Source organism: Streptomyces sp. NPDC001381, from assembly GCF_042895685.1.
In the GTDB taxonomy this organism is placed as follows: domain Bacteria; phylum Actinomycetota; class Actinomycetes; order Streptomycetales; family Streptomycetaceae; genus Streptomyces.
In genome coordinates this window covers 1,388,178-1,444,042 of sequence record NZ_JBIAWO010000001.1, presented here as the reverse complement: position 1 = coordinate 1,444,042, position 55,865 = coordinate 1,388,178, and the positions used below count along the sequence as shown (strand labels likewise).

At 71.3% G+C, this 55,865-nt stretch carries 51 protein-coding genes, 3 tRNA genes and 2 pseudogenes (2 of these 56 cut by a window edge); 21 read left to right on the top strand and 35 right to left on the bottom strand.

The annotated features are described in order from the left end of the window. The 3 genes from ACFY2L_RS06400 to ACFY2L_RS06390 form a co-directional block, all read right to left on the bottom strand. Positions 1-303, bottom strand: partial view of a DUF6879 family protein gene (locus ACFY2L_RS06400; RefSeq protein WP_390821629.1) — the beginning only. 438 nt of this gene lie to the left of the window's left edge; 303 of the gene's 741 nt are visible here — the first part of the coding sequence; the start codon lies at positions 301-303; the stop codon falls past the left edge of the window. Positions 304-461: 158 nt separating this feature from the next. Beyond that, positions 462-665 (bottom strand): DUF397 domain-containing protein, encoded by a 204-nt coding sequence (locus tag ACFY2L_RS06395; protein ID WP_390821708.1) that lies wholly within the window; start codon positions 663-665, stop codon positions 462-464. A gap of 8 nt (positions 666-673) precedes the next feature. Continuing rightward, positions 674-1,522 (bottom strand): helix-turn-helix domain-containing protein, encoded by an 849-nt coding sequence (locus ACFY2L_RS06390; protein WP_390821628.1) that lies wholly within the window; start codon positions 1,520-1,522, stop codon positions 674-676. A gap of 216 nt (positions 1,523-1,738) precedes the next feature. Between ACFY2L_RS06390 and ACFY2L_RS06385 the strand changes: the two genes are divergently transcribed. Next, positions 1,739-2,368, top strand: a complete 630-nt coding sequence (locus ACFY2L_RS06385) for an ATP-binding protein (protein WP_390821627.1) — start codon at positions 1,739-1,741, stop codon at positions 2,366-2,368. A 115-nt stretch (positions 2,369-2,483) separates the two neighbouring features. On the opposite strand, the gene ACFY2L_RS06380 is transcribed toward ACFY2L_RS06385, so the two are convergent. The 9 genes from ACFY2L_RS06380 to ACFY2L_RS06340 all read right to left on the bottom strand — a co-directional run bounded on the left by ACFY2L_RS06380 (position 2,484) and on the right by ACFY2L_RS06340 (position 14,776). After that, positions 2,484-3,830, bottom strand: a complete 1,347-nt coding sequence (locus tag ACFY2L_RS06380) for a DNA cytosine methyltransferase (protein WP_390821626.1) — start codon at positions 3,828-3,830, stop codon at positions 2,484-2,486. Between the two features lie 9 nt (positions 3,831-3,839). Further along, on the bottom strand, positions 3,840-5,678 hold the full coding sequence (locus ACFY2L_RS06375; protein WP_390821625.1) for a DUF6339 family protein: 1,839 nt from the start codon (positions 5,676-5,678) through the stop codon (positions 3,840-3,842). Then, complete coding sequence (locus tag ACFY2L_RS06370; RefSeq protein WP_390821624.1) at positions 5,675-6,574, bottom strand: hypothetical protein; 900 nt, start codon at positions 6,572-6,574, stop codon at positions 5,675-5,677. The genes ACFY2L_RS06375 and ACFY2L_RS06370 overlap by 4 nt, the downstream gene beginning before the upstream one ends. Further along, a complete protein-coding gene (locus ACFY2L_RS06365; RefSeq protein WP_390821623.1) occupies positions 6,571-8,547 on the bottom strand; it encodes a hypothetical protein in 1,977 nt (658 codons plus the stop codon). Before ACFY2L_RS06365 ends, ACFY2L_RS06370 begins: the two co-directional genes overlap by 4 nt. Beyond that, positions 8,544-9,569, bottom strand: coding sequence for a PD-(D/E)XK motif protein (locus tag ACFY2L_RS06360; RefSeq protein WP_390821622.1), 1,026 nt, complete (start codon positions 9,567-9,569; stop codon positions 8,544-8,546). Before ACFY2L_RS06360 ends, ACFY2L_RS06365 begins: the two co-directional genes overlap by 4 nt. Beyond that, complete coding sequence (locus ACFY2L_RS06355; protein WP_390821621.1) at positions 9,566-12,115, bottom strand: Z1 domain-containing protein; 2,550 nt, start codon at positions 12,113-12,115, stop codon at positions 9,566-9,568. The genes ACFY2L_RS06360 and ACFY2L_RS06355 overlap by 4 nt, the downstream gene beginning before the upstream one ends. Before the next feature lie 148 nt (positions 12,116-12,263). Next, positions 12,264-12,704: a very short patch repair endonuclease gene (locus ACFY2L_RS06350; protein ID WP_390821707.1), complete on the bottom strand. Its 441-nt coding sequence runs from the start codon at positions 12,702-12,704 to the stop codon at positions 12,264-12,266. Between the two features lie 594 nt (positions 12,705-13,298). Further along, the gene (locus ACFY2L_RS06345) at positions 13,299-14,315 is read right to left on the bottom strand and encodes an SEC-C domain-containing protein (RefSeq protein WP_390821620.1); all 1,017 of its coding nucleotides are present in this window, start codon (positions 14,313-14,315) and stop codon (positions 13,299-13,301) included. A gap of 83 nt (positions 14,316-14,398) precedes the next feature. Further along, positions 14,399-14,776 carry a winged helix-turn-helix transcriptional regulator gene (locus ACFY2L_RS06340; protein WP_390660154.1) on the bottom strand — a complete coding sequence of 126 codons (378 nt, stop codon included), beginning with the start codon at positions 14,774-14,776 and terminating at the stop codon, positions 14,399-14,401. Positions 14,777-14,872: 96 nt separating this feature from the next. Between ACFY2L_RS06340 and ACFY2L_RS06335 the strand changes: the two genes are divergently transcribed. After that, on the top strand, positions 14,873-15,754 hold the full coding sequence (locus ACFY2L_RS06335; protein WP_390660153.1) for an NAD(P)-dependent oxidoreductase: 882 nt from the start codon (positions 14,873-14,875) through the stop codon (positions 15,752-15,754). An 87-nt stretch (positions 15,755-15,841) separates the two neighbouring features. On the opposite strand, the gene ACFY2L_RS06330 is transcribed toward ACFY2L_RS06335, so the two are convergent. Continuing rightward, entirely contained in the window at positions 15,842-17,317 is a 1,476-nt protein-coding gene (locus ACFY2L_RS06330; protein WP_390821619.1) for a beta-1,6-galactanase, read from the bottom strand. A gap of 212 nt (positions 17,318-17,529) precedes the next feature. Between ACFY2L_RS06330 and ACFY2L_RS06325 the strand changes: the two genes are divergently transcribed. Next, positions 17,530-18,336: a class E sortase gene (locus ACFY2L_RS06325; protein WP_390821618.1), complete on the top strand. Its 807-nt coding sequence runs from the start codon at positions 17,530-17,532 to the stop codon at positions 18,334-18,336. Positions 18,337-18,489: 153 nt separating this feature from the next. Here ACFY2L_RS06325 and ACFY2L_RS06320 read toward each other — a convergent pair. The 4 genes and pseudogenes from ACFY2L_RS06320 to ACFY2L_RS06305 form a co-directional block, all read right to left on the bottom strand. Next, positions 18,490-19,218, bottom strand: a pseudogene (locus ACFY2L_RS06320) (DUF817 domain-containing protein); the annotation flags it as partial. 45 nt (positions 19,219-19,263) lie between these two features. Next, positions 19,264-19,647, bottom strand: coding sequence for a GntR family transcriptional regulator (locus tag ACFY2L_RS06315; RefSeq protein WP_390660150.1), 384 nt, complete (start codon positions 19,645-19,647; stop codon positions 19,264-19,266). After that, complete coding sequence (locus ACFY2L_RS06310; protein ID WP_390821617.1) at positions 19,640-20,398, bottom strand: hypothetical protein; 759 nt, start codon at positions 20,396-20,398, stop codon at positions 19,640-19,642. Before ACFY2L_RS06310 ends, ACFY2L_RS06315 begins: the two co-directional genes overlap by 8 nt. Before the next feature lie 805 nt (positions 20,399-21,203). Then, positions 21,204-22,688, bottom strand: coding sequence for an MFS transporter (locus ACFY2L_RS06305; RefSeq protein ID WP_390821616.1), 1,485 nt, complete (start codon positions 22,686-22,688; stop codon positions 21,204-21,206). A 68-nt stretch (positions 22,689-22,756) separates the two neighbouring features. Here ACFY2L_RS06305 and ACFY2L_RS06300 point away from each other — a divergent pair, with 68 nt between their 5' ends. The 4 genes from ACFY2L_RS06300 (at position 22,757) to ACFY2L_RS06285 (ending at position 25,507) form a co-directional block, all read left to right on the top strand. Then, positions 22,757-23,284 (top strand): winged helix-turn-helix transcriptional regulator, encoded by a 528-nt coding sequence (locus tag ACFY2L_RS06300; RefSeq protein ID WP_390821615.1) that lies wholly within the window; start codon positions 22,757-22,759, stop codon positions 23,282-23,284. A 78-nt stretch (positions 23,285-23,362) separates the two neighbouring features. Continuing rightward, positions 23,363-23,674 carry a DUF6412 domain-containing protein gene (locus ACFY2L_RS06295; RefSeq protein WP_390821614.1) on the top strand — a complete coding sequence of 104 codons (312 nt, stop codon included), beginning with the start codon at positions 23,363-23,365 and terminating at the stop codon, positions 23,672-23,674. Positions 23,675-23,769: 95 nt separating this feature from the next. Then, complete coding sequence (locus ACFY2L_RS06290; protein WP_390660145.1) at positions 23,770-24,471, top strand: YidC/Oxa1 family membrane protein insertase; 702 nt, start codon at positions 23,770-23,772, stop codon at positions 24,469-24,471. A 178-nt stretch (positions 24,472-24,649) separates the two neighbouring features. Then, entirely contained in the window at positions 24,650-25,507 is an 858-nt protein-coding gene (locus ACFY2L_RS06285; protein ID WP_390660144.1) for a fumarylacetoacetate hydrolase family protein, read from the top strand. 27 nt (positions 25,508-25,534) lie between these two features. Here the strand turns inward: ACFY2L_RS06285 and ACFY2L_RS06280 are convergent, their stop codons facing one another. Together ACFY2L_RS06280 and ACFY2L_RS06275 are read right to left on the bottom strand one after the other, a co-directional pair. After that, positions 25,535-26,041 (bottom strand): heme-degrading domain-containing protein, encoded by a 507-nt coding sequence (locus tag ACFY2L_RS06280; RefSeq protein WP_390660143.1) that lies wholly within the window; start codon positions 26,039-26,041, stop codon positions 25,535-25,537. Then, complete coding sequence (locus ACFY2L_RS06275) at positions 26,041-27,132, bottom strand: Gfo/Idh/MocA family oxidoreductase (protein WP_390660142.1); 1,092 nt, start codon at positions 27,130-27,132, stop codon at positions 26,041-26,043. The genes ACFY2L_RS06280 and ACFY2L_RS06275 overlap by 1 nt, the downstream gene beginning before the upstream one ends. 56 nt (positions 27,133-27,188) lie before the next feature. Here ACFY2L_RS06275 and ACFY2L_RS06270 point away from each other — a divergent pair, with 56 nt between their 5' ends. The 5 genes from ACFY2L_RS06270 to ACFY2L_RS06250 all read left to right on the top strand — a co-directional run bounded on the left by ACFY2L_RS06270 (position 27,189) and on the right by ACFY2L_RS06250 (position 32,135). Then, the gene (locus tag ACFY2L_RS06270) at positions 27,189-28,289 is read left to right on the top strand and encodes an ROK family protein (protein WP_390660141.1); all 1,101 of its coding nucleotides are present in this window, start codon (positions 27,189-27,191) and stop codon (positions 28,287-28,289) included. Positions 28,290-29,038: 749 nt separating this feature from the next. Continuing rightward, complete coding sequence (locus tag ACFY2L_RS06265; RefSeq protein ID WP_390821613.1) at positions 29,039-29,893, top strand: hypothetical protein; 855 nt, start codon at positions 29,039-29,041, stop codon at positions 29,891-29,893. A gap of 110 nt (positions 29,894-30,003) precedes the next feature. Next, positions 30,004-30,783, top strand: a complete 780-nt coding sequence (locus ACFY2L_RS06260; protein ID WP_390660139.1) for an HAD-IIA family hydrolase — start codon at positions 30,004-30,006, stop codon at positions 30,781-30,783. A gap of 104 nt (positions 30,784-30,887) precedes the next feature. Then, positions 30,888-31,475: a hypothetical protein gene (locus ACFY2L_RS06255; protein ID WP_390821612.1), complete on the top strand. Its 588-nt coding sequence runs from the start codon at positions 30,888-30,890 to the stop codon at positions 31,473-31,475. Between the two features lie 3 nt (positions 31,476-31,478). After that, positions 31,479-32,135, top strand: coding sequence for a class F sortase (locus tag ACFY2L_RS06250; RefSeq protein WP_390821611.1), 657 nt, complete (start codon positions 31,479-31,481; stop codon positions 32,133-32,135). 50 nt (positions 32,136-32,185) lie between these two features. On the opposite strand, the gene ACFY2L_RS06245 is transcribed toward ACFY2L_RS06250, so the two are convergent. Further along, positions 32,186-32,259 (bottom strand) — tRNA-Lys (locus ACFY2L_RS06245). Between the two features lie 184 nt (positions 32,260-32,443). Between ACFY2L_RS06245 and ACFY2L_RS06240 the strand changes: the two genes are divergently transcribed. The 6 genes and pseudogenes from ACFY2L_RS06240 to ACFY2L_RS06215 all read left to right on the top strand — a co-directional run bounded on the left by ACFY2L_RS06240 (position 32,444) and on the right by ACFY2L_RS06215 (position 38,742). Further along, positions 32,444-33,814, top strand: a complete 1,371-nt coding sequence (locus ACFY2L_RS06240) for a peptidoglycan-binding protein (protein ID WP_390821610.1) — start codon at positions 32,444-32,446, stop codon at positions 33,812-33,814. A gap of 62 nt (positions 33,815-33,876) precedes the next feature. After that, complete coding sequence (locus ACFY2L_RS06235) at positions 33,877-35,184, top strand: SPFH domain-containing protein (RefSeq protein ID WP_390821609.1); 1,308 nt, start codon at positions 33,877-33,879, stop codon at positions 35,182-35,184. 135 nt (positions 35,185-35,319) lie between these two features. Further along, complete coding sequence (locus tag ACFY2L_RS06230; protein ID WP_390660134.1) at positions 35,320-35,925, top strand: lytic polysaccharide monooxygenase; 606 nt, start codon at positions 35,320-35,322, stop codon at positions 35,923-35,925. A 96-nt stretch (positions 35,926-36,021) separates the two neighbouring features. Beyond that, entirely contained in the window at positions 36,022-36,444 is a 423-nt protein-coding gene (locus ACFY2L_RS06225; protein WP_390821608.1) for a DUF3592 domain-containing protein, read from the top strand. Positions 36,445-36,546: 102 nt separating this feature from the next. Further along, entirely contained in the window at positions 36,547-37,014 is a 468-nt protein-coding gene (locus tag ACFY2L_RS06220) for a DUF3592 domain-containing protein (protein WP_390660132.1), read from the top strand. Between the two features lie 34 nt (positions 37,015-37,048). Next, positions 37,049-38,742, top strand: a pseudogene (locus tag ACFY2L_RS06215) (AMP-binding protein). Here ACFY2L_RS06215 and ACFY2L_RS06210 read toward each other — a convergent pair. The 7 genes from ACFY2L_RS06210 to ACFY2L_RS06180 all read right to left on the bottom strand — a co-directional run bounded on the left by ACFY2L_RS06210 (position 38,708) and on the right by ACFY2L_RS06180 (position 43,849). Further along, a tRNA-Lys gene (locus ACFY2L_RS06210) sits at positions 38,708-38,781 on the bottom strand. The pseudogene ACFY2L_RS06215 and the gene ACFY2L_RS06210 overlap by 35 nt on opposite strands. Before the next feature lie 105 nt (positions 38,782-38,886). Then, entirely contained in the window at positions 38,887-39,645 is a 759-nt protein-coding gene (locus ACFY2L_RS06205; protein ID WP_390660131.1) for an IclR family transcriptional regulator, read from the bottom strand. A gap of 226 nt (positions 39,646-39,871) precedes the next feature. Further along, positions 39,872-40,648, bottom strand: a complete 777-nt coding sequence (ehuA, locus tag ACFY2L_RS06200) for an ectoine/hydroxyectoine ABC transporter ATP-binding protein EhuA (RefSeq protein WP_390821607.1) — start codon at positions 40,646-40,648, stop codon at positions 39,872-39,874. Next, a complete protein-coding gene (ehuD, locus tag ACFY2L_RS06195) occupies positions 40,638-41,288 on the bottom strand; it encodes an ectoine/hydroxyectoine ABC transporter permease subunit EhuD (protein WP_390660129.1) in 651 nt (216 codons plus the stop codon). Before ehuD ends, ehuA begins: the two co-directional genes overlap by 11 nt. After that, positions 41,285-41,929 carry an ectoine/hydroxyectoine ABC transporter permease subunit EhuC gene (gene ehuC, locus ACFY2L_RS06190; protein ID WP_390821606.1) on the bottom strand — a complete coding sequence of 215 codons (645 nt, stop codon included), beginning with the start codon at positions 41,927-41,929 and terminating at the stop codon, positions 41,285-41,287. The genes ehuD and ehuC overlap by 4 nt, the downstream gene beginning before the upstream one ends. Continuing rightward, positions 41,926-42,831: an ectoine/hydroxyectoine ABC transporter substrate-binding protein EhuB gene (gene ehuB, locus ACFY2L_RS06185; RefSeq protein ID WP_390821605.1), complete on the bottom strand. Its 906-nt coding sequence runs from the start codon at positions 42,829-42,831 to the stop codon at positions 41,926-41,928. The genes ehuC and ehuB overlap by 4 nt, the downstream gene beginning before the upstream one ends. A gap of 67 nt (positions 42,832-42,898) precedes the next feature. Next, positions 42,899-43,849 carry a D-2-hydroxyacid dehydrogenase gene (locus tag ACFY2L_RS06180; protein ID WP_390660126.1) on the bottom strand — a complete coding sequence of 317 codons (951 nt, stop codon included), beginning with the start codon at positions 43,847-43,849 and terminating at the stop codon, positions 42,899-42,901. A gap of 175 nt (positions 43,850-44,024) precedes the next feature. On the opposite strand from ACFY2L_RS06180, the gene ACFY2L_RS06175 reads away from it, so the two are divergent. Together ACFY2L_RS06175 and ACFY2L_RS06170 are read left to right on the top strand one after the other, a co-directional pair. Further along, a complete protein-coding gene (locus ACFY2L_RS06175; protein WP_390660125.1) occupies positions 44,025-44,768 on the top strand; it encodes a decarboxylase in 744 nt (247 codons plus the stop codon). 75 nt (positions 44,769-44,843) lie between these two features. After that, positions 44,844-45,986, top strand: coding sequence for an LLM class flavin-dependent oxidoreductase (locus ACFY2L_RS06170; RefSeq protein WP_390660124.1), 1,143 nt, complete (start codon positions 44,844-44,846; stop codon positions 45,984-45,986). Between the two features lie 104 nt (positions 45,987-46,090). Here ACFY2L_RS06170 and ACFY2L_RS06165 read toward each other — a convergent pair whose 3' ends face one another. After that, the gene (locus ACFY2L_RS06165; RefSeq protein WP_390821604.1) at positions 46,091-47,938 is read right to left on the bottom strand and encodes a putative bifunctional diguanylate cyclase/phosphodiesterase; all 1,848 of its coding nucleotides are present in this window, start codon (positions 47,936-47,938) and stop codon (positions 46,091-46,093) included. Between the two features lie 316 nt (positions 47,939-48,254). Between ACFY2L_RS06165 and ACFY2L_RS06160 the strand changes: the two genes are divergently transcribed. After that, positions 48,255-49,523, top strand: coding sequence for a M6 family metalloprotease domain-containing protein (locus ACFY2L_RS06160; protein ID WP_390660121.1), 1,269 nt, complete (start codon positions 48,255-48,257; stop codon positions 49,521-49,523). A gap of 120 nt (positions 49,524-49,643) precedes the next feature. Here the strand turns inward: ACFY2L_RS06160 and ACFY2L_RS06155 are convergent. The 7 genes from ACFY2L_RS06155 to ACFY2L_RS06125 all read right to left on the bottom strand — a co-directional run. Next, a tRNA-Lys gene (locus tag ACFY2L_RS06155) sits at positions 49,644-49,717 on the bottom strand. Further along, positions 49,708-50,280 (bottom strand): bifunctional DNA primase/polymerase, encoded by a 573-nt coding sequence (locus ACFY2L_RS06150; protein WP_390821603.1) that lies wholly within the window; start codon positions 50,278-50,280, stop codon positions 49,708-49,710. The genes ACFY2L_RS06155 and ACFY2L_RS06150 overlap by 10 nt, the downstream gene beginning before the upstream one ends. 144 nt (positions 50,281-50,424) lie before the next feature. Then, positions 50,425-50,793 (bottom strand): hypothetical protein, encoded by a 369-nt coding sequence (locus ACFY2L_RS06145; RefSeq protein ID WP_390660119.1) that lies wholly within the window; start codon positions 50,791-50,793, stop codon positions 50,425-50,427. Positions 50,794-50,956: 163 nt separating this feature from the next. Next, positions 50,957-52,297, bottom strand: a complete 1,341-nt coding sequence (locus tag ACFY2L_RS06140; RefSeq protein WP_390660118.1) for an AAA domain-containing protein — start codon at positions 52,295-52,297, stop codon at positions 50,957-50,959. Continuing rightward, positions 52,294-53,883, bottom strand: a complete 1,590-nt coding sequence (locus ACFY2L_RS06135) for a hypothetical protein (protein WP_390660117.1) — start codon at positions 53,881-53,883, stop codon at positions 52,294-52,296. The genes ACFY2L_RS06140 and ACFY2L_RS06135 overlap by 4 nt, the downstream gene beginning before the upstream one ends. A gap of 43 nt (positions 53,884-53,926) precedes the next feature. Beyond that, the gene (locus ACFY2L_RS06130) at positions 53,927-55,066 is read right to left on the bottom strand and encodes a hypothetical protein (RefSeq protein ID WP_390660116.1); all 1,140 of its coding nucleotides are present in this window, start codon (positions 55,064-55,066) and stop codon (positions 53,927-53,929) included. Further along, positions 55,017-55,865, bottom strand: the 3' portion of a protein-coding gene (locus ACFY2L_RS06125) for a phosphatase PAP2 family protein (RefSeq protein WP_390660115.1). It continues 153 nt past the right edge of the window; 849 of the gene's 1,002 nt are visible here — the last part of the coding sequence; its start codon lies off the right edge, out of view; it ends in the stop codon at positions 55,017-55,019. The genes ACFY2L_RS06130 and ACFY2L_RS06125 overlap by 50 nt, the downstream gene beginning before the upstream one ends.

Sequence of the window (55,865 nt, the reverse complement as noted above, 5' to 3'; positions counted from 1 at the left end):
ATCGGAGGCATAGCCGCGCCGCGTCTCCAGGCGCCATGCGGTGTGTCTGAACTCGCGGAAATGATGGGCGATCGAGGCGAACGGCCGGCGCTGCGGCGCGTCGGCCCTGGGCGCGTAGCGGGTCAGCAGACTCCGGGGCACGCGGACGAAGGTCTCGGACTCCTTGACGTCCCGCAGCTGGACGAGATGCTCCGGGTCTGTCTCCCGCTCGCCCTGGACGAGGATCTCGTCCGTTCCCTCGATGTCGTACAGGGTGGGGCAGTCGCCGTCGTCGCTGGTCGTACCGATGAACCTGAGCGTCATGCTCGCCCTCCGGCTGGGTTGTGGGAGGTCCAGGATGCGGGTGCGCGACCCGGTAGGGCCGACGGATTGCAGCGGATTGCGCTTCCTGAAGGGTGGGCTGGGATTGCGTGCAAGGGGCTGGGACACTTCGTGAGGACTGAAGGGCTGTTTTGGAGCCGTCAGCGCTCGAGTGCCTCGCGCTTCACGCAATGTATGAACGAGAGCCAAGCACCGCTTCCGAAGGTGATCTCAGGCCCTTGGGCGCTCTTCGAATCACGAACCAGGGTCCCGTCGTCCGTCAACGAGCACTCGACGCACTCACCGCCCGCACCGTTGCTGTAGGACGACGTGAACCATGACGGACGCCTGCTCAAGCCGGTCACTGCGATGTTCACCCCGCGTATTCCTTCAAGACCGTTTCGATCAACTGGGCCGAACGCTGAGGGCTGAGGGCCGCGGCTCGGAGGCCGTCGAACGCTCGGGCGTACTCACGGACATGACGCTCGCCCTCCAGATAGACGGCATCGGTGATGCCGTCCCGGTAGACGATGTCAGGGTCTTCCGGCGCGGGAAAGCCCAGCATGGTGAAGGAGCCCGTGGCCGGGTAGGTGCCTGAGTCGAAGGGCAGGACCTGCAGCGTGACGGTCGGCAACCGAGAGGCCTCCAGGATCCGTTCGATCTGCTCTCGCATCAACCCGTGATCCCCGATGACGTTGCGCAGAGCGCCCTCGTTCACAATGAACCACGCTTCGGGGGCATCGGGGCGGTTCAGCACGGTCTGACGCTCCATGCGCACCTGTACGGCCTTGTCGATGTCCTCGGCGGACATGTGCGCACCGGTCTTGTGCAGCTCGGCGGCGTAGGCATGGGTCTGCATGAGCCCGGGCACGAGTTCGCACTGGTACTGGCGGAAGGTGGAGGCGTCCTGCTCCAGGCCGATGTAGATGTTGAACCACTCCGGCACACCTGAGCCGTGGACCTGCCACCAACCTCGCATCTTGGCCTGGCGTGCCAGTGACTTGAGGAACTCGCGCAATTCGTCGTCGGTGCCGTAGAACCGGCAGAGGGCGTCGATGTCGGACGGCTGCACCCGACCGCTGCCGGTCTCCATGCGGTTGACCTTCGAACCGCTCCAGTCCAGAGCTTGGCCGACCTGGGCGCAGGTGAGGGTGCTCTGCTCCCGGAGCCTCCTCAGTTCGATCGAGAGGCGGCGCCGGCGCGCCGTCGGTGATCCGGCCATATCAACCCCGTTTCGGATAGCGGGCGTTCAGTCTCGCGCCAAGGGGTGTGCCTGCCAATCACTCAGAAGTGGGAATCTCGCGGTGCACATTGCATGCGGGGATGTGAAAGCAGCAATCTGACGTCACACAACTCATCGTGACGACTCATGACACTGCGTGCTTCGCGGGGGGCGTCACTGCGATGGAGAGGGGTCTTCGTGGGCCGGGAAGAATGCATGATGCGCAAGCCATGGGATCTCGCCTTCACGGCCCAGCCGGCGGAGGTGGCCGCCCTGCGACGGGCCGTGCGGGCGCATCTGGGGAGGTGGGGTCTGCATGACGTCACGGACGAAGCTCAGCTCTGCGTGAGCGAGCTGGCGTCCAACGTCATCACGCACGTGGGCGTCGGCACCCCGGCCACCCTGGCGGTGTCGATGAACGGAGTGCATCTGCGCATCGAGGTCCACGATCCCGACCCGCGCGCCCTGCCCACCCTCCTCGACGCGAACGTCCACGCGGAAGGCGGGCGAGGCATGGCCCTCGTCGATGCCGTCGCCGCCCGCTGGGGCGTGCAGCTCTGCCTCGACCGGAAGGTCACCTGGTGCGAGCTGGCGACGGGACTCCCCTCGCCTAACGGGCACGTGGAAGGCCCCGGGGTGCTGCGGGCCGAGGCGTTGCTGGATTTCTACGCGAGGGAGGCACCACGCCTCCGGCCCGGCTCGGGAAGGCTGGGGCGGGCCGTTGCCGAGGAGTCGGTGGTCGCGGTCATCACCGACTTCCTGTACTGGCTGCGTGCGCACGGCTGTGACGTGGACGAGGTCCTGGACCGCGCGCAGAACCGCTTCGACGTTGCATTCGAAGAGTGAGCCAATTGGATTGTCCACAGAGTGGGCATGTTCTGGAGCAGGCGGCCTGTTGAAGATTCCTCGGATTTCGGAGAGAAGGGTTTCGCTCAGGCTGCTCATGCTGAGATTGCTCGATTCAGTCACGCAGGTAGGCGTGAATTGCCGCCGCTATGGCTTTACCCAACGGAATCGGTACCGCATTCCCGATCTGAGTGGCGATCTCCGTCTTCGTGCCACACCAACGAAACTCTACGGGAAATCCTTGGATCCGAGCCGCCTCGAAGTGAGTGATGGGGCGATCCTCCGACGGGTGAAGGTAGCGCCCCTTTTCGGGCTTGAAGAACTCCGTGCGGATCGTCACGGACGGCTCGCCGAGGCGGAGTCTGCCCATGACGTCACCGGTCCCGGAGTTGTGTTTGTCCCAACTGTCGGTCGAGAGGTATTCGACAGTTGTCCTTACGCCAGGCGGGTTCAATGTGTTGAAGTACTTGAATTCACCGAACTCATCCTGGGTGTAATAGAGGCCTGTGAGGTGCTTGCGGTTTCCGCCGGGGGGGATGGCGCCGTACCGGGCCAGAGAGAGCTTCTCTGGGTTCCGGCCGAAGTGGAGGTTGTCGGTGCAGAAAATCCCCGGAAGCTCAGATTTTAGCTCGGGAATGAACTTCTTTATGTCGGGGAGATCTCCAAGTGTGCGTTTGGCTGACTCGCGGAAGATCTCATCGACGGTTTCCCAGTATGAAATACTTGCGTCGACAGCGTCGATCGGTCGGTTTGCCCGGGTGGATCCATTTTTCGGACGACGGAAGTGCGATTTGACGGGATACACCATGGTGCGGCCGTTTTCAGCATCGCGCCGAACGCCGATGACGATGGCTCTGCGTCGAGCCTGTGCGGCACCGTAGTCCGCCGCGTTGAGGAGGTAGCGCTTGTTTCTTTGTTCTTCGGAGTCGGAGGGGTCGTGGCCGGGAGGATCAACGAGCCTGTAATCGGCGAGCTTGCCTCCCTGTTTCATTTCATTGAGCAGATTGCGAAACTCGTCCGATTTTACGAAGCGGTCCACGTTCTCGATGACGAAAACCTTTGGGCGGATTTCCGCTACGATTCGAACATATTCCTCCCAGAGTCGGTTGCGCTCGCTCCCTGTTCTCGCGCGGTTCAAGGCCGAGAAGCCCTGGCACGGAGGGCCACCTACGACGACGTCCGCGTGGAGCGCCTCCTGAGTCGGCTGCCAGGCCTCGATGTCTCCGACATGCACACGAGCAGCGGGCACCCGCCTGTCCTTGCGAAGCTCTCCGAAGTTCACGGCGTACGTGGCTGCCGCGGCGCGGTTGTGTTCGACGGCCGCGATGCTGTGAAAGATCGGCCCCCCATCCTGCTTCCCTGCGGGGCGGAACTCGTGGAACCCCTGTGTGAAGCCCCCGCAGCCGCTGAACAGGTCGACGACGGTGATGGGTTCGGGGGTGACGGAACGGGGCGTGAGCATAGGGCGATCTTAGCTTCGGAGTGCGGTTGCGAGGGCCCGGCCGACCGAGGTTGCCAGGGGAGGCGGCATGGCATGGCCCACTTGACGATACCTGGATGTCTTGCCGCCGAAGAGTTTCCAGTCGTTGGGGAAGGCCTGGATCGCCGCCGCCTGTTCGACGGTCAGCTTCGGCAACTCGTCCACCGGAAAGTCGGCACCGGGGGGCTCGTCCCCGAGGCTGTTGCCGTTGACTCCGAGCGAGGCCCAGGCCTTCTTGCTGCCGGTAGGGCCGAGGTCCGCTCCGCCTCTGCGGTCGGACCCGCCCACGAGTGCCGGAGCGATGCGGTCGGCGTTCTTGATCCAACGTTCTGCTCCAGGCCAACCTCCCACAGACATGGATGTGCCGAGAACCTCACCCACCGTGGGTGGCGGCACCTCATTGGGTTGAGGCCAGGAGAAGCGCCCGAAATGTGGATCTCGTAGAGCGACAAGAAATCCGCTCTTCCTGTTCTGGGGGACACCGAAATCGGCGGCGTTGAGGATCTTCCAGCTCGTACGGAAACCGGCCTGCCGCAACTTGTGGTCGATCCAGGCACGATCGGCAGCAAACTCCGGCCCGTCGACCAGGTCGGGCACGTTCTCGAAGAGCACGGCCTTAGGCTTGATGTCGCATGCAAGGCCGATTGCCGCGCGCAGGACCCGGCGCTCCTCCGTGTCTTCCGCACGTCCTGCCGTCGCCGACGACTTCACGCGCGGCAGACCGCCACTGATGAGATCGACATCGGTCGCGTCGGGTCGCATGCTCGGAGTGAATTGCACCAGGTCCATGCATACGACGTCCCAAGCGGGTCGGTTCAGGTCGATCGAGAAGCAGGCGTCCGCCTTGCTGTCGATGAGCAATACGGGGTCGAACCCTGCCCTCTCGAGGCCGAGTGCCTGTCCCCCTGCTCCGGCGCAGACCTCCAGGGACCTGAACCGTCGAACTTCGAGGGAAGCCGGCGGTGCGCCTCGAGTGGGCAGTGCCCCCTGCGCAAAAATTTCATGAGGCGGATTCGGAGCGAAGGAGCCGGCTGTGGCCGTCCGCTCTGAAGTTGCTTCGGTGGCATTTGACGCCGACCTGGGCCGCAAGGCGTCCACCGATTCCTGGGCGACCGCGCGCAACTCGCCGTCCAGCGCGTGCTCCGCGATTCCGTCGAACAACACGAACGGGGCGAGCCTGAGCAGTCGCTTGAGGAAGTCACGCAGAGTGTCGCGCTCGTTCAAACCGGACAGGTCGAGATCTTTCCAGACTCGCAAGATTGCCCTGACCAGATGAGGACTTCCACCCAGTGCAGCGCGACGTGCGTAGATCTGGTCGAACGCGGCCTCTCCAAGAATCTCAAGGGCATTGTAGGGATCCGGTTCATTGGGCGCGCGAACGAGTTGTGCCCGCCACCAGAGTCGACCGAAGACATGTCGGGTGAGGTCAGTTCCGAGGACCCGGTCCTTGGGGGGTTGCGGATAACGCCAGAACGCAACATCAGGAAGGACGATGAGAGCCAGGAAGGCCCAGACGTCGCGGGATGCGGCCTCTGCGGGCACCATGCCCATCTCGGCGTGCAGCAGGGCGGCAAGCCGAAGGTCGAACTCGGCATTGTGAGTACGATCGGAGTCATTGGGGAATCCGGCTTGCTTCGCGAGCTCCAACACACCTTCCCGCAATGCACGGAGCTGATCGGAAGCAACGCGGTCACCACCCGTGGCCACGTAGACCGCAGAGTCGTGAGTGAAGGCATGGCGTCGGGACAGGTCGGCCGGTGTGAGGCCCCGGTACTCCTCGAAGAGAGGTCTGGCCTGCTCGGTGAGGAGTCGGGGGTAGAGAAAACTCATGATGACACCTCGAAGATCTTGACGGCAGCCTGCAGATCCGACGAGAAGAGCGCGGGTGACTGCCGGTGGCGGAGGCGTATGTCGGTGATCGACTGTCCTGGGAACAGTTGGTCGAACAAGCCCAGGAGGGTGGCGCCCAGTGAGCCGTCGGGGAAGTCTGCGTCCTCGACGAACTCATCATGTGCAAGAGCGTGCTCCACCATGATCCGGGCCGTATCGGCCTTCACCGCTGAAAGTACGACGCGGTCCACGGGGCGTGGCTTGCCCGCGTTCTGAAATGCGGTGGCGGTGACCGTGTTCTGCTCGTTGACGAGGAGCAGGAGCGCGCCCATGGTGGCGCTCTCGAGGCCTCCCGTGATTTGGAGGTGCCAGGCAGCGTCGTTCGGGAATGACGTTCGTGCGAAGTCGATCACGGCCATGGGGAACTGGGGAGCGTCGCCCTGTAGGCGAAGAGCCTCACGATCGCTCCACAGCACAGATCCTGCTCGCCGTGGCGAGGAAGGCCGTGCGTCGTTCATACGCTCGGCGAGCACGAGCGCCGTGTCCAGGAGAAGCAGGCCGCCCAGGTCCGCACCACGTAGCCTTACGTCGAATTCGACTGTGCTCGTTCCGGCTTCGGCGAGGCGCACATGCTGGGCAGGACCACTGAGGTTGGAACCAGTGGCCGTCCAGACGACCGACAACATGAGTGCAGCATTCGCCGACAGACCTGTCTGCCAGCGGACCCCGTCCAGGTCGACATGGAGTGTTCTGCGTACGTGCACGTCCATTTGGTAGTCCCAGTCGGGCAACGCCTCTGGCAGGACCACCTCGCCGTCCTCGACCACCAGACGCCACGGCTCCGGTGTCACGACGTCCTCGGCCGGTACCCGATAGGGAAGTACGCGGCGGGTCACGAGCCCCTCACCGCCTCGACCTTGATGCCGATCTCGGTCATGGTGTCGGGAGCCGGCCTCACTACGGCACGCCAAACGGACTCGCCGCCTTCGACCATGTGGGGATCGGAGGTGTGGAGCAGCCCGGTCGCGTCCTCCCAGCCGATGAGCTCGGGCATGCTCGCCCCGATGGGCGGATCGGTCTCTCGTCCTCCGCTGCCGGGCAGGGTGACCGCGAGGTCGATGCGGACGCGTTGAAGGCCGGGCACGGGCAGTCGGAACTCCTGAACCAGGACGGAATCGTCACCACGATCGTCGTAGTAGGGATCACCGATGTACTGGACCCGCGGGCGACGACGTGGTGCATCGTCGCCCGCCGATCCCGAGAAGGGGCGATCGTCACCCCCCTCGATGTGTGGAGTGCCCTCGACGGCCGTCCCATCCGGAGTCCGCGGTGGGGGAACCGAACTGTCATCGACCTGAGCAGGGGTGGTGTTCTTGGCGCCGGCCGACCGGCGGGCCGGCGCAGCGGTGCCCCCTGGTTTGGAGTACGCGGTGGCTCCACCGATTCCCCAGGCACCTCCCACGAGGCCGGAGAAGAGTGAACTGGCCGCGCCCAGGGCGACATTACTGGCGCCGGGACGCGCCGTGCCACTCAAAGAGAGCAGTTGCTCCAATGCCTCGCCGATGCGCCGGAATGTGGTTTGTACGTAGGTGCTCTCGGGCCTGTCGAGAGAGTGCGGGTTCCAGGCGTCGTGCGTGGGCGGCTCGGCTTTGGCGTATACGTCGTCCATGGATTCGTCGGCCCTGAACACCCCGGCGTAACCCTGATTCGTGCTAGGTGGTTTGGGCCCCGCGTGATAGGTGACGACGAGTTCTGCAGGACGCATCAGGCAGACATGATGAATCAGGTCCTCGATGGCCAACATGCGGGATGCACGCGTGGGCTCGAGCGCGGGCATGATGCGTTTTACCAGCCCGAGTCGTCCCAGGTGCCGCTTGGGCTTGAGGCATTCCAGGTCCCTGCCGTCCGGTGCGACCATCGACTCGTATGCCGCGACGAACATGTTGAGGGGGCGGGTGAATCGAGGATCGGGTACCGGATGCTGCACCCCGTCGTACGCGACGGAGAATCGCATGGCGGGTGGATGGCCTGCGGTGGATATCATCTTGGGCCAGAGGTGCCAGGCGATGGTGTCGCCCAGATATTCGGCCACTTCCGCCGGTTCGAGGTCGTCCGTGTTGGGGTCGACGACGACGACCGTGGTTCCTGTCTCGTTCGGGCCGAACGCTTTCAGACCGAGGCGTTGAGCCACGGCTTCCGCCTCTTCACCCAGCAACGGTTCAACGACCTTGCCCGAGGTGTCGCCCCACCAGTGCCTGCCGGTGTAGCGGCGGTCGCCGTCGGGCTCCGATGCCACATAGCTCTTCCAGAGCGTGCATCCGATGAGGCGTGTTTCGAGCTTTCCGGCTGTTGTTCGACAGCGGGAGTGGACGATGACGGTTCCCGGCCTGGACAAGAGGTAGAAGATGCCTTTGCCGAAGCCGTAGGTACCGCCACCGAGCGCAGTGTCACGTGGTTCGCCGATGTTGCGGATGAAGGAGACGAAGTCGCGGTCGGGGCCCACGGCATTGTCCGCGCGTGTTGGCCCTCCGAGCCCGCGCGTGCCCCGATCGGACACGGCCAGGACACGAACCGGGCCCCGTCTGAGCGTCTCGCGAAGCGGGAAATGCTCGACGCTGCGGGGAGCCCCCGAAAGCAGTAGGTCCCGCCAGGCGCCGGCGTGGGCCGGGCCGACGGTCCACATGTCGATGCGGTAGTCCACGGGTGCTGGGGACTCGTTGAGTCGGGCATCCCAACTGTTCTGGGCCGACTCCCTCACCAGGATGGTGAGCAGGTCGAGCTCCGGACGTCCGAGCTGGTTGCGGATGCCCTCGGCGGCGCTCGCACCTTCCGGAGGGTAGGGCTGGGAGAACCAGCGGGGTTCCGTCACGCGGACTCCTGGATCATGCGGTCGATCGTCAGGGACACCGTGCCGGGCGCCATGGGGGCCGGCGTCTCACCGGACAGGTCGACGGTGTATTCGACGTCCAGAACGGAAATCGGCACGCCTGCCGCAACGAGCGCTCTGGTGGTCAGTCCGGGAAAGGCTGGAGTTATCCGGTACCAGCGCTCCTCGACGACGGCGAAGCGCACATCGCGATACCGTGCGGCATCGCCGGACCGGTATCCGGCCCGGGCGAGTAGTTCGAGGAGCGCGCTCTCGTCGTCGCAGGATCGAAGCGTGCGCTCGAGCAGTTCCATGAAGCCGACACCCGACGTGCCTCCAGGGGTGCGGTGCAGGCGAAACCAGGCCAGACAGAGGGTCCCACCTTCAGGGGCTTCGAGCTGGTCGAGCCCGTGTATTCGTGGTCGTCGGCCTTCTCCCTTGGCGCTCGACTTCACCTCGACGGCAAGGGTTCCGTTGGTGAAGTCGTGGGCGTGGCCTTCCGGCCCACGCCAGAGGCGATGGGCGCTGGGGTCCAGATGCAGTAGCCGGTCGAGCACCAGCAGTTCCCCGAAGAGCCCCGCGAGCTGTTCGGGGCCCAGCACGGTTCCCTGGGATTGAAACAGGGCCTTCCACCGGTCGAGCACTCTGTAGAGAGCCTTGACCGGGTTGTCGGGCAGCTTCTCCGTCGCACTCAGGATGTCCGCGCACAGCTGTGTGAACAGGTCGTTCAGGTCTGTTCGCAAGCATGCCAGGTCGGCGTAGGTCTGGTAGGTCTCTTCGTCCTCCAAAGGACGCTTGCGCAATTGGAGTACGGGGCCGTCGAGGCCGGAACGAATTTTCAAATGCGAGTGAATCGGTACCAGCACATGGCGGTGTCCGTCATGGTCGACAGCTGCGACGAGGGCACCTTGCTCGGTCACGACTGGGAGTTGCGAGACGCGGAGGCGGCGCTCGCCACTGGCCGGCGCGGCTTCGAGCGCGTTCCAGTGCTCCTCCACCGCCTCGCGGAAGACGTCCGCGTTCACGCGTCTTCTCCTTCGAGCAGACTGAAGTCCTCGTCCTCCAATCGCACACCTGACAGGTCTGCGGAGATGTACTTCTCCACAGTGCTGTCCCCGTGCTGTGGTTCCGGAAAGACCAGCCCGACGCCGATCACGTGTTCTTCCGCGTTCAGAGGAGCGCGCAGTTTCTTTCCGGGGCCTGGTTCGGACGTCTTGTCGATCGGATACAGGACCAGGAGCCCGGTGTCCGGAAGCTGGATGCGTCGCTCGTCGATGATGCCCTTCTCGGTGAGTTTCGCCGCGTCTCCGCTCAGATCCACGGCGGCATCACGGCGGCTCATGAGTGTCTTGATGTCGGCGAAGTCCGGAACGGAGTTGGCCACCGCAACGCGACTTCGGTTGTTGCGCCCAACAGACACACCTGGTGCGAAGGTGAAGGGCTCTCCGGTGGGGTTGCCGACGATGGCGACGTTCCATCGACGCAACGAGCCTGCTGCGACCCGTTTATGGATGTAGCCACTGATCAGGTCCGCATCATTTTCGGGTGACTTCTCATGGAACTTGTAGGAGCCCAGGAAGTCGGTCACGAAGTCGTACGGCACCTCACGGAAGATGTAGCGCCCCTCTGCCGACCGGCTCTCCACTCTGACCGCGTTCGAGCGCGCCGCAGAGACCAGCTCACGGGCAGCCGCCATGTTTCCGAGCAGCCAGTCGGCGTTGGTGTGGAAATAATGGGTTTGAACCCGTTTACCCCCGTACGAGGAGGCAGCCGTGACCGCATCGCGCATCTTGGCGGCAGCGGTCACGCGCAGAGCGGGATGAGTGCGCAGACGAACGGCGAAGGTGGTTGGCGTCTCGGACTCCGTCATGTAAATGTCGATGTCACGGCGCATCTCGGTCTCAACAGTGGCAAGGTGCCGGAACCATTCGGCAAGTTCGTCGGTCATCCAAATGCGGGGCAGGTCGGCGTAACCGTTCCGGAAACCGAACCAACGACCCATCTGCAGAAGGGTGTCGTACGCGGAGACGGCCCGCACGAAGTAGCTGACTGACAGGCCCTCGAGGGTGAGCCCGCGCGAAAGGGTGTTGCCTCCGACGGCTATGGCCACAACGGGACCGTTCTCGTAGTCGAGACGGGCGTCGCTACTGGAGTTGTCCATGATGATGCGGCAACTGCGGAGGACCTCCGGCAGTTCGGGCAAAAGGTCGTCGAACGGCACCTTTGTCTCGCCGAAGTCCGCGGCAGGAACGCGCGCCGTCTCCTGATCCCAGAGGTCGCGCAATCGGGAGAGGAAGACCTTGTCGGAGAGGTTCTGCGCCGCCCGGTTCAATAGCTGCTGCAGCGGCCGCTCGAAGCTGTTGTGGACGGAGGTGTTGACACTGGTGTGTATCAACATCGTGTTGTGCGGATTTCCGGTGCGGCGCACCCGGCGAGCGGCCGTGACGAGCCAGAAGTACTCGACAGCTCTGCGGAGGGTGTCCGTGACGATCGGCTCGAAGCCTTCGATGTCGGCCTTGGTCTCCGGGCGCACACACGGCACGTCGTCGTCCGGCACGGACCGGATCATGTCGTGGCCGTCGTCGACATGGTCGGGGTCCTCACCATCGAGCGCATAACGCCCGAACAGAACCTCCGTGCCGAAGTGGCCCTCCGGCTTCGGCAGATTTACGACGAAGTCTCGTGGATAGAGATCCTCGGCGCTCGGATCGATCAGCAGGTTGGCGAACGGCGATGCCGTGTATCCCACGTACGCCGAACGAGGGAGGCTCTTCATCATGCTCAGGATCAGCGGATTGATCGACTTCGTTGCGACAGTGGCCTGGTCCGCCTCGTCGTCGATGATCAGCGCGGGGCAGTCCTTCAGGTAGTCGGCCGCCTTGTCCAGCCACGTGGCGAGCTTGCGCAGTACGGTCGCGTTCTTCTTCACTACGCACAGCACGTGCGTCTTGTTGCTCTTCCCGAAGTACGAAGCCGGATTCGCTTGCGGGGTGAAGTCCTTGTCAAGATCGGTCAGTTGTGACCACATCGAGGGGTTGGGCTCCACGAGCTGCTGTACGAGCCGGGCCTGTGTCTGACGGCGAAGGCCGTTGTGGATGCCGGCGAGGACAATGAATAGCTTGTACCCTCGGTCGGCGGCTTTGGCCATGACCGACGTGAAGTTCGTGGTCTTGCCCGACTGGACATGGCCGACCACGAGACCCCGAGTGGAGAACGCCTTTTCCTTCGGGTGGTTCAGCAGCGAGACGACCCGCGTGGAGGACTCGTCCAGATTCTTGATGGCGGTTTCCTTGGGCCAGCCGTCCTTGACCAGCAGGTCCTCGATTGCGGGCCAGCACTTGTCCTTGGGCTGAGGGCCTGTGTACCAGGTGTCGCGGTTACCCAGGACGACCGCGTGAGGTTCTTCCAGCTCTTTGATGCGTATCGTCTGCTGTTCGTGGCGATCGCGGATCTGTTGGACGATCTCTGAGGAGGCGCCGAGCAACTCCAGACGCTTCACGGCCTCCGACGGGGGGAAGGCGTCCAAGATCGCCTGGAACGTCTCGTACATGGCATCGAATTCGTCGGTCACAGGACTCGACCGCCCCCGCTCTTGTTCGTCACGCCGACCGACTTCAGAGCTCTGCCGTCGGCAGACTGCTCCGAGGTGCAAGTCGGCACCCCATCGCACAACTCCTACAGATTATTGGCTGAGGAGGTTGTTGATAAGCGAATCAGGGTCACGACTGGTTGTCGGGCTCGCCACTCTCGGTGAGGTCGGCAGCGGGCGGAGTCTCGGACCGGGACGGCTGCGCGGACGCCAACGAGGCCGTGATGCGATGGGCGACATCCGCAGGGGTCTCGTGCTCCCAGAACCGCAGCACTGTCCAGCCCGCAGCTGCTAGGTGTTCCGTCGTCTCGATGTCGCGGGCCATGTTCTTGTCCAGCTTTGCCCGCCACCACGCTGCATTGGCCTTCGGGTGTGTTGCGTGCTCCGGGCAGCCGTGCCAGAAACAGCCGTCCAGGAAGATCGCGATCTTGGCTTTGGTGAAGACTATGTCGATCGTGCGTCGAGGCATGCCGGGAACCGGCACGTTCACGCGGTAGCGGAGACCTGAGGCGTGGAGTAGTCGTCGAACCGCGACCTCCGGCGCCGTGTCGCGCGAGCCCTGCCGGCTCATGCGAGCAGAGACGGAGGGGGAGGACGGGACGACATCTGACACGGAAGCATTCTGCCGGCCGATGAGGGGCGGCGCGTACGCGGCTGAAGTCCCGCCTTGATCGAGACGGAGTGACTGGTCCCGTTGGTTCGGCGTGGCGCAACGGAGTCGTGCGCTGTCCTGCCGCGTTTTGTTGGGTGCCGTGAGGCCGCTCGCTTCCTCGGCAGTGTCGTGCTTCCGCGGGTCGCTTCAAGGGCGCTTCACTCCGCTGCGCTGCGTTGCGCGTCGGCCTTCGCCGATGGCCCTGCGGGCCACCCTTGACCCGACCGCTCCAGCACTGGGGGGAAGCGAGCGAGCGGCCCGGGGAAGCGATGGCCCAGGTGGGTGATCCCTTGGGTGGGCTGAGGAGTGTGGCTGGGCAGGGCGCGTCTTGTCCGGACTGCCGCCGGGTGCGCTGGGCGGATTCCCCAACGTCGTGGTTGTTCCGGGGGTGCGCCGTGCCGCGCGGTGGCGGCGGGTCTGCGTGGAATGCCTGATGGTCACTCCTTTCAGGGGGGATCTGACCTGGCACTATCGCGCTCTTTGTGATCGGGACCGGGCTTGGGGGCTGGGAAGTCAGGTCCCAAGCCCGTGGCAGGACCCGTAAGACTTCCCCGACCCGCACCAACAAGCCGCCCCCCTCTGCGGCGGCCAAGCCACGGCTCGTCCTCGCGCCGCCAGGGTCGTGGCGTACTGGGGGAGCAGGTCGCCGTCGGCCGGGGACGTGCCCTCCGAGGCGGCGAAGGCCTCGTAGGAGGGGACCGTGCCGGTCACGATGCCGAGGTTCGCCGTGCCGGAGGCCGAGAGTTCGCGGAGGGAGGCCTCTATGGTCTTGAGGTGCTGCTCGTGGGAGGGGTACTCCGCCTCCAGGGTGGGGTACGCGGCGAGCAGTTCCGCCAGTTCCGGCGCCGGCCAGTGGAGGACGGCCACCGGGAAGGGGCGGGACAGGGCCTCTCGGTAGGTGCCCAGCTCGGCGCGCAGGCGGGAGATCTCCGCGGCCAGTTCCGCCGGGTTGTCCGAGCCGAGGGACCACACGCGCTTGGGGTCGTGGAGTTCGTCCAGGGACACGGGGGAGGAGTGGAGGGTGTCCGCCAGATGGTCCCACTCGTCGTGGGCCGCGCCCAGCATCCGCCGTACGCGGTGGCGGCCGAAGAGGAGGGGGTGGGTGGAGTACGGGGGCTCGGACACGTCCGTCAGCAGGAGGCGGGCTCCCTCCGAGAACGCCGCCTCCGCCGCCTCCAGCTCGTCGTGCGATTCCAGGGCCTCCGCGATGATCACCCACGGGGCCGGGTCGCGGGGGGCGGCGGCGCGGAGGCCCTCGATGATCGCTCGGGCCTCCGCCTCGTGGCCGTACTCCCAGAGGTTCGAGGCCTTCAGGGCCCGGATCAGGTGGGGGTTGTCCAGGCTCTCCGGGGAGGACAGGAGGCGGTCGTAGAGGGTCGTCGCCGCCGGGCGGTCGCCGGCCAGCTCCAGGTGGGCCGCGGCCTGCAGCAGCAGGGCCTCCGCGTCCTCGGGATACAGGCCGGCGGTTCGCTCCAGGCGTGCCGCTTCGGCGGTGTGGTCGACGTTCTCGGCAGGCGTGTCGGGGCGCATGGGGGACACCGTAGCGCCGACCGGTGACAGGGGTGAGACATCCGCGGCCAGAGGCGGGGCCGGGAGCCGTGCCAGGGGCCAGGTCAGCGGTACCGGGCCGAGTCCTGCGGCAGCTCGCGCCCGCGCGCGGCCGGCCGCGCGCGGCCCCAGGCGGCCAGTGGCTGGAGTGCGTCGTTGAGGCGTGTGCCGTCCTCGGTCAGCGAGTACTCGACGCGGGGCGGCACCTCGTCGTAGGAGACGCGGTGCACGACGCCGTCCGCTTCCAGCTCGCGCAGGTGTGAGGCCAGGACCTTCTCGGTGATCCCCGGAAGCAGCCGGCGCAGCTCGCCGAACCGGCGGCAGGGGTGCTCGTGGAGCGCCCAGAGGATCAGCACCTTCCACTTGCCGCCGATCACCTCCATCGCGGTGTCGATCCCGCAGACGTGTCCGTCTGGTGCGCCCGGCCGGTTCAGCGTCGTCATGCCCCACCCTTCCGACGTGCTCGCTCACCCCGGGGTAACCACCTACCGCCAAGTGCGTACTTGATCACCTAGGGACCTGTGACCAGCCTAATCGGCATGACACAGAACCCTGTTGAGAAGACTTCCGTCACGATGCTGGGCCTCGGCGCGATGGGCACCGCGCTGGCTCGGACCTGGCGTGCCGCCGGCCACCCGCTCACCGTCTGGAACCGCACCCCGGCCCGCGCCGCGGCACTCGCCGCCGAGGGCGCGCGGGTCGCCGACACCGCCGCGGCGGCGGTCGCGGCGAACACCCTGATCGTCGTGTGTCTGCTGGACGACACCTCGGTCGACGAGGCGCTGGCCGGCGCCGACCTGGCCGGCCGGGATCTGGTGAACCTGACCACCAGCACCCCCGCCCAGGCCCGCGCCCGCGCCGAGTGGGCCCGCGAGCGCGGCGCCCGCTACCTGGACGGCGGGATCATGGCCGTCCCTCCGATGATCGGCGTGCCGGAAAGCGGCGGCTACGTCTTCTACAGCGGCTCGCGGGAGCTGTTCGAGCGGTACGAGGAGACCCTGGCCGTCCCGGCCGGCACCACCTACGTCGGCGAGGACGCGGGCTTCGCGGCCCTGTACGACGTGGCCCTGCTCAGTGCCATGTACGGGATGTTCGCCGGTGCCGCGCACGCCTTCGCCCTGATCCGCAAGGAGGACATCGACCCCGCGGCGCTCGCCCCGCTGCTCGCCGACTGGCTCGTCGCGATGGCTCCGGCGGTGCACCAGACCGCCGACCAGCTGCGGAGCGGCGACTACACCAAGGGCGTCGTCTCCCGCCTCGCCATGCAGGTGGCGGGCACGCCGACCTTCCTGAGCACCGCCGAGCAGCAGGGGGTCAGCCCGGAACTGCTCAGCCCCTACTTCGAGCTGATGCGCCGCCGCCTGGCCGAGGGCGGCGGCGAGGAGGACCTGACGGGCGTGATCGACCTGCTCGTGCGCTGACCGGCCACCTGCCGCCCCGGGGACGAACGGCCGTGCCGGTCACAGTCCTCCACGAGACGCCGCGACCGGCACGGGCACGGACGCGCTCTAGATCGTCACCCCGTCCACCTGCAGTGTCTGCACCGCCTTCGCGGCGAACGGCACGGCCACCGTCTTTCCGCTCAGATAGGTGTCGGAGCGGGCCGTGTACAGGTCGCCGCCGCCGGTGGTCAGGGTGCTCCAGCGGGGGACCACGCCTCCCGAGCCGCCGTTCACCGTGGTGAAGCGGGAGAGGTCGAAGGTCAGGGTCTGGGCGGAGGAGGAGGTGTTCAGGGCCACGATCACCAGGCGCTTCGCCGACGCGTCGTAGCCGGCCGCCGCGTAGCTGACGCCCGTGTCGAGGATCTTCATGCCGGGGCGGATGTGACGGCTGAACTGGGCCATCACGTAGTACTTCGTCTGGACGGTCGTCGGCTGCAGCGTGCTCTGGTCGTACGCGATCATCGCCCAGCCCGTCGACGGGTCCATCACCTGCCAGTAGACCCAGGCCGTCGGGTGCAGCCAGCGGAAGTCGTAGAGGAGGTTGAAGGCCATCGTGTAGCCGGTGCCGTCGCTGTCGCCGGTCTCCGAGTTCCACAGCGCCTTGCCGGCCGTGGTCACGACGTCCGTGTAGAGCAGGTCCCTGCGGCCGCCCGAGCCCTGGTAGCCGTGGACGTTGACGCGGTTCACATAGCCCTTCGTCGCCGACGAGAAGGAGTTCCAGGTGGTGCGGGCCAGGTCGTAGCTCGTCTCGTCCGAAGCGGAGATCCTCGTCGCCGTCAGGCCGCGCTTGTCCAGCTCGCTGCGCATGTACGGCAGTACGGCCGACTGGACCGTCGCGTCCATGTGGCAGCCCTCCTGTGTGCCGGTCGCCGTCCACCAGGAGGACGAGGGCTCGTTGAAGGGGTCGACCGTCGCGAAGTTCACGCCCCAGTTGTTCTTGGCGTAGAGGGCCACGGCGGCGAGGTGGGAGGCGTGCTGGCGGTAGTTCCAGGACTGGAGGTTGTTGCCGCCGCCGGAGGCGCCGGAGGGGTTGTGGTTGAGGCACATCCACCACATGGGGGAGTTGGCGAAGAGCTCGGTCGTCGCGCCGCGCGCCACCGCCTTCTGGAGCATCGCGCGCTGGGTGGCGTCCGCCGTCCAGTCCCAGGCCGAGGACGTGGGGTCCTCGTTGTTCCAGTCCTGCCAGTAGCCCTCGATCTGCTTGAAGGCGGGGATGTTGGGGGAGGCCACCATCGACTCGCCGTTCACCGTGTTCCAGCTGCAGGCGCCGAGGTTGTAGCGGGCGATGTTCAGGCCGAGGCCGGGGAGGCTCGTGCCGTTGTAGGTCACCGACTTGGTGGTGAAGAAGGCGTCGGCGAAGTCGTCCCGGCCACCGAAGACGTTCGCCCACCAGGCGAGCGAGGTGCCCCAGCCCTCCCAGGTGCCGTAGCTGGTCGACGGGTTGACGGAAATCGTCGCGTCGGCGTGGGCGGTGCCCGTCGCCAGCGCGCCTCCGAAGAGCGCGCCGCCGGTGGCGGCCAGCAGTGTCCTGCGTCGGATCATGGCTACTCCGCTCCGAGTCATGGCCGGTCCCGTTCGGCCGTCACGAAGCATCGGGTGTGGCGCGTGGGATTGTCGAGGGTTCTGACAGCCCTTTCTCAAACCTATGGAGAAAGGGCGGGCCGGGGTTCGAGGGGGCGAACGGGACAGAGCGGGATCCGGTCGTGCGTGTACGGCTCTGGAGACCTCGGCCCGCTCGCCCTATGGTGCCCGGCGTGCGGATCCCCCTCGTGCAGCACAGCACCCGGCGGCGGCGCGCCCGGTACCGGCGGGTGCTCTGGAGCGGTGCCGAACTCCTCGTCACCGCAGGGGTGTTGGTGCTGCTCCTCGTCGTCCACCAGCTGTGGTGGACCAACCGGGAGGCGAGGGAGGGTGCCGAGCGGAAGGTGGAGGCGCTGGAGCGGGAGTGGGGCGCCGCCGGGACCGAGGGCCGTGCCGGGGGCTCCGGCCGCGGGAGCGGCGGCGACGACGACTTCGGCGGCGGCGGCTCCGGCTCCGGCTCCGGCGGGGGACGCGGCTCCGGCCGGTCCGGCGGCAGCACCACGACGTCCTCCTCCGCCCCCGGCCCCTCCCAGGCCTACGCCGTCCTGCGCATCCCGCGCCTGCACCTCCGCGTCCCCGTCGCCGAGGGCACCAGCAAGCAGAAGGTCCTCGACAAGGGGTACGCCGGCCACTACGCCCACACCCAGCAGCCGGGGCAGGAAGGCAACTTCGCGGTCGCCGGGCACCGCAACACCCACGGCGAACCCTTCCGGTACCTCAACCACCTGGAGAAGGGCGACACGGTGGAGGTGGAGACCAGGAACGCGACCTACACCTACACCGTCGACAAGATCCTGCCGCAGACCTCACCCCGCGACTCGGGCGTCGTCCGGCCCGTGCCCCGTTCCCTCACCAGGCCCGCCTACGGCTACTCCGTCCCCGGCCGCTATCTCACCCTCACCACCTGCACGCCCGAGTACACCTCGCGGTTCCGGCTGGTGGTGTGGGGGAAGCTGACCGCCACGCGGCCCCGGGGCTAGTGCCCCGCCGTGAGCCGGCGCCCCGCCGTGGACCGGCGCCCCGCCGTGGACCGGCGCCTCGTCGTGGACCGGCGCCTCGCCGTGGACCGGTGCGGCGGTACGAGTCCGCGCCCCGTCGCCCCGGCGCGCCCCGCAGATGACGAACGTGACGCTGATCAGCAGCGCCCAGGAGACCCACTTGGACACGGAGACCGGCTCCCAGCCGTGGAGCTGGTGCGGGTAGCGCCACGCGCCGAGATACGTGGCGAGGTTCTCCGCCACCCAGAGGAAGAAGCCGATGAGGGTGAAGGCCAGGGCCAGCGGCATCCGGTACCGGCGGGCGCCGACCGTGTAGTGGACGCGGGTGCCCCAGGTCGCGGCCAGCAGCAGGGCGCCGAGCGGCAGGCGCAGGTCAGGAAGCCAGTGGTGGCTCAGGAAGTTGACGTACAGGCCGACGGCCAGGGCGGCGGTGGCGCGGGCACGGTAGCCGGTGACGGAGAGGTCGAGCAGCCGCCAGGCCCGGCAGACGTAGCTGCCGACGGCCGCGTACATGAAACCCCCGTACAGCGGCACCCCGGCGACCTTGGCCAGTGCCGGCTCGGGGTAGCTCCAGGAGCCGACCCGTACCTTCACCACCTCGAAGGCGAACCCGAGCACATGGCAGGCGGCCACCACCGCGACCTCCCGGCGGGTCTCCCACTTCAGCAGGTAGCCGACGCCGGTGAGCAGCACACCGTAGGCGAGCAGCAGGTCGTAGCGGGCCACCGGCAGGTGCGGGAGCATGGTGGAGACCGCCATGCCGCCGAACAACGCGGCCGCGAAGGCGCAGCAGCGCGCCTGCAGCCAGCCGAAGTGCGCGAGCTGCCGGATGAACGTTCTGGCGTGGTCCTTGATCCCGTGCATGGTGAGGGAGAGGCGGCGGAAGGGGCCCGCGGTTGCAGTGACCGTCTACGCCTGCTGCTCCAGTGCCTCGCCCACGGCGGCCAGGATGGCCTCGGGGTCGGCGCCGAGGGCGCGGGCCGCGGAGGTGAAGTCACGGGCCAGGGTGGTCAGTTGGTCGGGGTGGAAGCCGGCCGGCTCGGTGGGGAGGGCGGCCACCCGGGTGCCCGCGCCGCGGCGGGTGCGGATCAGCTCGGCGGCCTCCAGTTCGCGGTAGGCACGGGCGACGGTGCCGGGTGCCAGGCCCAGGTCTGCGGCGAGCTGGCGTACGGTCGGCAGGCGTTCGCCCTCGGGCAGCCGGCCGGTGAGGATCAGCGCGGCGAGCTGGGCGCGGATCTGCTCGTACGGCGGTACCTGGCTGGTGGTGTCGACGCGGACGGCGGGGTCATTCATCGTCCACGGCCCGGGGGACGACGATGGTGAACAGGCACCAGCCCAGGGTGAACAGGCTCAGCAGGCCCAGCGGGTAGATGACCAGGGCGGTGATGTTGCCGAGCATGCCCGCGCACCTCGAATAGAAGAGCACCCGGCCGATCATCCCCAGGACCAGCAGCAGCTGGCTGGAGACCAGCAGCCCCCAGGCGGCGGTGATCGCCCAGCTGCGGTCGTGGCGCTGCTGGTTGTCGCCGGGGCGGTGGGTGATGCGGCGCAGGGCCCAGAAGCAGGCGGCGGTGCCGAGGGCGAGGGAGACGAGGACCGGGGTGGCGTAGAAGAGGCCGGGCCAGGGGCCGAGGCGGCGCGTGCCGCCGATGGCGCAGGTGACGGCGAGGGCCCGGCCGCTCCGGCCCTGGCCGTCGGCGTCGGCCACGGCGACCCCGACGGCCAGCAGGAGGACCAGGCATGCCGTCTGGAACACCAGCAGCGGGGCCATTCGGGGCGGTACGTGGTCCCGGACCCGGCGCGGGGCTAGGCCGGCGGTGCGGACCGCTTCCCGCGGGGCGGGGGTGAGCGAGTCGCCGAGCAGTACTCCGCCCACCGCGCACAGTCCGAAGGAGGTGACGGCGGAGACGAAGGGCATGGCCATCTCGTCGCTGTCCATGGTGGCGAACGCCTGGGCGACCCCGGCGCCCAGGGTCAGTCCGGCCCAGCGGGCACAGAGATCGGCACGAGCCAGGAGTCTTTCGGGCGAGACGGTGTCGAGCATGGGGCCCCCGGGTCGGTCTTTGTATCAAGCGGTGAGTACAAGATGCCGTGGGCCGCATCTTGTGTCAAACGCTTGATACAAGCGGGGTGTTGGTGCGTCACGGGCCCCACGGCCGTCACCCACGGCCCGGTGGCCGTACGCCCGTTGCGCTCGCGGGCGGTGTTCCTGGCGCACCGACGGCCGCTGCCTTCCGCGCCAGGCCCCTGTACGCCTGCCCCGCCGGTGCGCCGCCGGTCGCCGCCCGGGCTCGGCCGCCGTGCGCCCGCCGGGCTCGCGGGCGTGCCCCCTGGTCCTGCCGCCGTGTTCCCGGCACGCCGCCGGCCGGCGCCTTCCGCGCCCGGCCCTGTACGCCTTCCCCGCCGGTGCGCTGCCGGTGCGCCGCCGGCCGCCGCCCGGGCTGCGCCGCGGCGCGCCCGCCGGGCTCGCGGGCGTGCCCCCTGGTCCTGCCGCCGTGTTCCCGGCGCGCCGCCGGCCGGCGCCCTCCGCGCCCGGTCCCCGTACGCCCGGGCCGGTTCACCGACGGCCGCCGCCTTCCGCGCCAGGCCCCTGTACGCCTGCCCCGCCGGTGCGCCGCCGGTCGCCGCCCGGGCTCCGCCGCGGCGCGCCCGCCGGGCTCGCGGGCCGCGCCCCCTGGTCCTGCCGCCGCGTTCCCGGTACGCCTGCCCCGCCGGTCGCCGCCCGGGCTCGGCCGCCGTGCGCCCGCCGGGCTCCCGGGCCGTGCCTGTTGGTCCCGCTGCCGTACGCCCGCCCCGCCCCGGGGTCGTGCCCCCGTCCCGCAGCCGTGCGTCCGGCGCGCCCGGGCTCGTCACTTCCGCCCCCGCCCCCGCCCCCGCCCCCGTGTGCCCGCGATGCCGACGGCTCCCAGGATCGCCAGGCCCGCCGACACCGCCATGGCCGCGTCCGTGCCGGCGGCGAGGTCGGTGCCCGTGCTGGTCGCGATGGCGATCGTGAGGGCGACGCCCGCGCAGGAGCCGACGTAGCGCAGGGTCTGCTGGGCGCCGGAGCCCATGGCCGCGCGGGCCGCCGGGACCGACTCGACGGCGAGGAGGGGCAGGGCCGCGTTCAGCAGGCCGCTGCCGATGCCCGCGAGGATCAGGCCCGGGAGCATGCGGTGCCAGGAGCCGGCGTCCACCGCGCCGAGCAGGGTGAGGGTGCCGGCCGCGTGCAGGGCGAAACCGAGGGCGAGCTGGGCGCGCGGCGTGACGCGGCCGGCCAGGCGGCGGGCCTGGAGGGCGACGCCGAAGGACAGGCCGGACCAGAGGAGGAACAGCCAGGCCGTGGCCATCGGGGACATGCCGAGCGTCCGCTGCAGGACCGTCGGCAGGAAGGTGAACAGGCCGATCACCGCGAGCCCCGTCACCAGTCCGCCGAGGGAGGAGGCCACGAAGGCCGGGCTGCGCAGCAGGGTCAGGTCGATCATCGGGGCCGCCGACCTGCGCTCCACCACCACGAAGACGGCCAGGAACACCAGCGCCGCCAGCAGCAACAGCCCCACCGGCGCCCGCAGCCAGCCGTCGCGGCCCAGGGTCAGGGCCGCGATCAGGGCCACCGTCGCCGCTCCGAAGGCCGTCGCGCCGAGCAGGTCCGGGCGGCCGCCGCGCGGTGAGCGGGACTCCGCCAGGACACGCGGGGCGACGACGCCGGCCAGCAGGGTCGCGGCGCCGAGCAGGCCGTAGACCAGCCGCCAGCCGGGCACCGTGCCCCAGTCCGGCAGCGAGCCGCTGAGCAGCGGGCTCACCGCGATGCCCGCGCTGACGAACGCGCCCCACACCCCGATCGCGTGCAGCCGGCCGCGCGGGGTCGGGAAGGCGTGCACGATCAGGCCCAGGCTGCTCGCCAGCAGTGCCGCGCTGGAGGCGCCCTGTGCGACGCGGGCCAGGGTGAACTGCCAGGTCGTCGTCGCCAGCCCGCCGAGCAGCGTGGTGAGGGCGAGGGCGAGTGTGCCCCCCACGAAGACGCGGCGGCGGCCGTGGTCGTCGGCCAGGCTGCCGGCCACCAGCAGCAGTGAGGCCAGGCCCAGCGGGGTGCCGTTCAGGAGCCAGGCCTGGGAGGACAGCCCGGTGTGCAGATCGGCGGCGGTGTCCACGAGCGTGACCGCCGGCGCGGTGTACGTCATCAGCGCGAGGGCGGTGGCGGCACTGGTCACGGCGAGGGTGGCGGCGGGGCGCACCGCGGGCTGGGACTGCGGCCCGGTCCCGGTGCGCGTCTCGGCGCGGGGGTGCTGCCCGGGCTTCCTCCCGGCCGGCGCCGCGGCGATGTCGTCGTCAGTTCGGTCAATGAACCCACTCATGCCCAGGAGGCTAGCACCCCAGGTTCGTTCATTGAACCCATGGCCGGTGAATGGTTACAGTGGGCCGCATGGCACTCGGCAAGGACTACGCGGCACAGGAGTGCTCGATCGCCCGGGCACTGGAGGTCGTCGGCGAACGCTGGACGCTCCTCGTCATCCGCGACGCGCTCTACGGCGTCCGGCGCTACAACGACTTCCTCGTCCACCTCGGCATCCCGCGCGCCGTCCTGGCCACCCGCCTCCAGGCGCTCACCGCCGAGGGAGTCCTCGAAAAGCGCCGTTACCAGCAGTCCCCGCCCCGCGACGAGTACGTCGTCACCGACCGCGGCATCGCCCTGTGGCCCACCCTGCTCTCCCTCGGCCTGTGGGGCCGCGAGCACTTCGGCGACGCCAGGCTGCGTGTCTTCCGGCACGCCGACTGCGGCACCGAACTCGGCCCGTACGGCGAGTGCCCCGCCTGCGGAACCCCCGTACCGGTCCCGGACGTCCTCATGGTGCCGGGCCCGGGACTCGACACCGACCCGGCCGACCCGGTCAGCCGGGCCCTGCTGGAGCCCAAGCGCCTCCTGGAACCGATCGAGACCGGTCAGGCGTGAACCAGTGAGGCGTAAAAGGCGTCAGACTCGGTGAGTGGCAACCGCCAGTCCCGGTGAGCGAGAGGAGGGCAGAGGAACGTGATCCGTGACCGGCTCACCCCGCGTGCCACGCCGTTCCTCCTCTTCCTCGTCCTCGACGTCCTCCTCCTCGACCCCGGCAGCCTCCCGGCCACCGTCGCGCTCGCCGCGACCGCCGCCGTCTCCTCCGCGCTCGCCGTCTGCTCCGTCGTCGCCGCGCGCAGCGCCCCCGCCGTCCCGCCCACCCGGGTGCGTACGGCGATCAGGGACCGCGCCCGCCGTACGGCCTTCCTGCCGCAGCGCGACCCGGACGCCTCGGGCCGGCCCCGCCCCCGGGCACCCGGCCACGCCCTCCCGGCGACCGCCGCGTAGGGCACACTCCTTCATCCCCGTGACCCCGCGCGGGTCGTCATGCCGCACATCCCCGCTGTCCCGGCACGACGAGACCCCCGGAGGGCTCCTCACCCATGTCCGTTTTCGCCACCCTGGTCGAGCACCTCGCCGACCTGCTCCAGCCGCTGTTCGGCGCCTCCGCCGCGGCCGCCGCGATCGTCCTGTTCACCGCTGCCGTACGCCTTCTCGTGCATCCCCTGTCCCGCGCGGCGGCCCGGGGCCAGAAGGCCCGTACGGCGTTGCAGCCGAAGATCGCCGAGCTGCGGCGCAAGCACGCGAAGAACCCGGAGAAGCTGCGGCAGGCCGTGCTGGAGCTGCACACCCGCGAGAAGGTGTCGCCGCTGTCCGGGCTGCTGCCCGCGCTCTGCCAGGCGCCGGCCTTCTTCCTCCTCTACCACCTCTTCTCCAGCCCGTCGGTCGGTGGTGAGGCCAACGGGCTGCTCGGCCACCGGCTCCTCGACGCGCCCCTCGGCGACCGCTGGACGGACGCGCTGGCCGGCGACGGGGTGTTCGGGCCGGCGGGGCTGGTCTATCTCGGGCTGTTCGCCGTCGTCACGGCCGTCGCCACGTTCAACTACACGCGGGCCAAGCGGGTCCCGCTCCCCGAGACCGGCACCGGCCAGGACGTGCCCGGGCTCGGCACGGTCACCAAGGTCATGCCGTTCCTGTCCTTCTTCACCCTGGTCACCGTGGCCGTCGTCCCGCTGGCGGCCGCGTTGTACGTCATGACCAGCTCGACGTGGAGCGCGGTCGAACGAGCGGTGCTCTACCGCTGACGGCTGACGGCTGACGGCTGACGGCTGACCGCTGACCGCGGAGCACGGACCGCTGACCGCGGACGGTCCAGTACGTGAACCGGGTATTGCGGAGCGGACGCCGGCCTTGGAGGATCGGCCAGTCGTCCGACGGCCGCACCCGTCGGCGGACGCTCCGCGACCGAGGGAGATCGGGATCATGAAGCTGCTGCGAGTCGGGACGGCGGGAGCGGAGCGCCCCGCGCTCCTCGACGCCGACGGCACCCTGCGGGACCTGTCGGGCGTCGTGGACGACATCGACGGCACGCTGCTCGCCGACGACGCCGCGCTCGGCCGGATCCGCGCGGCCGCCGGGACCGGTGAGCTGCCCGTGCTCGACGCGACCGGCCTGCGGACCGGCCCGCCGCTCGGCCGCATCGGCAAGATCGTGTGCATCGGGCTGAACTACCACGACCACGCCCGGGAGACCGGCGCCGAGCCGCCGGCCGAGCCCGTCATCTTCCTCAAGGCCGCGGACACGGTCGTGGGCCCCTACGACACCGTCCTGGTCCCGCGCGGCTCCGCCAAGACCGACTGGGAGGTGGAGCTGGCGGTCGTCATCGGGCGTACCGCCCGCTATCTGGAGTCCGCCGAGGAGGGGCTCGCGCGGGTCGCCGGGTACGCGGTGGCGCACGACGTGTCCGAGCGGGAGTTCCAGATCGAGCGCGGCGGGACCTGGGACAAGGGGAAGAACTGCGAGACGTTCAATCCGCTGGGGCCCTGGCTGGTGACGGCCGACGAGGTGGCCGACCCGCAGGATCTCGCGCTGCGGCTCTGGGTGAACGGGGAGCTGAAGCAGGACGGGACGACGGCCGAGCAGATCTTCCCCGTCGGGGAAGTCGTCCGGTACGTCAGCCAGTTCATGACCCTCCACCCCGGGGACGTCATCAACACGGGGACGCCGGCGGGGGTGGCGCTGGGGGCGCCTGAACCCAAGCCGTTCCTGCGGGCCGGGGACGTCGTCGAGCTGGAGATCCCCGGACTGGGCAGGCAGCGGCAGGAGTTCAAGGACGCGTGAGCGTCCCCCGCCCCTGCCGGTTCCCGCCTAGAGGTACTTCTCCAGGAACTGTTCCAGGGCCTCCACCACGAACCGGTGGTCCTCCAGCTGCGGCAGGCCCGACACCGTCACCGCCCCCACGACGCCCACGCCCTCCACGTTGATCGGGAAGGAGCCGCCGTGGGCCGCGTACTCGTCGGGGTCCAGACGGGAGGAGTCCTCGAACGTCGTGCCCTTGGCCCGGTAGCGCGTGCCGACCAGGTAGGAGGACGCGCCGAAGCGTTCCACGACCCGGCGCTTGCGGGCGATCCAGGCGTCGTTGTCGGGGGTGGAGCCGGGCAGGGCCGCGTGGAAGAGCTGCTGGCCGGCGCGGTGGATGTCGACGGCCACCGGCGCCTCGCGCTCCCGCGCCAGCTCCACCAGCAGCGAACCGAGCGCCCACGCGTCGTCGTTGGTGAACTGGCGGAAGACCAGCCGCCGTTCCTGGGCCTGGAGCTCCTCCAGGCTCGGGGTGATCTCCGGGGTGAACTTCGGGGTCAGCTCGTGGGTGCCCATCAGAGCGTCACCACCATTCCTTCTCGTGCCGAACGGCGGGCCGCCTCCAGTACGTCGAGGGCGGCGGCCGCCTCGACCGCGGTCACCGGGTTGGGGCCGCCGTCGATCAGTGCCCTGGCCACCGCAGCGTAGTAGGCGGGGTAGTCGCCGGGGAGGGTCCGAACGGGTCGTCCGCCGCCGGTCGACGGGGAATCCCCGGAGCCCACCCGGCCCCACAGTTCCTCGGGTTCGGTTCCCCAGTCGGCCCCGGGACGGTGTCCGTCCCGCAGTGCCGCCTCCTGCGGGTCCAGGCCGTACTTCACATAGCCCGCCTCGGAGCCCAGCACCCGGAAGCGCGGGCCGAGTTGGGCCGCCGTGGCGGAGACGTACAGGTGGGAGCGGACGCCGCTCGTGTGCGTGAGCGCGATGAAGGTGTCGTCGTCGGTCTCCGCGCCCGGGCGGCGGACGTCGGCTTCCGCGTACACGGAGTGGGCCGGGCCGAAGAGTTGCAGTGCCTGGTCGACCACGTGACTGCCGAGGTCGTACAGCAGACCTCCGATCTCCGCGGGGTCGCCGGACTCGCGCCAGCCGCCCTTCGGCTGCGGCCGCCACCGCTCGAAGCGGGACTCGAAGCGCCGGACGTCGCCCAGTGCGCCCTCGGCGAGCAGCTTCCGCAGGGTCAGGAAGTCGTTGTCCCAGCGGCGGTTCTGGAAGACGGACAGGAGCAGGCCGCGGTCGTCGGCGAGGGCGGCCAGCTCGCGGGCCTCGGCCGCGGTGCCGGCCACCGGCTTGTCGACGACGACCGGCAGGCCCGCCTCCAGGGCGGCGGTCGCCAGCGGGACATGCGTCCGGTTCGGGGACGCGACGACGACCAGGTCCAGCTCGTCCGCCCGGGCGAAAAGTTCCTCCGTGGTGGCGGCGACCCGTACGTCCGGGAACGCGGCGCGGGCCTGTTCCCGCCGCTCGGGGGCGGAGGTGACCACCGTGTCGAGGGCGAGGCCCTCGGTGGCGGCGATCAGCGGGGCGTGGAACACCGAGCCCGCGAGGCCGTATCCGATCAGGCCCACGCGGAGCGTCGTCCCGCCTGTCTCACCAGTCTTGCGTCCAGTCATGACCCCCACTTTCGCAACGCTGTTGCCAAAGTGCAAGCAGGGGGGAGAATGGAGAGGTGAACAGGACGAACGGAGGCGGGCGCACGACCGGGGTGAACCTGCCGGACCTGCGCAACCACAACGCCGCACTGGTACTGGACCTGCTGCGCTCCGCCGGGCGGGACGGCATCAGCAGGCTCGAGCTGGCCGACCGCACCGGACTCACCCCGCAGGCGGTCAGCAAGATCACCGCTCGGCTGCGGGAGGAGGGGTTCGCGGCCGAGGCGGGCCAGAGCGCCTCCACCGGCGGCAAGCCGCGCACCCTCCTGCGGCTCGTCCCCGAGGCCGGACACGCCGTCGGCGTCCACCTGGACCGGGACGAGCTGCGGGCCGTGCTGGCCGACCTCGACGGGAGCGTGGTGGCGGAGCGGCGCGCCCCCCTGGATCTCGGCGCGGGCGCCGAGTCGGTCCTGGAGGCGGTGGTGCGGGAGGTCGGCGAACTGGGACACGCCGGCTCCCTCCTCGGTGTCGGCGTCGCCCTGCCCGGTCCGCTCGACCACATCCACGGCGTGCTCCATCGCGTCACCGGGTTCCCCGAATGGGACGGCTTCCCTCTGCGCGACGCCCTCGCCGACCGGCTCGGGGTGCCGGTGGTCGTCGACAAGGACACCAACGCCGCCGCCCTCGGGCTCGCCGTCGGCGGCGAGCACGGCTCCTTCGCCTACCTCCACCTCGGTACGGGGCTCGGGGCCGGCCTGGTGATCGGCGGGACCGTGCACCGGGGGGCGCGCACCGGGGCGGGCGAGTTCGGGCACCAGGTCATCCAGATGGACGGGCTGCACTGCTGGTGCGGGAACCGGGGCTGTGTCGAGGCGCTGTGCCTCGCGGCCATGGGCAAGGGGGATGTGAGCGAGGCCGCCCGGGTGCTCGGCGAGGGCGCCTCCAACCTCGTGGGTCTCCTCGACATCGATCTCGTCCTGCTGGGCGGCCGTACGGTCGTGGCGGCACCGGGGCCGTTCGTCCGCGGGGTCACCTCGGTGCTCGCCGACCGCGCCCGGCGCGAGGGGTCACCGGACGGCGCCGTCCCCGTCCGCCTCGCCCCGGGCGGCGACCGCACGGTCGCCGACGGCGCGGCCCAACTGCTGCTCGCCCCGGTGTTCGGGCGAGGCGACGGCTGAACGACGGGACCACCGCACGAGCGGTTCGCCCTGCCCGCGCGAGCGGGGTGACTGCCGCCCTGCCGTGTCGCCCCCCGTGCGAGCCGGTCCGCCCGCGCCCCCAGCACGCCCAGCTCCGCTGTCGCCTCACCGGGCGAGCCGGGTGGCCCGTGCCCCTCCGCGCGAGTCGGTCCGGTGCCGCCCCCCCGTGCGAGCTGGGCGACCCTTGCCGCTCCCACGCGAGCTGGTCTGGCGTCGCCTCACCGCAACCCCTCCGCCCGCGTCCTCCGCACGAGCTGGTCCGCTGTCACCTCGTCGGGTGAACCGGGTGGCCCGTGCCCCTCCGCGTGAGCTGGTCCGCCGTCGCCCCCCCGTGTGAGCCGGGCGACCCATGCCGCTCCGCGTGAGCTGGTCCGGTGTCGCCTCACCGGCGAGCCGGTCCGCCTGCGCCCCCGCACGAGCCGGTCCGCTGCCGCCTCGTCGGGTGAACCGGGTGGCCCGTGCCCCTCCGCGCGAACCAGGTGGCCCTCGCCCCGCGCGTGCGAGCGCCCCCGCCTCGCCGGTACGGGTCGGCCGGCCCGCCCCCCCCCGCACGAGCCAGGTCCGCCCGCCCCTCCCCCGCGCGAGCCGGTCCGCCGCCCACCGTGCGGTGGGTCGGGTGGTGTGGTGGAGCGAACAGGTGAAAAAGCGGAAGATCGTATGACCGTACGGTGTGTTGGCCCCGGTCGGCCCGGACACCCGGGCAAGCTCACTTGACCATGCGAGTGACCATGCCCGCCGCCCTCCGCCGTGCCGCAGCCGCAGCCGTCACCGCCGTCGCTGCCGCCGGCCTCCTTCCCGTGCCCGCGCACGCCGAGGGAGGTTCGCCCTGCGCCGGTTCGGACAGCGACGCCTTCCCCCTCACCACCCGGCTGCGCGGCGGCCCCGACTCCTACCAGGCCGGCGGCGGCTACGGCACCTGGTACCTCGACCTCACCAACACCACCGACCTCACCTGCGCCGGGATCCATCCCGTCGTCGTCCTCGTCGACGCCGAGCGCGCCCTGCGGCCCTCGCAGCCCCACCTGGACTTCTACGCGGACGGCCGGCCGCACCCCGTCCGCTTCGAACCGACCGACGAGGAAGAGCTGGTCGGCGCCTTCACCGACGGTCCCGAGGGGGAGGCCGGCGCGTTCGCCGGCTTCACGGTCGGCCCCCACAAGACCCTCACGGTCAAGCTGCGCCTCGCGCTCACCTCGGACACCGCGCCCAACGACATCACCGCCAACGCGGCGGTCGTCCAGCGGCACGGCGACGACGGCGACTGGGTCGGGCAGTCGAACGACTACCGCTTCGCCGTCGAGACCGGCTCCCTCCCCGACTCCGACTCCGACTCCGGTCCCGATCCCGGTCGCGCCAAGGAGACCGGCCCGACCGCCACCACCACGGCCGCCGCCCCCCGTGCGTCGGGTGCGGCCACGCCCGCCCCCGACGCCTCGGCCCAGGCCACCGGCGCCCCCTCCCTCGCCGACAAGGCCGAGGAACTCGCCCGCTCCGGCCTGCCCGCCACCCCCGTCCTCCTCGCCGCCACCGCCTGTCTGCTGGCCGCCGGCGCCGCTCTGCTGCTCGCACGCCGACGCAGTTGAGCCCCGCCGGTCCCACCCAGTGGACGCTCCGATTCCGGCCATTCCCTCAAGATCGGGCGTGTGACTAGGCTGGGGCGCACGCAGTCCGCGTACGGCAGGAGACCCCGCACATGGCAGACCGCAGGCCCATCGAGTCGTGGCTCACCGACATGGACGGTGTGCTGATCCACGAGGGCGTCCCCATCCCCGGCGCCGACGCCTTCCTCAAGAAGCTGCGCGAGTCGGGCAAGCCGTTCCTGGTCCTGACCAACAACTCGATCTACACCCCGCGCGACCTGCACGCCCGCCTCCAGCGCATGGGCCTGGACGTGCCGATCGACCACATCTGGACCTCCGCCCTGGCCACCGCCCAGTTCCTGGACGACCAGCGGCCGGGCGGCACGGCGTACGTCATCGGCGAGGCCGGTCTGACCACCGCGCTGCACGACATCGGCTACATCCTCACCGACCACGAACCCGACTACGTCGTCCTCGGCGAGACCCGCACCTACTCCTTCGAGGCGATGACCAAGGCGGTCCGGCTCATCAACGACGGCGCCCGTTTCATCTGCACCAACCCGGACGAGACCGGCCCCTCCACCGAGGGCCCCCTCCCGGCCACCGGCGCCGTGGCCGCGCTGATCACCAAGGCGACCGGCAAGCAGCCCTACTTCGCGGGCAAGCCGAACCCCCTGATGATGCGCACCGGTCTGAACGCGATCGGGGCCCACTCCGAGACCAGCGCGATGATCGGCGACCGCATGGACACCGACGTGCTGGCCGGCATGGAGGCCGGGATGCAGACGTTCCTGGTGCTCACCGGTCTGACCCGGCCCGAGCAGGTGGAGAACTTCCCGTACCGCCCGTCGAAGGTCGTCGACTCGATCGCGGACCTCGTCGACCGGATCTGAAACACGGACGGCACGGAAAGCCACCCGTACGGAGCAGCGAGACCCCGCCAGAGGATGCGGACGGGGTCCCGGCGGGGGAGTCTCCAGAGAGCTGGAGGTTCACGATGAGTTCACTCAAAGTCACGCTCTGTGCGGGTGTCGCGGCTGCCGCCGCGGTGCTCCTCCCGACGGTCCACGCCTCGGGCGAGGACGGCGGGGGCGGAGGCGGCAGCGTCTCCGTGACACCGTCCACGCCGGCGCCCGGCGCCGACGTCACGCTGAAGGTCAGCGGCTGCGGCGGCAGAAAGGCCACCGCGGCCTCGGCCGCCTTCGTCGCGGACGCCCGGCTCGTGGGCACCGGCGGCACGCTGGTCGGCGAGACCCGGGTCCGCTCCTCGATCCAGGCAGGCACCTACGACGTGAAGATCACCTGCGTCGACTTCCAGGTGAAGGGCCGGATCAAGGTCGTGGCACCGGCTGAGTCGCAGCCGCTGCCGGACCGGCCGTCGGCCCCCACCGGCCACGCCTCACCGGTCGCCCCGGTGCACGCGGGCGGGGGCGGCGCCGCGCCGCTCGCCGCCGCCGACGAGGCGCGGGTGGACGGCCCCGGCACCGCTCAGGCGGTCACCGGGCTGGTCCTGGCGGGAGTGGCCGCGGCGGTGGTGGCGTACCGCGGCGTCCGCGGCGCCCGCCGGAGTCGCGGGAGCCGCTGAGCCATGTCCGACCGCGAACGCTCCTCCGGGCGTTTCGTCACCGGAGTGGCCTGGGCGGTGCTGCTGCTCGGGCTGTGGCTGTGGGGGCGCGAGGTGACCGACGTACGGCCGGGCGTGTCCACGCCGACCACGGGTGACGTGGCCGCCGTGGGACGCCCGGCGGACGCCGACCTGCCGCCGGCGGCCAAGCCGCTGGCGGCGGCCCTGCCCCAGCGCATCGACATCCCCGAACTGGGCGTCCAGGCTCCGGTCGTCGCCCGTGGCCTGGACCCCGAGGGCGCGATCGACCCGCCGCCGTTCGACCAGTCCGGCGTCGTCGGCTGGTACGCGGCCGGCGCGAAGCCCGGCGCCCGGGGCACCGCCCTGATGGTCGGGCACGTCGACACCGAGACCCGCCCCGCCGTCTTCTACAAGCTCAGCACCATGCGGGCGGGGGAGACGATCCGCGTGGTCCGCGACGACGGCCGGATCGCCGAGTTCACCGTCGACGAGGTCGAGGTCGTCCCGCGCGACGACTTCGACGCCCGGCGGGCCTACGGCACCCGCCGGCCCGACCGCGCCGAACTGCGGCTGATCACCTGTGGCGGCACCTTCGACCGGGCGAGCCGCAGCTACACGGCGAACGTGATCGTGTCGGCGTATCTGACCGGCCGCACCTGAACCGGGCAACGCGAAAGGCCCCCGCTTTCGCGAAGGGCCTTTGCCGTCTGTGCGCCGCCAGGGACTCGAACCCCGGACCCGCTGATTAAGAGTCAGCTGCTCTAACCAACTGAGCTAGCGGCGCCTGCTGACGTCGTAACTCTACAGGACGCCGAGGGGTGCCCTTGACCACCCGTTCCCGGGCGCCTCCCGCCCCGGCGCCCGCTTACATCGTTCGGACCGTCAGCATGCGCACCGGGACGACAGTTGAGAAACTGGCGAACGTGCACAGGCGCGGACATTTCCATCTGGAGTGTGAGGGGAATCGCATGGAGACTCCGGTGTTCGAGGAATTCGATCCCGCGAGTGACTGCGACTGCCCCGGATGCGTTCACGGGCGCCGGGTGAGCCCGTATTCCCCTTCCCCGGGATCCGCCCGGTTCGGCGGCCGTCCCGCCGCCCGCCGGGTTCTGGTCGTCGCCGCGGCGGCGTCCGCGACGGTCGGCGCCGGTCCCGCCGTGCCCGCGCCCGCCGCCTCGCAGGCCCCCGCCCCGCCGGGCGTTCCCGCAGGTGACGAGCCCGAGACTCCGCAGGGCCGCACGGCGCCGCTGCACGGCCCGGGGGGACGGCCCGCGCAGCCCCCGGGCGTCGCCGGGACACCGGTGACCACCCGCGCGGAGATCATCCGGCGGGCCAGGGAATGGGTAGCGGCGCGGGTGCCGTACAGCATGAGCGCCTACTGGTCCGACGGCTACCGGCAGGACTGCTCGGGTTTCGTCTCGATGGCCTGGCATCTGCCCGGGAACGAGTGGACGGGCACCCTCGACCAGTACGGGACGCGCATTTCCAAGGAGGAACTCCAGCCCGGCGACATTCTCCTCTTCCACAATCCCGCCGACCCCCAGAAAGGCTCGCACGTCGTCCTTTTCGGCGGCTGGACCGACTACACCCGCAGTTACTACATCGCCTACGAGGAGACCCGCCCGGCGGCCCGCCGTCAGGCCACCCCGTACGCCTACTGGAGTCATTCGGACAGCTATGTCGCCTACCGCTACAAGGGGCTCGCGGCGGGCGGCGGCACGGGCGCGGGAGCCGAGGCGTCGGCGACCCCGTATCCCGGGCGGTCCTTCTTCGGTCCCGGGGCCGACAACGCGTACGTCACCCAGCTGGGCCGGCTCCTCGTGGCGCGCGGCGCGGCCCCCTTCTACCTCTCGGGGCCGGGCCCCCGCTGGTCGGACGCCGACCGCCGGGCCACCCAGGCCTTCCAGCAGGCCCAGGGCTGGCGCGGCTCCGACGCGGACGGACTGCCGGGACCGGGGACCTGGCGGCTCCTGGTCACGGGGCAGGGCAAGGACGTCGAGGCGGGCGGACCGCCCGCCACCCCCGCCGCGCCGCCGCCCGCGAGCGGCGGCGCGGGCCCGCCGGCCACCTCGCCCTCCGCACCCTCCCCGCCCCCGCGCGTCCCGGCCTTCCCCGGCCGCAACACGTTCCGCCCCGGTGCGGACAACGCGTACGTCACCGAGCTGGGGAGGCAACTGGTGAAGAAGGGGTTCGGCAGGTACTACGCCCAGGGTCCGGGGCCGCGCTGGACCGAGGCGGACCGGCGTGCCGTCGAGGCGTTCCAGCGCGCCCAGGGCTGGCGTGGCGGCGCGGCGGACGGCCACCCGGGCCCGGAGACCTGGCGGCGGCTCTTCTCGTGACCCGACCCATTGTCACGGCACGACTGTCATGGCGTATCTGGCGCGGAGGCTGGAGGCACGCAATGCACACGACCACTTCACAGACACCCGAGCCCGAGACGCCGTCCGGACCGGTCGGGGACACCGCGACGGAGGGCACGGCCGGGGAGCCGTCCCGGTCCGCGGGACCGGGGGAGACGCGCGAGGCGTCCGGCGCGGGGAGCGAACGGCCCGAGCAGGGCTCCCGGAGCGGACCGGCCGGCAGGGCGGCCGAACGGCAGGCCGAGCAGCCGGCCCGGGGGGACGCGTCCGAGGCCGCGCAGGGCCGGCCCGCACGGCTCATCCACAACGAGGCGACCACCGAGATCCCCGTCCATCTGCTGTTCCGGGACGAGGCCGAGCCGCGGGCGGTGCCGCTCGGGCCCGCGGTGGTGGGCAGCCGGGCGGCGACCGGGGAGCAGCCGAGGCTGCGGCGGCCGGTGGCGGCGAAGCCACGGCCCCTGGCCGAGGTCGACCCCGCCCTGGCGGAGCGGCCGGCGCGGGTGCTGCCCGGCGGGGCCGGTGTGATCGCCGGGGCCTGCGGGGCGGCCGGATGTGTGGCCACCACCTGGTGGGCGGGGGTGCTGCCGCCGCTGGTGGGGGAGGCGCTGCGGCTGCCGGTGTGGGCGGGGGCCGGCCTCGGTCCGGCGCAGTGGGCGGCGTACGCGGGGGCGGGCGCCCTGGGGCTGTTCGGCTTCGGCGGGCTGGCGCGGGGGCGTACCGGGCGGGCCTGGGTGCTCAATCTGTTCGGCCGCTACCGGGGGACCGTCCGGCGCACCGGGCTGCTGTGGGTCAATCCCCTGCTGCTGCGCCGCCGGGTCGACGTACGGCTGCGGCACTGGCGCAGTGAGCCCATGCCGGCGGCCGACGGCAGCGGGGTCGCGCTGCGGGTGGTCGTCCTGGTGGTGTGGCGGGTGCGGGACACCGCGCGGGCCATGCTGGGCGTCGAGGACCACGAGACGTATCTGCGGGACTGTGTCGAGGCGGCCCTCGCCCGGATCCCGGTGGAGCCGCCGGGCGCGGGCCGGGGTTCGGTGGAGGCGGCGGGGGAGGCGCTGACCCGGCGGGTCGCGCGGGACGCGGGCGCGATCGGTCTGGAGGTGTACTCGGTGCAGCCGCTGCGGATCGAGTACGCCCCGGAGGTCGCCGCCGCGATGCACCGCCGCCGGATCGCCGCGCTCGACGCCCAGCACCGCGCGACCGTGCTGACCTCGGTCGTCGACTCGGTGGAGGACACGGTGACCCGGCTGACCATGCGGGGCCTGGTGGAACTGGACGACTACGAGCGCAAGGCGCTGGTGAAGGACCTGACGGTGGCGTTCTGCGCGGGGCGCGGGGAGCAGGCGCCCTGACGGTCCCTCGAACAGGTCCCGCGATTGGTATGGACATGTACAAGCGGCGGTCATAATCTCGGACTTGGTCTAGACCTGCACGGCTCACGGGCCCACCGGCCCGAAGAACTCCCCACGTTCTCCAGGAGCGGCAGCATGCGCACAAGGACCAGGCTCTACGCCGCCGTGCTGGGCCTCGCCACCGCCGGAGCCGTCGTGCTCCCGGCCGGCGGCGCCAGCAGCCACGGCTACACCGACCTCCCCGTCAGCAGGCAGAAGCTCTGCCAGAACGGCACCGTCACCGACTGCGGCGACATCCAGTGGGAGCCGCAGAGCGTCGAGGGCCCGAAGGGCTTCCCGGCCACCGGCGCGGCCGACGGGCGGATCTGCTCCGCGAACAACACCCGCTTCGCCCAGCTCGACAGTCCGAGGACGCCGTCGGGCGGGGCATGGCCGACCACGAGGGTGACCGGCGGTCAGAGCTACACCTTCCGCTGGCAGTTCACGGCGATGCACGCCACGACCGACTTCACCTACTACGTCACCAAGCCGGGCTGGAACCAGAACCACAACCTGGCCCGCTCCGACCTCAACCTCACCCCCTTCCTCACCGTTCCCTACGGCGGCCGGCGTCCGCCCGCCACCCTCTCCCACAGCGGCACCCTGCCGTCGGGGCTCAGCGGGCACCACGTGATCCTCGCGGTCTGGACGATCGCCGACACCGGCAACGCGTTCTACGCCTGTTCGGACGTCACGTTCTGAGGCACCCTCGAGTCAGGTCCCCGCGCGCCGGAACCGGAGACGCCTCCGGGCCGGCGCGCGCGGGTCCCGACGACGGCATACGGGGGTGCGTGCCACTTGGACGGCTCCGACGTCCTGGTCCTGCTGACGGCCGTCCTCTGTCTGGTGGCCGGGGGCTCCGTGGTGCACCACGCCCTGCGGCGGCGGGCCGCCTGGAACGGACTGACCGCGCGCGGCCGGGTGGTGCGGGCCTGGGAGACCACGGAGACGGTCGTCTCCGTGGCCCGTCGGGTGCGGTGGCACGAGTACGAGTTCACCACCCACGACGGCCGGGTCGTGCGCTTCACCGAGAGCGGCGGACCGTCCTCACGCGCCCCCGGCGACGACGTCCCCGTCCACTACGCGGCCGCCGCGCCGAAACGGGCCACGACGTCCGCGCCGCGGCACGGCAGGAATCTCGCGGGCGCGGTGCTCGGGCTGGCCTGCTTCGCCGCCGTCGGCCTCGTCGTCTGGTGGTGGGTGTCCGCGTCCGGGCCCTGAGCCCGATCTCTGAGCTTCCCTTGAGGCGATCCGGCGCTACCGCCGGGTACGTTCCCAGCACGCCGGCCGACCGACCGGCGTGTGGGGGACTCGGGGGCGCACATGGACATCTTCTTCTACATCATCCCGTCGATCATGATCGCGGTGATCCTCCTCGCGATGTACACGGTGATCAGCCGCTCCCGCCGGGTCGCGCGGGCCTGGGACAGCGGGCTCACCGCCGAGGCGCGCTGTCTGCGGACGTACACGACGACCAGGACCACCGGCGGTGAGCACCGGCGGGTGGTGACGACCCTGCACCACGTCTACGAGTTCACCACCCGGGACGGCCGTACGGTGCGGTTCGAGGAGGAGAACGGCCCGGGGACGATCCTGGAAGGTGACATCGTCACCGTGTTCCACCCGGCCGACCGGCCCGAGCGGGCCACGGCCAGGCCCCCGGCGCACGGGCGGCTCTTCGCCGAGTCGGGCTGTCTGCTGGTCTTCCTCGGGCTGGCGCTCGCCTTCTGTGTCGGCTTCATGATCTCCGTCGACGCCGCGTTCTCCGTCTGGGACGAGGTCGGACCGTAGTCATCTGACGCCGCGTCAGCTACCGTGCGCCCCCATGGAGTCCGTCGCCGAGCTCGTAGCGCAACGCTGGGACGACCACCGGCCGGGACTGTGGTGCGAGGACACGGTGCTCAGCCATCACGAGATCGCGGCCGGTGGCGCCGCCCGGGCCGCGCTCCTCGCCGATCTGCTGCCCGGGGGCGCCCCGCCGCACCTGGGGGTGCTGCTGGACAACACCCCGGAGTTCCCGCTGTGGCTGTCCGCCGCCGCGCTCGCCGGTGCGGCGGTCGCCGGGATCAACCCCACCCGGCGGGGCCCCGAGCTGGCCCGGGACATCCTGCACACCGAGTGCCGGCTGCTGATCACCGAGCACACCCACCTCCCCCTCCTCGCCGGCCTCGACCTCCCCGGGGTCCGCGTCCTGGTGACGGACTCGGAGGACTACGCCGCTCTTCTCGCGCCGTACGCGGCCGCCCGACCGGACCCGTCCCGGGCCACCCCCGCCGACCGGCTCCTCCTGTACTTCACCTCCGGCTCGACCGGCGCCCCCAAGGCCGCGATCTGCACCCAGGGCCGGCTGGCCGCCGCGGCGCGGTCCCTGGCCGCGCAGTTCTCCGTGACACCGCACGACGTGCACTACGTCTGCATGCCGATGTTCCACGGCAACGCCGTGATCGCCGACTGGGCGCCCGCGCTGGCGGCCGGCGCCGGGGTGGCGCTGCGGCGGCGCTTCTCGGCCTCCGGCTTCCTGGCGGACGTACGCCGCTACCGGGCCACGTACTTCACCTACGTCGGCCGTGCGATCCAGTACCTGCTCGCCACCGAGCCGGGCCCCGACGACCGGGACCACGCGCTGCGGCTCGGCTTCGGGACGGAGGCGGGGGTGGTGGACGCGGCGGCCTTCGAGCGGCGGTTCGGGGTGCGGCTGGTGGAGGGCTACGGCTCCTCGGAGGGCGGCGCGGCCGTGCAGTGGACGCCGGGGACACCCGCCGGGGCGGTGGGGCGGGCGGGGCCCGGGCTCGCCGTCCTCGATCCGGAGACGGGGCGGGAGTGTCCCCCGGCCGTTCTCGACGCCGCCGGGCGGCTGCTGAACGGGGACGAGGCCATCGGTGAGCTGGTCAACCGCGGGCCGAACCCGTTCGAGGGGTACTGGCGCAATCCCGGGGCCGAGGCCGAGCGGCGCCGCGACGGCCTGTACTGGACCGGCGACCTCTTCTACCGCGACCCCGACGGCTACCTCTACTTCGCCGGCCGGACCGACGACCGCCTCCGCGTCGACAGCGAGAACCTGGCCGCCGCGATGATCGAGAACATCCTCGCCCGGTACGAGGGCGCGGACGCCGTCGCCGTGTACGCGGTGCCCGATCCGGTGACCGGCGACCAGGTGATGGCGGCGATCGCCGGGCGCTTCGAGCCCCGCGCCTTCGCCGCGTTCCTGCGGGCCCAGCCGGACCTGGGGACGAAGATGGCACCCCGGTTCGTCCGGGTGGCCGGGCGGATGCCGGTCACCGCCACGAACAAGATCCACCGGGCGCTGCTCAGACGGGAAGGGGTGCGGTGCGCCGACCCGGTGTGGTGGCGGCCGCCGGGGGAGGAGGCGTACCGACGGCTCACCCGGGAGGAAGCCGAAGGGCCCCTTGTCCGGGGCCGCGCGGACACGACGACGGCGGCCGGTGTTCGCGCTGTCCGCGAACACCGGCCGCCGTCGTCATCGTGCGCCGCCAGGGACTCGAACCCCGGACCCGCTGATTAAGAGTCAGCTGCTCTAACCAACTGAGCTAGCGGCGCATGACTCTCGCCCTCCGCTCTGCGGCGGCCGGCGACAGAGAAAATACTACCCGGTCCCACGGGGTGCTTCCGACCACGTTTCCGGGGGACCTGGGCCGACAGGACCTAGATCGCCAGGGACAGCAGCACCGGTGCCGCGTTCCTGTTCAGCGCGTCGGCGGCCTGGCGGAGGCGGTGCACGTGGGCGACGGGCAGGGACAGGGCGAGGCAGCCGACGGAGGAGCCCGCGGTGATCGGGACGGCCGCGCAGACCGTGCCGACCGCGTACTCCTGGAGGTCGAGGTGCGGGACCGTGGGCGGCTGGGACTCCAGTCGGGACAGGAGCAGCCGGTCGCTGGTGATGGTGCGCGAGGTGAGGCGGGCCATCTTGTGCCGGGAGAGGTGGTCCCGCCGGCCGTTGTGGTCGAGCTGGCCGAGAAGGCTCTTGCCGAGCGCGGTGGCGTGGGCCGAGACGCGGAAGTCCACCCACTCGTGCACGGCGGGCGTGGCGGGGCTGTCGGCGTACTGGGCGATGGTGACCTCGCCGTCGACGTACCGGCTGACGTAGACCGCGGCGCCGATCGAGTCGCGCAGCCGGTCGAGCGTGCGCTGGAGCTGGTCGCGCAGGGCCTGCTGGTGGCCCTGGGCGGACCCCAGGCGGGCCAGCGCGTCACCCGCGACGTACGCCCCGTCGGTCACCTGCTCGACGTAGCCCTCGCGGCGCAGCATGCGCAGGAGCGTGGTCAGTCGCTCCGCGCCCAGGCCGGTCTGGCGGGCGAGCTCGGCGTCGGTGACGCCGGTGGAGTGCCGGGCCACCGTCTCCAGGACGCGCAGCGCGTCCTGGGTCGAGTGGTACGGCATGGTCGGCTCGTGCTTCAGCGCCACGGTCCCCCCTGGTCGCTTCTCTGGCCGTGTCCATGGCCCATGAACCATGACCCATGATCCGTGATCCTGGCAGCGAATCATCTCCACCATAACGGCCAAGGAGGCGGAAGGAAGGGGTTGTTGGCGAGAATGTGGTGCACCTTCGGACCTCTCAACTGCGACACTGACCCTCTGGCATATGCCAAAGTCATGTCCCGCGACCGGAACCCCGGCCGGACCTGCCCCCTTACAGCACCGCGCTCAGAAATTCCCGCGTCCGCTCCTCCTCCGGCGCACTGAAGATCTTCTCCGGCGGACCCGCCTCGACGACCCGGCCCGCGTCGAACATCAGTACCTGGTCGGAGATGTCCCGGGCGAAGTTCATCTCGTGGGTCACGCACAGCATCGTGATGTCGGTGCTGCGGGCGATGTCCCTGAGGACGTCGAGGACCCCGGCGACCAGCTCGGGGTCCAGGGCGGAGGTCACCTCGTCGAGCAGCAGGATCTGCGGCCGCATCGCCAGGGCCCGCGCGATCGCCACCCGCTGCTGCTGCCCGCCCGACAGCCGGGACGGCTTCGCGTCGCACTTGTCGGCCAGCCCGACCAGCTCCAGCAGCTCGCGCGCCCGCGCCTCCGCCTCGTCCTTCGACAGCCCGAGCACGGTCACCGGCGCCTCGGTGACGTTTCGGAGCACGCTCATGTTCGGGAACAGGTTGAACTGCTGGAACACCATCCCGATCTTCTTGCGGACCTCGCGGACCTGCTTCGGGGGCGCCGGGAACAGCCGCTGCCCGTCCACGGTGATCGTGCCCTCGTCGGGCCGGGTCAGGGTCATCAGCATCCGCAGGATGGTGGTCTTGCCGGACCCGGACGGCCCGATCAGGGTGACGTGCCTGCCCGGCTCCACGGAGAAGTCCAGGTGGTCGAGGACGGTGTGGTCGCCGAACCTCTTGGTGACCTGCTCCAGCCGTATCAGCTCGCTGGTCTGCTGCTTCTTCAGGGCGGGGGTGGTGTCAACGGACAAGGCGTCGCTCCAGGGTGCGCAGAAGGAGGGAGGCGAGAGAGGAGATGACGATGAAGGCCACGCCGATCACCGTCAGGGGCTCGGTGAACTGGAAGTGCTCCTGGGAGAAGAGCTTCGCCCGGCCGAGCAGGTCCAGCACGGTGATCACCATCAGCATCGGGGTGTCCTTGAGCATGGCGATCACGTAGTTGCCGAGCGCCGGCACGACCCGGCGGACCGCCTGCGGCAGGATCACCACCCGCCAGGTCCGGCCCCGGGGCAGGTTCAGCGCGGTCGCCGCCTCCCACTGGCCGACGGGCACGGCGTCGATGCCGGCCCGGTAGACCTGCATCGTGTACGTCGAGTAGTGCAGCCCGATCGCCAGGACTCCGGTGGTCATCGCCGAGAGGGTCACCCCCCACTCGGGCAGCACGTAGAACAGGAAGAACAGCTGCACCAGCAGCGGGGTGTCGCGGACGAACTCGGTCACGATCCCGACGGGCCACTGCACCCACCGGGTCGGCATCCGCATCAGCAGCGCCCACACCAGCCCCAGCGTGAACGAGATCAGCGATCCGAGGGCGAGCGCCTGCAGGGTGACCAGCAGCCCCTCCCAGAACAGCGGCATGAAGTCGCTCACGGCACTCCAGTCCCAGTTCATCGGACCACCGCCTTCAGCCGGTTCTCGAGACCTCGCATCAGCCGCGTGAGCAGGAACGCGATCACGAAGTAGATGAGCAGGACGTACGTGTAGATCTGCGCGCTCTCCTGGAGCGCCAGCCGGACCAGGTTGCCGCTGAAGGCCAGGTCGCCCATGCCCATGACCGAGACCAGGGCGGTGCCCTTGAGCAGCTCGATCAGCAGGTTGGAGAACGGCGGGACCATCTCCGGCACCGCCTGCGGCAGCAGGATCTTCCGCATCCGCTGGCCGGGCGTGAAGCCGAGCGCGATCCCGCCCTCCCGCTGCGCCGGGTCCACGGCGGCGAGCGCCCCGCGGACGATCTCCGCGCCGTACGCCCCGTAGGTCAGGCCGAGCGCGAGGGTGCCCGCCCACATCGGCACCAGCTGCCAGCCGAAGGCGGGCGGCAGCACGAAGAACACCCAGAAGATCATCACCAGCGCCGAGGTCCCGCGGAACACCTCGGTGTAGAAGCCCGCGAGGAAGCGGACGATCCACAGCCGGTGGGTGCGCGCGATCCCCACGGCGAAGGCCACCACGGCCCCCAGCAGGGCGCTGAGGACGAGGAGTTGGACGGTGGTCCAGACCCCCCTGAGGACGAGTTCCCAGAGTCCCGAGGTCATCCGCCGCAGAGCTCCTTCGCGGTCAGGTCCGTCATCTCGGCCTTCGTGAACCCGAAGGGCCGCAGGATCCGGAACAGCTCCCCGCTCTTCTTCAGCTTCCGCAGCTCGGCGTTGAAGGCGTCCCGCAGCCGTGTCTCGGTCCGCCGGAAGGCGAAAGCGCCCCCGTCGACATGCGGCCTGCCGTCCACGAGCGGCGCGAAGGGCCTGGTCGACTCGGTCCTGCCCGACTTCTTGACGATCTCGCGGACGGTGAGGGCCGTGCCCGCGAAGACGTCGACGCGGCCCGCCTCGACCGCGTTCAGCCCGGCCACCTGGTCCGGCACGATGAGGATGTCGCTCTCCTCGTACCCCGCGTCCACGGCGTACTGGATCTCGGCGTAGCCGGTGCCGGTGGCGAACTTCGCGCCCTTCTTCACGACGTCCTGATAGCTGTGCAGCCCCATCGGGTTGCCCTTGCGGACGATGAACGCGTCCAGCATCTGGTAGTCGGGGTCGGCGAAGATCACCTGCTCGCAGCGCTCGGGGTTGACGTACATCCCGGCCGCCACGGCGTCGAACTGCTGGGAGTTCAGCCCGGGTATCAGCGAGCCGAACTCGGTGGGCACGGGCTGCACCCTGTCCACGCCCAGCCGTTTGAAGATCACCTTCGCGAGCTCGGGCGCCTCGCCGGTGAGCTGCCCGTCCTTGTCGATGTACCCGAACGGGATCTCGCCCGCGATGCCCAGCCGTACGACCCCCGCGGCGCGCAGCCGGTCGAGGAGGTCGCCGCCGTCCGCGGTGGACGCCGTGGCCACGCGCGAACAGCCCGCGGCGCCCAGCGCGCCGAGCGCCGCCACCCCCGCGAGCAGCGACCGACGGGTGGGGTTCTCGAGGATTCCGGATTGTCTGTTCGGTGGAGCCATGGCGGCGCGGCTACCCGGGGCCATCCGAGTTATGCGGGAGCGTCCTGTGAGGAGAATGTGGGGAGAGTCAGCGGCCGGGGACGTACCCGCGCGCCTTGTCGACCACGTTCTTCAGCGGTCTGCCCGCCGCCCACCGCTCGAACAGCTCCACGAACTGCGCGCCGAGCTCGTCGTGCCGGCCGACCGTGCCGCCGCTCATGCGCGGGGACACCAGCAGGCCCGGGACCTGCCACAACGGGCTGTCGTGAGGGAGGGGTTCGGTGGCGAACACGTCCAGGGCGGCACCCGCGATCCACCGGCTGCGCAACGCCCGTACGAGCGCCTCCTCGACGACCAGGCCGCCGCGGCCGACGTTCACGAAACAGGCGGACGGCTGCATCACGCCGAAGCGGCGGACGTCGAACATTCCGTACGTCTGCTCGGTGAGCGGGGCGGCCGCGACCACCCAGTCGGCGCGGGCGAGGAGGCGGTCCAGGTCCTGGGGGCCGTGGATGCCGGTGTGCGGGACGCGGCCGACGAGCGCGGTGGTCACGCCGAGCGCCTTGAGGACACGCGTGATCGCCCGGCCGACCGGGCCCGACCCGACGACCACGGCCCGGGTGCCGGCCACCCGCCGGCTCTCCCGCGGCCGCCACTCGCCCCGCCCCTGGAGTTCCCAGGTGCGCGGCAGGTCCTTCGCCATCGCCAGGACCAGGGCGGCGACGTACTCGGCGACCGGCTCCTCGAAGACGCCCCGGGCGTTCGTCACCACCGTGCCGGACGCGGCCAGCTCGGGGCACATCACATGGTCCACGCCGGCGCTCGCCGTGTGCACCCAGCGGGGCCGCGGCCCCTCGCCCGGCCAGGCGGCGCGCACCGCGTGCGAGGTGACGTCCCACACGAGCAGCACATCGGCCGCCGGCAGGAGTTCGCCGAGCGCCGCGCCGTCGCAGTGCAGCACCCGCACCCGGCCCGTGAGACGGCCGAGGCGGGGGAGGGGATCGGCGTCGAGGACGAGGAGCGTGGGAACGGCGGCCATCCGGTGCCTTCTCCGTGACCAAGGGCCTGACGTGCGCGGACGGAACACGGTCGCACCCCCGCCCACGACCGTCAACACGGCCGCACCGCCAACCAGGTGAGGATGCCGGCGGTGGGCCGCGCCGACTGGGTACCCGGGTACTGCCGGAAGAACAGCAGCAGCAGGAAGGCTGGACATGACCGCACTCGGACTTCTCCACCCGGGCCACTCGGCCGAGGACGACTACCCCCGAATCGAGCAGCTCCTGGGCAGTGACATCCGGGTGGACCTGGTCCGCACGGACCCCGGTACGGACCTCGCCGAGGACGCGCACCAGGGGGACGCGCTGCTGCGGCTGGGCGCCCCCCACCGGATCGCGGCGGCCGCCGAACAGCTGCGCCTGTCGGGCGCCGAGGCCGTCGTGTGGGCCTCCACGAGCGGCAGCTTCGACTACGGCTGGGAGGGCGCCCACGACCAGGTGCGCACCCTGGCCACGGCCGCAGGGATGCCGGCCTCCTCCACCTCCTTCGCCTTCGTGCACGCGGCGCGGGAGCTGGGGGCGGCGCGCGTCGCCGTCGGGGCGACGTACCCGCGGGAGGTGGCCGCCCGGTTCGCGGAGTTCCTGCGGGCGGGCGGCGTGGAGGTGACCGCGGTGCACAGCGCCGGGATCGCCACGGCGGCCGAGGCCGGCGCCCTCGGCGAGGCGGAGGTGCTCGCCCTCGCACGGGCCGCCGACGACGCCGGCGCCCAGGCGGTCCTGCTGCCCGACACCGCCCTGCACACCGTCGCCTGCGTCCCCGCCCTGGAGAAGGAGCTGGGCAAGCCCGTCCTCACCGCCAACCAGGTGACCGTCTGGGAGGCGCTGCGGCTCACCGACCGCCGGGTGAACGCGCCGGGGCTGGGCGCGCTGTTCACCAGGGAGCCGATCGTGCAGGTGTGAGCGGCCGGGAACAAACGGGGACACCCTCCTGTTGGCCGGATGCGGACAGCGCAAGCCCGAGAACAGGAGGCCCCCGTGGCGGCAGACGAGTTGGCGGACGAGGCGGCGGCCGGAACGGAACGGGACCGGGCGGCCGCGGACGGGATCCGGGGCGCCGCCCTCGGCAGCGCCCCCACCCCCCTCTCCGTCCTCGACCTGGTCACCGTCGGCTCCGGCCGCACCGCCACCGACGCGCTGCGCACCGGCGTCGACCTCGCCAGGCTCACCGAGTCCCGCGGCTTCCACCGCTACTGGGTCGCCGAGCACCACTCGATGCCGGGCGTCGCCTCCTCCTCGCCCGCGGTGATCCTCGCCCACCTCGCCGCCCACACCGACCGCATACGGCTCGGCTCGGGCGGCGTGATGCTGCCCAACCACGCGCCCCTCGTGATCGCCGAACAGTTCGGCACCCTGGAGGCGCTCGCGCCGGGCCGCGTCGACCTGGGCCTCGGCCGCGCCCCCGGCACCGACGGGGCCACCGCCGCAGCCCTGCGCCGTACGGACACCCTGAACGAGGGCGCCGACGACTTCCCCGAACAGCTCTCCGAGCTGACCCGTTTCCTGGACGACGACTTCCCCGACGGGCACCCCTACCGCCGTGTCCACGCGGTGCCCGGCCCCGTCCAGGCGACCTCCCCCGGAGGCGTCCAGTCCCGGCACCGCCCGCCGGTCTGGCTGCTCGGCTCCTCCGGCTTCAGCGCCCGCCTGGCCGGACTCCTCGGTCTGCCCTTCGCCTTCGCGCACCACTTCTCCGCGCAGAACACCGTCCCGGCCCTCGACCTGTACCGGCAGTCGTTCCGTCCCTCCGCGGTGCTCTCCGAGCCCTACGCCCTGATCGGCGTCTCCGTCCTCGCCACCGACGACGAACGCGAGGCCCGCCGGCAGGTCCTGGCGACGGGGCTGAACATGGTCCGGCTGCGCACCGGCCGCCCGGGTCTCTTCCCGTCCCCCGAGGAGGCGGAGGCACACCGGTTCAGCGAGCTGGAGCGGGAGTTCGTCGACTCCTGGACGGCCAACATCGTCCACGGCACGGCCGACGAGGTCCGCACCGGCCTCGACGACCTGCACAAGCGCACCGGTGCCGACGAACTGATGCTCACCAGCCACGCCCACCGCGGCGAACTGCGTCTGCGCTCCTACGAACTCGTCGCGAACGCCTACGGACTGCCCACCACCTGACACCCGGCGCGACACCCCGGCCACCGGTGGGACGGCTGCGGACGACCGAGCCCGCCCCCCCGTCTCGGCGGCGGGCCGGCTGCCGACCGTCTGCCGACCCCGGCCTACGGGTTGCCGACCGCCTGGCGGTCCGGGCCCGAGGCCCGTAGTTCGGAGATGCGGTCCGGGGAGACCGCGCGGGAGTACAGCCAGCCCTGCCCGGTGTCGCAGCCGATGCTGCGCAGGCGGTTGGCCTGGGCGGCGGTCTCCACGCATTCGGCGGTGACGGTCAGGCCGAGCCGGTGGGCGAGGTCGATCATCGCCTCGACGACGACCTCGTCGGCCGGATTGGGCGCCGCGCCCGTGCCCTCGTACTGGAAGCCGCGCACGAACGACCCGTCCAGCTTGAGCACCGACACCGGCAGCCTGCTCAGATAGGCGAGGTTGGAGTAGCCGGTCCCGAAGTCGTCGATGGCGATGTGCACGCCCATGTCGCTGAGCGCCTGCAGGGCCTGCAGCGGCCGTCCGGCCGAGCCCATGACCGCCGACTCGGTGAGCTCCAGCTGGAGCAGATGCGGGGGCAGGCCCGTCTCCGAGAGGATCTCCGCCACGTCGGCCACCAGGTCGGAGTCCCACACCTGACGGACCGCCACGTTGACGCTGACGAACAGCGGCGGCTCGTCCGGGCGGTCCAGCTGCCAGGCGCGGGCCTGACGGCAGGCGGTGGCCAGAATCCAGCGGCCGAGCGGGACGATCGAGCCGTCCTCCTCGGCCAGCGCGACGAACCGATTCGGCGGCAGCGAGCCGAACCGGGGGTGGTCCCAGCGCACCAGCGCCTCGACCCCGCGCAGCCGCCCGTCCGCCATGCCGACCAGCGGCTGGTACTCCAGGCGGAACTCACCGCGCTCGATGGCGGGCCGCAGGGTGGAGGCGAGGGCCTGGCTGGTCATCAGATGCGCGTTGCGCTCCGGGTCGAACAGCGTCCAGCGGTCCTTGCCGTCCACCTTCGCCCAGTACAGCGTGGTGTCGGCGGCCTGCATCAGACCGGTCGCGGTGGTCCCGGCCGCGTGCCGCTCGACCACCCCGATCGACGCGGAGACGTTCATACGCTGCCCGGACAGGTCGAACGGCGCCTGGAGCGCCTTCAGCACGGACTCGGCGAGGTCGGCGAGCTGTTCGGTGCCCGTGGAGTCCTCCACCAGCAGGGCGAACTCGTCGCCGCCCAGCCTGGCCACCAGCGGGACGCTCGGCCGGTTCTGCCCGGCCTCCTTGGCGCAGTCCGTGAGCCGGTCGGCGACGGCGGCGAGCAGCCGGTCGCCGACACGATGGCCGAGAGTGTCGTTGACCGCCTTGAAACCGTCCAGGTCGAGATAGCACAGGCCGATCCGGCCGGTCCCGCTCTGCTCGTACGACTCCGCCTCCAGGGCGGCCGACACCCGCTCGAAGAACAGGGTGCGGTTGGGCAGCCGGGTCACCGGATCGTGCATCTGGAGGTGCCGCAGTCTCGCCTCTAGGTCGCGGCGGTCGCTGACGTCGGCGACCGACAGCAGCACCCCGGGCATGCCGTCGTCCAGCGGGGACACGGTGACCTGTGCCCACAGCGAGCGCCCGTCGGGGCGTTTCAGGCGCCGGATGCAGCGCAGTTTCGCCTGCCGGCCGCCGAGCACCTCGCGGTAGGCGTGCCAGGTGCGGGCGTCGGAGGCGAGATCGAGCAGGTCTGAGGCGACCCGCCCGACCAGGCCCGCGCCCTCGCCGCCGAGCAGCTCGCCGAGCGTCTGGTTGGCGTCCACGACCTGGCCCTCGCGATCGACGAGGGCCATGGCGAGGGGCGCAGCCGCGAACACGGAACGGTAGGCCGGGGGGTCGGATCCCTCCAGGCTCTCCGTACAAGTAGCTGCCTGACTGTCACGCTCCGTGACGGCGGACCGGTCGAGGTCTGCCGCGGGCGTCGGGCCTTCGGACGTTCCGCTCACCGCTCGCTCCCGCAGTGCACTCGATCGCTGTCCTGGCAGGAAAGTGTGCCGATCATAGATGCTGCCCCCGGAGTTGCGCAGCCACTGCCCAGTGTCCCGGAACACCCCGCCCTTCTGACAGATCGTTTCTGCCCGCAGGTGGACCGGTTCTGCGGGCGGCCGACCGCTTGTGACGTTCCGTGAGAATTCCGGGGGTGTCGGAATTGATGCCCGCTTTCTCCCTCCTCACTCTTCCGGGGCAGGCAAACAGGGCGTAGTGGGACAAATTCCCACAGGCTGAGGGCGGTGTCCCGTGAACCGCCCCCGGAGGTCCGAAGTGCCGCGACTCCTGCCGCGCCCCCGGCTGCGCACCACCGCGGCCATGTGCACCACCCTGTCGGCGCTCGCCGCGATCTCCCTGGGCACCGGCCCCTCGATCGCGGAGCCCTTCTCGACGGAGCCCTGCGCGCTGGAGCGCACCGACGCCCACCACTCCGAGGGCCTCGACACCTGGAACACCGCCTACCCGCGCCCCACCCGCGCCCTCGACGCGGTGATGATCTTCCTGTCCTTCCCGGACGGGGCCCCGGCGACCACCCCCGCCGAACTGGCCGCCGACCACTTCCCGGCCACCAGCCGCTTCTTCGAAGAGGCCTCCTACGGCAGGTTCGCCCTGCGCGCGCACCCCCTGGAGCACTGGATCGGCATGCCGAAGCCGTCCACCGCGTACGCCATACAGCGTGACTGGAACGCCGACCGCCGCGCCGCCTACCTGCACGACGCGCTCGCCGCCGCCGACGGCGAGGTCGACTTCTCCCGCTACGACGTCGTCTACTTCGTCGCCGACCCGGACGCGCCCGGCGTCGACTCCGACGCCACGAAGGTCGTCAACCTGGAGGTGCCCCTGCACGCCGACGGCACGGACATCCGCCGTGTCGTCACGGTCTTCGAGAAGCACCCCCCGGACCGGCTCGTGCTGGCCCACGAGACCGGGCACGTCTTCGACCTGCCCGACCTCTACCACCGCCCGGTCGACGGCAAGGGCGACTGGGACACCTACGTCGGTGACTGGGACCTGATGGGCAGCCAGTTCGGCCTCGCCCCCGATCTCTTCGCCTGGCACAAGTGGAAGCTGGGCTGGCTGGCACCGCGCCAGGTGGTGTGCGTGTGGAGCGCGGAACCCACCCGGCTCACCCTGGAACCGCTCGGCGCCGGACCGGGCGTCCCCGTCGCCGATGCCTCCGGCGCACCCGCGTTCGGGCTCGGTGACGGCGTCAAACTGGCCGTGGTCCGCACCGGCCCCGGCACCGCCCTCGCCTTCGAGGCGCGCGGGCCCGTCGGCAACGACCACGCGGCCTGCCGCTCCGGCATCCTCGTCTACCGCGTCAGCAGCGACGCCCAGTCCGGCCGCGGCCCGGTCGAGGTGATCGACGCCCACCCCGGCACCGAGGCCTGCTGGGAGTCCTCCGTCTATCCGCCCCTCGCCGACGCGCCCGTCGCCCTCGGCGAGACCTTCACGGTCCCGGGCGACGACGTACGCGTGGAAGTGGAGGACCGCACGCCCTCCGGAGCCTGGACGGTGAAGATCACCGGACCCAGGGTCTAGGCCGTGTCCGCAAAGTCCCGCCCTGCGGGCGAACGGCGGGACTGTGCGGACACGACCCAGGCCGCCTGGATCGGCGCACGCGAAAGGCCCCCCGCTTTCGCGAGGGGCCTCTGCCGTCTGTGCGCCGCCAGGGACTCGAACCCCGGACCCGCTGATTAAGAGTCAGCTGCTCTAACCAACTGAGCTAGCGGCGCCTGCTGACGTCGTAGACCTTAGCATCCTGGTCGGCGGGAGGAAAAATCGATATCCGCACGGCCGCGCGGGCCGCTCGGACGGCCGCCCAGAGCAGGACCTCGGGGCCCGGCAGCCAGGGCTGACGGCAGTCCGGGGCGACCACCCAGCGGGTGGGGCCGTGCTCCTGCGCCGGGGTGAGCGCGGGCACGGTCACCGCGTCCCCGGTGCCGTGGCACAGCAGCGGCGGCACGGATCCCGTACGGCCCTCCCGCCGGCCGTGGGCGCCCCACTCCTCCCACTCCAGCAGCGAGGGCAGCCGCTGGGCCGTGCCCGGCGCGGCGAACAGCAGCATCCGCCCGCGGAACGCCGCCACCGGTCCCGAGCCCGGCCCCTCGTCCCACAGCCGGTCCAGCATCAGCCGCCCGAACATCGCGGGCGCGCTGACGACGTCGAACACGGAGCCGCAGGGCAGCACGACCGGGGCGTGCGGCCGCTCGTCCCACAGGGCGAGGGTGCTGCGCGGATACGTTCCGGCGGAGGCCAGCCAGACGGCGCCGTCCGCGGTGACACATGCGCTGCTCATGCCGACTGGTCTACCGGCTGTGAGGAGGTGATTCCCGAGAGTTGCCGAAAAGCGGGACAGGGGGCCGGGAGGGCGGGTATCTTGCCCGCCTGGCATATGCCGGGTGAGGTTGTGCGGTCACCCCTGTCCCAGGCGTCCCCCACGTCACACCGGGTCGACGTGCCCCCGGCCCTCCACGTCCCCGCGCAGCAGATCCCGGCCGAACTCGACCATCTTCTTGGCGTAGTCCTCGGTCCACTCGGCCCGCTCGGCGATGTCCGCCGGTGTCAGCCGGTCGAACCGGCGCGGATCGGCGAGCTGGGCCGCCGCGACGGCCTGGAACTCCACCGCCCGGTCGGCCGCCGCCTGGAACGCCACCGTCAGCTCCGTCGCGCGCGCGAGCAGCGCGCCCGGGTCGTCGATCGACTCCAGATCGAAGAAGTGCTCAGGATCACCGGCCGCCTCCGCCGGCTCGAAGAGCAGGGGCGCGGGGCGTAGCCGCGGTTCGTTCCGACGCGGCGTGGGCTCCGCCATGTCTTCTCCTCCTCGTACGGTTCGGATGCCGACCGCCTTCCATTGTCCCCCGGTGGCGCAAGAGGCCGTCGGCCCCGGAGTCTCAAGGCTTCCACGCCACGCGATGTTCCCCGAGATGCGCCGGCACCGCGCGATGGCTGCCGGACAGGTGCTGGAGCGGCGGTCAGGGACGCCAGGCCACCCGGTGCTCGGACCAGTGATCCCATGTGGACATCATTGCCTCCCATCCGTCCGGGAACTTCACGAGCGTGCCCAGCTGGACCGGCTCCGTCGACGGATAGTCGTCCAGCAGGTCGCTCACCCCCGCCCGGCAGACCACGACGCACGCGTGCCGGTGGCGGGAGGCCAGGACGCACAGGCGGCCCGTCTCCAGGTGGAAGGCGGTGGCGTCGGGGCGCCCGGAGAGGGGGTGGAGGATCACCGTGACGTCGAACTCCATCCCCTGCAGACGGTTCGCGGTGTCCACCGTGACGTCCCGGACGCCCAGCTCGGCCAGCGCCGCCCGCACGGCCGCCGCCTGGTCGCGGTGCGCGGTGCCCACGGCGATCCGGCCGGCGGTCAGCGGGGTCGGCTCCGGCGAGCGCTCGGAGACGGCCGCGCCGCCCCGGTCCAGCAGCCGCCGTACGACCGTCGCGACCGCCCGTACCGCCTCGGGGTCCGTCCGGGGGGTGTGCCGCGCGGGCAGCTCCAGCAGCCCCCAGCCCGACTCCGCCGCCTCGTCGATCACCCGGTCGGGACCGGAGCCGTCCGAGGGGACGCCGAAGGCCAGCCGGCGGTCGCCGTGGCCGGTGCCGCTGCGGAACGGGGTGTACGGGTAGAAGGCGTCCGAGACCAGCGGGGCCGCCGACGCCGGGAGCCGCCAGGACACCGGCAGCCGGTGCTGCGGCAGCCGCGGGTTGTGCGCCAGCAGCGTCGTCACCGCCGAGGCCGACGGGTCGTACGACAGGCCCGCCCACTGCTCGCTGCCCACGATCGCGAACGGGTCCAGCTGCCCCGGGTCGCCCACGAACAGCGCCCGCTCGAACAGACCGGCCACGGCCAGCAGCCCGTCCGACCGCATCTGGTACGCCTCGTCCACGATCGCGTGCCGCCACGGCTCGTCGACCTTCACATGCGCCCACTTGGCCGCCGTGGAGATGACGACCGGAAGGCCGGTCAGCTCCCCGGCCTTGGCCGACTTCCTCACCTGCGGCAGCCCGTCCAGCGCCTTGTCGTACGGGTCGGCGTCGCTGCTGTGCAGCCGGCCCACCGGCAGCTCGGGGTTCTTCTCGGCGAGCCGCAGCACCAGGTCGTCGACCTGCGCGTTGGTCTGCGCGACCACCATCAACGGGCGCCCCGCGTCGGCGAGTTCCAGTGCCGCCCGGACGACGAGCGTGGACTTGCCCGCGCCGGGCGGGGAGTCGACGACCACCCCGCGCGCGGTGCCGTGCAGGGTGTCGCGCAGGATCGCGTCGGTGGCGCGGGTCGCGGCGGTACCGGGGTCGAAGACGGCCTCGGTGGTCACAGCAGGTCCTCCTGGGTGACGGAGTCGGGGGCTTCGGGCGTCTGCTCGCCGGGCGGTCCGCCGTGCGTCCACGGCGTCTCCTCCGGGTCGGGCAGCCGGGCGCCGCCGCGCTGCTCGTGCTCGAAGAGCGTGAAGCACAGCAGATCGCCCTTCTCGGGCACCGACCCCTCCTCGGGCTCCTTGCCGCGCCCCATCCTGTCGACGACGCGCAGCACCACCAGGCCCTCGTCCGCCCGCTCCACGAACTCGGCCGCCTGCGGCTTACCGCCCAGCGACCGGTACACCTTCGCCCGCTCCCCGAGATGCGGCCGGTCGTCCGTGCGGACGGTGACCAGCGGGCGGGGGCTGGGGCGCTTGCTCTCGCTGTACGCCATGACGACGTCGACGACCTCGCCCGCGAACGCCTCCCCGGCCAGCCGCCGCCCCGCCATCACCAGCGGGTCGTCCAGGGCCTCCTGGGCTTCGAGCCGGGCCTGCTCACGCTCGCGCGTGGCCAGTTTGTTCGCGGCGGTCACCGCGTCGTCGCGGCGCGGCTGCGGGGGCTCCCCCGCCACGACCCGGTCGCGGTGGCCGGTGAACGACCAGCGGTCGCGCGTCCACCGCTCCTCGACATGCGCCCCCTCGGGCAGTTCCCGCAGCAGGTCGAGGCCCCGCCACACCGCCTCCCAGGTGGGCAGCGTCCGGCTGAGCACCAGGTCACGGATCTCCCGCTCGGCGGCGGTCAGCGCGCCCAGCCGGTCGTCGGCCTCCAGGCCGTCCTCGGCGGCCGCGAGGGCGGTGCGCGCGCGGTCGTAGCGCTCGATGGCCGGGGCGAGCAGCTTGTTGTCGAAGGCCGGGTCGGTGGCCGGACCGGCCGGCGGGCACAGCAACTGCCCGGCGGCGTCCCGGGCGAGCTCCGCCCGCTGGGCGGCCTGTGCCCCCCGCTCGCCCTCCGGCGGGTCGATCCAGGCGAGCAGCGCCCCCAGGTGCTGGTCCTCCAGGCTGGACTGCCCGGTCGCCCAGTGCCGGCCGAGCACCTCGGTGAGCGCGAGGAGCAGCGACGAGCCGGGCACCCGGGCCCGCTCCCCGAAGTGCGTCAGCCACCGGCCGAGCAGCGGCACGCGCGGGGGTGCCGGATGCGGCGTCTCCGGGTCCTGCTCCGCCGTACGCCGGAAGCGCATGGAGCGGCCCAGGAGGCGTACGTAGTCGACGCCCGCGCGGCTCGGGACGATCAGCTGGGGGGCGTCGGCGCACAGCTCGACCTCGACCTTGACACGCTTGCCGGTCTCCGGGTCGGTCTCGTTGCGCTCGGCGGCCTCCACGGCCTCGGCGTGGGAGTCGATGTACGGCAGGACGACGTCGGCCAGTTCGGCCAGGAACGCGAACCTGAGGTCGCGGTCGCGGGGCTGCGGTACGACGAGCAGGCGCGGCGCGTCCCGGTCGGTGCCGACCAGCGCGCCGAGCGGGGCGCCGGCCTCACCGGCGGTGGTGAGCGGCACGAAGACCAGCGGCCGGTCGGACAGATGCCGGTGCCGGACGGTGGCGGCGGGCTGGGCGCGGCCGGTGGCCACGGCCTCGAGACGGGCGAGGGTGGTGATCAGTGACACGGGGGCACCTCCGGGCGGGCGCCCCGGCGACGGACGGCGAGGGTCACCGGGCGACACCTCCCGCCGTCACACGGCCCAGTGCCTCGGCGCGCAGCGCGGCCGCTCTCCGGAGCGCCGCCACCGCAGGGTCGTCCGGGTCGCCGGTCTCGCCGCGCGCGGCGGCCAGGACGTCCTCGACGGTGGTCAGGCCGCCCAGGTCGGCGCGGACCGAGCGGCCCAGGGTGGTCACCGCGCCGGCCCCGCGGGAGCGGTCGCGGCAGTGGAACGCCAGCTCGCAGGCGGCCAGGCACTCCGGCGCGTAGGTCGCCGGCACGGACTCCACGGCCGCCGTGAGCTGCTCGGCGGGCAGCTCGGGGGAGAAGCAGGTGCCCTGGGGGAGGGCGTCGGCGATGTCCTGGATGCGGGTGAGCCGGGCCAGCTGGCGGCTGGTGACCGCGCGCTGCTTGCGGATGTCCACGGCGGAGGCGGTGGGCAGGTTGGAGAAGTCCTTGGGGCAGACGAGGAGGATCCGGTGGCGGACCTCGGGCGCCGGGTCGAGGCGGGCGGCGACCTCCTCCAGGGCCAGCACGTACACGGCGGCCTGGCGGGCGGCGGCGCCCACCTTCGCCGGGTCCGCCGAACCGTCCAGCATCGGGAAGGACTTGATCTCCACGACCGTCCAGCTGCCGTCCGGGTGCACCACCACCGCGTCCGGCTCCAGGAAGGCCGGGGAGCCGGCGACGTCGAGTGCGAGCATCGGGTGGTCGAGGAACGTCCAGGTGCCGAGGGCGTGCTCGGTGGCCTCGCGCAGCGCCAGCGCCGTACGCGCCGTGCGGCCTTCGGGGCCGGCGGCGGCGAGGTCGGGGGTGCTCGCGGTGGCGGGCGGCTCGGCGCCGGGGTCCAGCCGCTCGTGGACCAGCCGCAGCAGCTCCGCGCCGCCGTCCGCCTTCACCTTCGCCTCGAACGCGTTGCCCCGGGTGAGGGCGAACTGGGACTGACCGAAGGCCGCCGGGGAGCCCAGGGCCCCCGCCAGCGCCGCCTTGTTCACCCCGGCGCCGTCGAGGATGGCGCGGCGCTTGCAGCCGGGGTTCGCGGCGAGGGCCGCGAGCGCACGGGCGTCCAGCGCCTTGGCCGGTACGTCGGGGCCGCGCAGCTCAGCGAGCCGCTGCCGGAGCGCCGTCCCCCGCGTCCGAGGGGGAGGCACCCGGCTCGGTTCCTGGCCCGAACCGTGACTCGCGCTGCCATGGAATTCGCTCACCCGTCGAAGTCTGGCATCCGCCACTGACAATCGAGGCAGGTGTGTCCCGGGAGTCCACCGTGACGGCGGCCGCGGCCGGGGTCGGGGCACCCGTCGAGAGGGACGCCGAGAGGGCGGGAACACGGGCCGCGAACGCCGTCCGGAGCCGGTCCGAGGTCCGCATCACCAGCGGCGTCAGCAGCAGCCCGGCCGCCATCACGGCCGCGCCCGCGACCGCGTCGAGGAAGTAGTGGTTCGCGGTGCCCATCACCACGATCGTCGTCAGCAGCGGGTAGAGCACGGCCGCCGTCCTCGCCGCGCGCGTGCGGCCGTGGCGCCACAGCATGATTCCGCACCACAGGGACCAGCCCACGTGCAGACTCGGCATGGCCGCGTACTGGTTGGTCATCCCGCCGAGCCCGCGCGGTGCGCTCGCCTCGCCTCCCCACCAGCCCCATGAGCTGTACTGGGCCATCGTGTCCACGAAGCCGTGCTCCGCCGAGAGCAGGCGGGGCGGGCAGGTGGGCAGGAGGGTGAAGCCGATGAGCCCCATGAACGTGGACGCCATCAGCCAGGTGCGGGCCGCCCGGTAGTGCAGGGAGCGGGAGCGGAACAGCCAGACCAGGATCACCGGGGTCACCAGGTAGTGCAGCGACGCGTACCAGAAGTCGGCCGGGACGCCGATCCACGCCTCGCTCCTGAACAGGCGGTTCAGCGGGTGCTCGGCGTTGATGCGCAGGACCTTCTCGATGCGCAGGATCGCCAG

Excerpts from the sequence above, each read along its gene's own strand:
- ACFY2L_RS06250 (WP_390821611.1), top strand. The coding sequence starts at position 31,479 with ATGTCCGACCGCGAACGCTCCTCCGGGCGTTTCGTCACCGGAGTGGCC.
- ACFY2L_RS06350 (WP_390821707.1), bottom strand. The coding sequence starts at position 12,704 with ATGAGCCGGCAGGGCTCGCGCGACACGGCGCCGGAGGTCGCGGTTCGA.
- ACFY2L_RS06390 (WP_390821628.1), bottom strand. The coding sequence starts at position 1,522 with ATGGCCGGATCACCGACGGCGCGCCGGCGCCGCCTCTCGATCGAACTG.
- ACFY2L_RS06220 (WP_390660132.1), top strand. The coding sequence starts at position 36,547 with ATGGACATCTTCTTCTACATCATCCCGTCGATCATGATCGCGGTGATC.
- ehuC (WP_390821606.1), bottom strand. The coding sequence starts at position 41,929 with ATGACCTCGGGACTCTGGGAACTCGTCCTCAGGGGGGTCTGGACCACC.
- ACFY2L_RS06175 (WP_390660125.1), top strand. The coding sequence starts at position 44,025 with ATGACCGCACTCGGACTTCTCCACCCGGGCCACTCGGCCGAGGACGAC.
- ACFY2L_RS06275 (WP_390660142.1), bottom strand. The coding sequence starts at position 27,132 with ATGACTGGACGCAAGACTGGTGAGACAGGCGGGACGACGCTCCGCGTG.
- ACFY2L_RS06300 (WP_390821615.1), top strand. The coding sequence starts at position 22,757 with ATGGCACTCGGCAAGGACTACGCGGCACAGGAGTGCTCGATCGCCCGG.
- ACFY2L_RS06310 (WP_390821617.1), bottom strand. The coding sequence starts at position 20,398 with ATGCTCGACACCGTCTCGCCCGAAAGACTCCTGGCTCGTGCCGATCTC.
- ACFY2L_RS06265 (WP_390821613.1), top strand. The coding sequence starts at position 29,039 with ATGCCCGCCGCCCTCCGCCGTGCCGCAGCCGCAGCCGTCACCGCCGTC.
- ACFY2L_RS06285 (WP_390660144.1), top strand. The coding sequence starts at position 24,650 with ATGAAGCTGCTGCGAGTCGGGACGGCGGGAGCGGAGCGCCCCGCGCTC.
- ACFY2L_RS06255 (WP_390821612.1), top strand. The coding sequence starts at position 30,888 with ATGAGTTCACTCAAAGTCACGCTCTGTGCGGGTGTCGCGGCTGCCGCC.
- ACFY2L_RS06150 (WP_390821603.1), bottom strand. The coding sequence starts at position 50,280 with ATGAGCAGCGCATGTGTCACCGCGGACGGCGCCGTCTGGCTGGCCTCC.
- ACFY2L_RS06375 (WP_390821625.1), bottom strand. The coding sequence starts at position 5,678 with ATGAGTTTTCTCTACCCCCGACTCCTCACCGAGCAGGCCAGACCTCTC.
- ACFY2L_RS06145 (WP_390660119.1), bottom strand. The coding sequence starts at position 50,793 with ATGGCGGAGCCCACGCCGCGTCGGAACGAACCGCGGCTACGCCCCGCG.
- ACFY2L_RS06280 (WP_390660143.1), bottom strand. The coding sequence starts at position 26,041 with ATGGGCACCCACGAGCTGACCCCGAAGTTCACCCCGGAGATCACCCCG.
- ACFY2L_RS06260 (WP_390660139.1), top strand. The coding sequence starts at position 30,004 with ATGGCAGACCGCAGGCCCATCGAGTCGTGGCTCACCGACATGGACGGT.
- ehuD (WP_390660129.1), bottom strand. The coding sequence starts at position 41,288 with ATGAACTGGGACTGGAGTGCCGTGAGCGACTTCATGCCGCTGTTCTGG.
- ACFY2L_RS06235 (WP_390821609.1), top strand. The coding sequence starts at position 33,877 with ATGCACACGACCACTTCACAGACACCCGAGCCCGAGACGCCGTCCGGA.
- ACFY2L_RS06335 (WP_390660153.1), top strand. The coding sequence starts at position 14,873 with ATGACACAGAACCCTGTTGAGAAGACTTCCGTCACGATGCTGGGCCTC.
- ACFY2L_RS06180 (WP_390660126.1), bottom strand. The coding sequence starts at position 43,849 with ATGGCCGCCGTTCCCACGCTCCTCGTCCTCGACGCCGATCCCCTCCCC.
- ACFY2L_RS06345 (WP_390821620.1), bottom strand. The coding sequence starts at position 14,315 with ATGCGCCCCGACACGCCTGCCGAGAACGTCGACCACACCGCCGAAGCG.
- ACFY2L_RS06240 (WP_390821610.1), top strand. The coding sequence starts at position 32,444 with ATGGAGACTCCGGTGTTCGAGGAATTCGATCCCGCGAGTGACTGCGAC.
- ACFY2L_RS06330 (WP_390821619.1), bottom strand. The coding sequence starts at position 17,317 with ATGATCCGACGCAGGACACTGCTGGCCGCCACCGGCGGCGCGCTCTTC.
- ACFY2L_RS06340 (WP_390660154.1), bottom strand. The coding sequence starts at position 14,776 with ATGACGACGCTGAACCGGCCGGGCGCACCAGACGGACACGTCTGCGGG.
- ACFY2L_RS06290 (WP_390660145.1), top strand. The coding sequence starts at position 23,770 with ATGTCCGTTTTCGCCACCCTGGTCGAGCACCTCGCCGACCTGCTCCAG.
- ehuB (WP_390821605.1), bottom strand. The coding sequence starts at position 42,831 with ATGGCTCCACCGAACAGACAATCCGGAATCCTCGAGAACCCCACCCGT.
- ACFY2L_RS06385 (WP_390821627.1), top strand. The coding sequence starts at position 1,739 with ATGATGCGCAAGCCATGGGATCTCGCCTTCACGGCCCAGCCGGCGGAG.
- ACFY2L_RS06230 (WP_390660134.1), top strand. The coding sequence starts at position 35,320 with ATGCGCACAAGGACCAGGCTCTACGCCGCCGTGCTGGGCCTCGCCACC.
- ACFY2L_RS06305 (WP_390821616.1), bottom strand. The coding sequence starts at position 22,688 with ATGAGTGGGTTCATTGACCGAACTGACGACGACATCGCCGCGGCGCCG.
- ACFY2L_RS06315 (WP_390660150.1), bottom strand. The coding sequence starts at position 19,647 with ATGAATGACCCCGCCGTCCGCGTCGACACCACCAGCCAGGTACCGCCG.
- ACFY2L_RS06380 (WP_390821626.1), bottom strand. The coding sequence starts at position 3,830 with ATGCTCACGCCCCGTTCCGTCACCCCCGAACCCATCACCGTCGTCGAC.